General features: G+C 73.8%; 46 protein-coding genes, 1 tRNA gene, 1 other RNA gene and 1 riboswitch (1 of these 49 only partly in view). Of the genes, 36 read left to right on the forward strand and 12 right to left on the reverse strand.

Features of this window, described 5'->3' with window-relative positions; all coding sequences use genetic code 11:
• Window positions 1–423 precede the first annotated feature (423 nt).
• Entirely contained in the window at window positions 424–3,261 is a 2,838-nt protein-coding gene (locus ACFWP2_RS12670) for an FtsK/SpoIIIE domain-containing protein (RefSeq protein WP_380450384.1), read from the reverse strand.
• A gap of 379 nt (window positions 3,262–3,640) precedes the next feature.
• On the opposite strand from ACFWP2_RS12670, the gene ACFWP2_RS12675 reads away from it, so the two are divergent.
• The 4 genes from ACFWP2_RS12675 to prfB all read left to right on the forward strand — a co-directional run bounded on the left by ACFWP2_RS12675 (window position 3,641) and on the right by prfB (window position 9,619).
• A complete protein-coding gene (locus ACFWP2_RS12675) occupies window positions 3,641–5,680 on the forward strand; it encodes a protein kinase (RefSeq protein ID WP_380450385.1) in 2,040 nt (679 codons plus the stop codon).
• A gap of 27 nt (window positions 5,681–5,707) precedes the next feature.
• Entirely contained in the window at window positions 5,708–6,877 is a 1,170-nt protein-coding gene (locus tag ACFWP2_RS12680; protein WP_380450386.1) for a ricin-type beta-trefoil lectin domain protein, read from the forward strand.
• 199 nt (window positions 6,878–7,076) lie between these two features.
• Window positions 7,077–8,330 (forward strand): serine/threonine-protein kinase, encoded by a 1,254-nt coding sequence (locus ACFWP2_RS12685; protein ID WP_380450387.1) that lies wholly within the window; start codon window positions 7,077–7,079, stop codon window positions 8,328–8,330.
• 173 nt (window positions 8,331–8,503) lie between these two features.
• Window positions 8,504–9,619 (forward strand): peptide chain release factor 2, encoded by a 1,116-nt coding sequence (gene prfB / locus ACFWP2_RS12690; protein ID WP_380450388.1) that lies wholly within the window; start codon window positions 8,504–8,506, stop codon window positions 9,617–9,619.
• 144 nt (window positions 9,620–9,763) lie between these two features.
• Here the strand turns inward: prfB and ACFWP2_RS12695 are convergent, their stop codons facing one another.
• On the reverse strand, window positions 9,764–9,958 hold the full coding sequence (locus ACFWP2_RS12695; RefSeq protein WP_049653432.1) for a hypothetical protein: 195 nt from the start codon (window positions 9,956–9,958) through the stop codon (window positions 9,764–9,766).
• A gap of 350 nt (window positions 9,959–10,308) precedes the next feature.
• Here ACFWP2_RS12695 and ftsE point away from each other — a divergent pair, with 350 nt between their 5' ends.
• The 8 genes from ftsE to ACFWP2_RS12735 all read left to right on the forward strand — a co-directional run bounded on the left by ftsE (window position 10,309) and on the right by ACFWP2_RS12735 (window position 19,340).
• Complete coding sequence (gene ftsE / locus ACFWP2_RS12700; protein ID WP_030059730.1) at window positions 10,309–10,998, forward strand: cell division ATP-binding protein FtsE; 690 nt, start codon at window positions 10,309–10,311, stop codon at window positions 10,996–10,998.
• Window positions 10,999–11,076: 78 nt separating this feature from the next.
• Window positions 11,077–11,988: a permease-like cell division protein FtsX gene (ftsX, locus tag ACFWP2_RS12705; protein WP_380450389.1), complete on the forward strand. Its 912-nt coding sequence runs from the start codon at window positions 11,077–11,079 to the stop codon at window positions 11,986–11,988.
• A 113-nt stretch (window positions 11,989–12,101) separates the two neighbouring features.
• A complete protein-coding gene (locus ACFWP2_RS12710) occupies window positions 12,102–13,238 on the forward strand; it encodes a S41 family peptidase (protein WP_380450390.1) in 1,137 nt (378 codons plus the stop codon).
• A gap of 44 nt (window positions 13,239–13,282) precedes the next feature.
• Window positions 13,283–13,759 (forward strand): SsrA-binding protein SmpB, encoded by a 477-nt coding sequence (smpB, locus tag ACFWP2_RS12715; protein ID WP_359904247.1) that lies wholly within the window; start codon window positions 13,283–13,285, stop codon window positions 13,757–13,759.
• 86 nt (window positions 13,760–13,845) lie between these two features.
• Window positions 13,846–14,227, forward strand: a transfer-messenger RNA (tmRNA) gene (ssrA, locus tag ACFWP2_RS12720).
• 152 nt (window positions 14,228–14,379) lie between these two features.
• Window positions 14,380–16,683 (forward strand): HelD family protein, encoded by a 2,304-nt coding sequence (locus tag ACFWP2_RS12725; RefSeq protein WP_380450391.1) that lies wholly within the window; start codon window positions 14,380–14,382, stop codon window positions 16,681–16,683.
• Window positions 16,684–17,074: 391 nt separating this feature from the next.
• The gene (locus ACFWP2_RS12730) at window positions 17,075–18,547 is read left to right on the forward strand and encodes an NAD-dependent malic enzyme (protein WP_380450392.1); all 1,473 of its coding nucleotides are present in this window, start codon (window positions 17,075–17,077) and stop codon (window positions 18,545–18,547) included.
• Window positions 18,548–19,055: 508 nt separating this feature from the next.
• Window positions 19,056–19,340, forward strand: a complete 285-nt coding sequence (locus ACFWP2_RS12735; protein WP_030242980.1) for an HU family DNA-binding protein — start codon at window positions 19,056–19,058, stop codon at window positions 19,338–19,340.
• 76 nt (window positions 19,341–19,416) lie between these two features.
• Here the strand turns inward: ACFWP2_RS12735 and murA are convergent, their stop codons facing one another.
• Window positions 19,417–20,757 (reverse strand): UDP-N-acetylglucosamine 1-carboxyvinyltransferase, encoded by a 1,341-nt coding sequence (murA, locus tag ACFWP2_RS12740; RefSeq protein WP_359825725.1) that lies wholly within the window; start codon window positions 20,755–20,757, stop codon window positions 19,417–19,419.
• Window positions 20,758–21,059: 302 nt separating this feature from the next.
• Here murA and ACFWP2_RS12745 point away from each other — a divergent pair, with 302 nt between their 5' ends.
• The 6 genes from ACFWP2_RS12745 (at window position 21,060) to ACFWP2_RS12770 (ending at window position 28,540) form a co-directional block, all read left to right on the forward strand.
• Window positions 21,060–21,644, forward strand: a complete 585-nt coding sequence (locus tag ACFWP2_RS12745) for a YqgE/AlgH family protein (protein ID WP_380450393.1) — start codon at window positions 21,060–21,062, stop codon at window positions 21,642–21,644.
• A gap of 63 nt (window positions 21,645–21,707) precedes the next feature.
• Entirely contained in the window at window positions 21,708–21,989 is a 282-nt protein-coding gene (locus ACFWP2_RS12750) for a DUF3039 domain-containing protein (protein ID WP_380450394.1), read from the forward strand.
• A 127-nt stretch (window positions 21,990–22,116) separates the two neighbouring features.
• A complete protein-coding gene (locus ACFWP2_RS12755; protein ID WP_380450395.1) occupies window positions 22,117–23,727 on the forward strand; it encodes a beta-N-acetylhexosaminidase in 1,611 nt (536 codons plus the stop codon).
• Between the two features lie 315 nt (window positions 23,728–24,042).
• On the forward strand, window positions 24,043–24,909 hold the full coding sequence (locus ACFWP2_RS12760; protein ID WP_355265826.1) for an FAD binding domain-containing protein: 867 nt from the start codon (window positions 24,043–24,045) through the stop codon (window positions 24,907–24,909).
• Window positions 24,906–26,216, forward strand: coding sequence for a 2Fe-2S iron-sulfur cluster-binding protein (locus ACFWP2_RS12765; RefSeq protein ID WP_380450396.1), 1,311 nt, complete (start codon window positions 24,906–24,908; stop codon window positions 26,214–26,216). Before ACFWP2_RS12760 ends, ACFWP2_RS12765 begins: the two co-directional genes overlap by 4 nt.
• On the forward strand, window positions 26,213–28,540 hold the full coding sequence (locus ACFWP2_RS12770) for a xanthine dehydrogenase family protein molybdopterin-binding subunit (protein WP_380450397.1): 2,328 nt from the start codon (window positions 26,213–26,215) through the stop codon (window positions 28,538–28,540). The genes ACFWP2_RS12765 and ACFWP2_RS12770 overlap by 4 nt, the downstream gene beginning before the upstream one ends.
• Before the next feature lie 117 nt (window positions 28,541–28,657).
• Here the strand turns inward: ACFWP2_RS12770 and ACFWP2_RS12775 are convergent.
• Window positions 28,658–28,729: transfer RNA gene (locus tag ACFWP2_RS12775), tRNA-Cys, on the reverse strand.
• Between the two features lie 84 nt (window positions 28,730–28,813).
• Window positions 28,814–28,880, forward strand: a riboswitch (guanidine-III (ykkC-III) riboswitch).
• Between the two features lie 44 nt (window positions 28,881–28,924).
• On the opposite strand from ACFWP2_RS12775, the gene ACFWP2_RS12780 reads away from it, so the two are divergent.
• Window positions 28,925–29,239: a DMT family transporter gene (locus ACFWP2_RS12780; protein WP_380450398.1), complete on the forward strand. Its 315-nt coding sequence runs from the start codon at window positions 28,925–28,927 to the stop codon at window positions 29,237–29,239.
• 115 nt (window positions 29,240–29,354) lie between these two features.
• The gene (locus ACFWP2_RS12785; protein WP_380450399.1) at window positions 29,355–30,794 is read left to right on the forward strand and encodes an MFS transporter; all 1,440 of its coding nucleotides are present in this window, start codon (window positions 29,355–29,357) and stop codon (window positions 30,792–30,794) included.
• Window positions 30,795–30,797: 3 nt separating this feature from the next.
• On the opposite strand, the gene ACFWP2_RS12790 is transcribed toward ACFWP2_RS12785, so the two are convergent.
• Window positions 30,798–32,114 carry a hypothetical protein gene (locus ACFWP2_RS12790; RefSeq protein WP_380450400.1) on the reverse strand — a complete coding sequence of 439 codons (1,317 nt, stop codon included), beginning with the start codon at window positions 32,112–32,114 and terminating at the stop codon, window positions 30,798–30,800.
• A 403-nt stretch (window positions 32,115–32,517) separates the two neighbouring features.
• On the opposite strand from ACFWP2_RS12790, the gene ACFWP2_RS12795 reads away from it, so the two are divergent.
• Genes ACFWP2_RS12795 through ACFWP2_RS12805 form a run of 3 tightly spaced genes read left to right on the forward strand, consistent with a single transcriptional unit; the run spans window position 32,518 to window position 37,051 of the window.
• Window positions 32,518–33,159: a class F sortase gene (locus tag ACFWP2_RS12795; RefSeq protein ID WP_380450401.1), complete on the forward strand. Its 642-nt coding sequence runs from the start codon at window positions 32,518–32,520 to the stop codon at window positions 33,157–33,159.
• Entirely contained in the window at window positions 33,156–34,481 is a 1,326-nt protein-coding gene (locus tag ACFWP2_RS12800; protein WP_380450402.1) for an alpha/beta hydrolase, read from the forward strand. The genes ACFWP2_RS12795 and ACFWP2_RS12800 overlap by 4 nt, the downstream gene beginning before the upstream one ends.
• Window positions 34,448–37,051: a rhomboid family intramembrane serine protease gene (locus ACFWP2_RS12805; protein ID WP_380450403.1), complete on the forward strand. Its 2,604-nt coding sequence runs from the start codon at window positions 34,448–34,450 to the stop codon at window positions 37,049–37,051. The genes ACFWP2_RS12800 and ACFWP2_RS12805 overlap by 34 nt, the downstream gene beginning before the upstream one ends.
• A 158-nt stretch (window positions 37,052–37,209) precedes the next feature.
• Here ACFWP2_RS12805 and ACFWP2_RS12810 read toward each other — a convergent pair whose 3' ends face one another.
• Window positions 37,210–37,635, reverse strand: coding sequence for an SsgA family sporulation/cell division regulator (locus tag ACFWP2_RS12810; protein WP_380450404.1), 426 nt, complete (start codon window positions 37,633–37,635; stop codon window positions 37,210–37,212).
• Between the two features lie 312 nt (window positions 37,636–37,947).
• Here ACFWP2_RS12810 and ACFWP2_RS12815 point away from each other — a divergent pair, with 312 nt between their 5' ends.
• The 3 genes from ACFWP2_RS12815 to ACFWP2_RS12825 all read left to right on the forward strand — a co-directional run bounded on the left by ACFWP2_RS12815 (window position 37,948) and on the right by ACFWP2_RS12825 (window position 41,704).
• On the forward strand, window positions 37,948–39,780 hold the full coding sequence (locus tag ACFWP2_RS12815; RefSeq protein ID WP_380450555.1) for a DEAD/DEAH box helicase: 1,833 nt from the start codon (window positions 37,948–37,950) through the stop codon (window positions 39,778–39,780).
• 428 nt (window positions 39,781–40,208) lie between these two features.
• Window positions 40,209–40,859: an IclR family transcriptional regulator gene (locus ACFWP2_RS12820; protein WP_049654777.1), complete on the forward strand. Its 651-nt coding sequence runs from the start codon at window positions 40,209–40,211 to the stop codon at window positions 40,857–40,859.
• Between the two features lie 38 nt (window positions 40,860–40,897).
• Window positions 40,898–41,704 (forward strand): S16 family serine protease, encoded by an 807-nt coding sequence (locus ACFWP2_RS12825; protein ID WP_380450405.1) that lies wholly within the window; start codon window positions 40,898–40,900, stop codon window positions 41,702–41,704.
• Between the two features lie 10 nt (window positions 41,705–41,714).
• Here the strand turns inward: ACFWP2_RS12825 and ACFWP2_RS12830 are convergent, their stop codons facing one another.
• Both ACFWP2_RS12830 and ACFWP2_RS12835 read right to left on the reverse strand, forming a co-directional pair.
• Window positions 41,715–42,485, reverse strand: coding sequence for a helix-turn-helix domain-containing protein (locus tag ACFWP2_RS12830; RefSeq protein ID WP_380450406.1), 771 nt, complete (start codon window positions 42,483–42,485; stop codon window positions 41,715–41,717).
• A 167-nt stretch (window positions 42,486–42,652) separates the two neighbouring features.
• Complete coding sequence (locus ACFWP2_RS12835; RefSeq protein WP_380450407.1) at window positions 42,653–43,210, reverse strand: Lrp/AsnC family transcriptional regulator; 558 nt, start codon at window positions 43,208–43,210, stop codon at window positions 42,653–42,655.
• 204 nt (window positions 43,211–43,414) lie between these two features.
• On the opposite strand from ACFWP2_RS12835, the gene ACFWP2_RS12840 reads away from it, so the two are divergent.
• On the forward strand, window positions 43,415–43,957 hold the full coding sequence (locus ACFWP2_RS12840; RefSeq protein WP_380450408.1) for a VOC family protein: 543 nt from the start codon (window positions 43,415–43,417) through the stop codon (window positions 43,955–43,957).
• A 36-nt stretch (window positions 43,958–43,993) separates the two neighbouring features.
• On the opposite strand, the gene ACFWP2_RS12845 is transcribed toward ACFWP2_RS12840, so the two are convergent.
• A complete protein-coding gene (locus ACFWP2_RS12845) occupies window positions 43,994–44,548 on the reverse strand; it encodes a hypothetical protein (RefSeq protein WP_380450409.1) in 555 nt (184 codons plus the stop codon).
• A gap of 134 nt (window positions 44,549–44,682) precedes the next feature.
• On the opposite strand from ACFWP2_RS12845, the gene ACFWP2_RS12850 reads away from it, so the two are divergent.
• The 3 genes from ACFWP2_RS12850 to ACFWP2_RS12860 all read left to right on the forward strand — a co-directional run bounded on the left by ACFWP2_RS12850 (window position 44,683) and on the right by ACFWP2_RS12860 (window position 48,504).
• Window positions 44,683–45,387 (forward strand): response regulator transcription factor, encoded by a 705-nt coding sequence (locus ACFWP2_RS12850; RefSeq protein WP_380450410.1) that lies wholly within the window; start codon window positions 44,683–44,685, stop codon window positions 45,385–45,387.
• The gene (locus tag ACFWP2_RS12855; RefSeq protein ID WP_380450411.1) at window positions 45,384–46,991 is read left to right on the forward strand and encodes a sensor histidine kinase; all 1,608 of its coding nucleotides are present in this window, start codon (window positions 45,384–45,386) and stop codon (window positions 46,989–46,991) included. The genes ACFWP2_RS12850 and ACFWP2_RS12855 overlap by 4 nt, the downstream gene beginning before the upstream one ends.
• Window positions 46,992–47,103: 112 nt before the next feature.
• Window positions 47,104–48,504, forward strand: coding sequence for a glycosyltransferase 87 family protein (locus ACFWP2_RS12860; RefSeq protein ID WP_380450412.1), 1,401 nt, complete (start codon window positions 47,104–47,106; stop codon window positions 48,502–48,504).
• A gap of 209 nt (window positions 48,505–48,713) precedes the next feature.
• On the opposite strand, the gene ACFWP2_RS12865 is transcribed toward ACFWP2_RS12860, so the two are convergent.
• Complete coding sequence (locus ACFWP2_RS12865; protein ID WP_380450413.1) at window positions 48,714–49,130, reverse strand: SsgA family sporulation/cell division regulator; 417 nt, start codon at window positions 49,128–49,130, stop codon at window positions 48,714–48,716.
• Window positions 49,131–49,535: 405 nt separating this feature from the next.
• On the opposite strand from ACFWP2_RS12865, the gene ACFWP2_RS12870 reads away from it, so the two are divergent.
• On the forward strand, window positions 49,536–51,230 hold the full coding sequence (locus tag ACFWP2_RS12870) for an RDD family protein (RefSeq protein WP_380450414.1): 1,695 nt from the start codon (window positions 49,536–49,538) through the stop codon (window positions 51,228–51,230).
• 72 nt (window positions 51,231–51,302) lie between these two features.
• Window positions 51,303–52,055, forward strand: coding sequence for an RDD family protein (locus ACFWP2_RS12875; RefSeq protein ID WP_380450415.1), 753 nt, complete (start codon window positions 51,303–51,305; stop codon window positions 52,053–52,055).
• 36 nt (window positions 52,056–52,091) lie between these two features.
• On the opposite strand, the gene ACFWP2_RS12880 is transcribed toward ACFWP2_RS12875, so the two are convergent.
• Window positions 52,092–52,364 carry a hypothetical protein gene (locus tag ACFWP2_RS12880; protein ID WP_380450416.1) on the reverse strand — a complete coding sequence of 91 codons (273 nt, stop codon included), beginning with the start codon at window positions 52,362–52,364 and terminating at the stop codon, window positions 52,092–52,094.
• A gap of 222 nt (window positions 52,365–52,586) precedes the next feature.
• Here ACFWP2_RS12880 and ACFWP2_RS12885 point away from each other — a divergent pair, with 222 nt between their 5' ends.
• The 4 genes from ACFWP2_RS12885 to mycP all read left to right on the forward strand — a co-directional run bounded on the left by ACFWP2_RS12885 (window position 52,587) and on the right by mycP (window position 56,608).
• Window positions 52,587–53,297, forward strand: coding sequence for an endonuclease V (locus ACFWP2_RS12885; RefSeq protein ID WP_380450417.1), 711 nt, complete (start codon window positions 52,587–52,589; stop codon window positions 53,295–53,297).
• A 96-nt stretch (window positions 53,298–53,393) separates the two neighbouring features.
• Window positions 53,394–53,843 carry a hypothetical protein gene (locus ACFWP2_RS12890; protein ID WP_380450418.1) on the forward strand — a complete coding sequence of 150 codons (450 nt, stop codon included), beginning with the start codon at window positions 53,394–53,396 and terminating at the stop codon, window positions 53,841–53,843.
• Between the two features lie 36 nt (window positions 53,844–53,879).
• Window positions 53,880–55,319, forward strand: coding sequence for a hypothetical protein (locus ACFWP2_RS12895; protein WP_380450419.1), 1,440 nt, complete (start codon window positions 53,880–53,882; stop codon window positions 55,317–55,319).
• A gap of 203 nt (window positions 55,320–55,522) precedes the next feature.
• Window positions 55,523–56,608 carry a type VII secretion-associated serine protease mycosin gene (gene mycP, locus ACFWP2_RS12900; protein WP_380450420.1) on the forward strand — a complete coding sequence of 362 codons (1,086 nt, stop codon included), beginning with the start codon at window positions 55,523–55,525 and terminating at the stop codon, window positions 56,606–56,608.
• 25 nt (window positions 56,609–56,633) lie between these two features.
• On the opposite strand, the gene ACFWP2_RS12905 is transcribed toward mycP, so the two are convergent.
• Window positions 56,634–57,057: the 3' portion of a GNAT family N-acetyltransferase gene (locus ACFWP2_RS12905; protein ID WP_380450421.1), read on the reverse strand. The gene runs 149 nt beyond the window's last position; only the last 424 of its 573 coding nucleotides appear in the window; the start codon falls outside the window, past its right edge; the stop codon is at window positions 56,634–56,636.

A 57,057-nucleotide genomic window follows, 5' to 3' on the forward strand; every position in this document is an offset into this window, starting at 1 on the left:
TTTATTTGTTTTTTCTTCCCCGCGGGTGGGGGGGGGTGGTGCGCGACTTGTTTTTGGTGGGCGGGCCGGCGTCAGGGGCGGCGGCCCCGCCCAACGTCATTGATGGGTTGCCGTAGCTGTTGCCGCTTTCCGACTTGCTCTCTTTCGGCGGCCCGGCCGTTCTCGGCCGGGCCGCCTGGACCTTGTTGTCCTGGCCGGAGGGGCGGGTGCGCGACCTGTGGTGAGGAGCGCGGCGGTTTCAGCTCTCCTCGCACAGGAAGTCGGTCAGGTCGACTTCCTGTGCGAGGAGTGGTGGCGTAGCCGTTGCCGCTTCGGTGCAGGCCGAAGCGGCAACGGGCTGTGAGGCGAAGTGCCTGGGTTCGGTGGCCGGGGCCACCGGCTGCGTAGGAAGTCGGCTGGGCCGACTTCCTACGCAGCGGGGCCTCAGCGGGCGGCGGCGCGTTGGAGGGCGCTGGCGAGGAGGGCGAGGTCGGTGGGGCCGTTGCCGAGTTCGCGGACGGGGCGGCGGGCCGGCGGGGCACCGAGCTGGAGCGGGTCTATGGCGACGACGGTGGGCCGCAGGGTGGCGGTGCGCGGGATGCGGCCGCTGATCCGGGCGGTCTGGAACGCGCTGACGCCGCCGTCCGGGAGGCGGAGGTAGCCGCGGCCCGGGGTGTCCTCGGGCAGGGCCGCCGCGTCGCCGAGGTGGATCAGCTGGTCGGAGTCGGCCGGGTCGTCGGTGCGCAGGGCGATCCGGAGCAGGGCGGCCTCGTCCACCTCGGTGCCGGCGCTCTCCTCCGGGCGGCCGGTGGCGACGGCGAGGTGCACGCCGAGCGGCCCGCCGCGGCGGGCGATGGCCGTCAGCGCGCGGGCGAGCGGCCGGCCGGCGGCGGAGGTGGGGGAGAGCAGCGCGTCGTAGTCGTCGACGACGACGACCAGTCGGGGCGGGGGAGCGGCCGGTCCGGTCGGGCGGGGGCCCTCCGCGCTGCGCGGCGGGATGATCCGGGGCGTGGTGGCCGCTCCGCCGCCGACGACGGCGGGCACCGGGACCTTGGCGTGCTCCGCGTTCTCCTCCTGCGCGTCCAGGCTCTGTGCGTCCAGGATGCGCGCGGCGTGCCAGGAGGCGAAGTCCAGTCCGTCGAACAGCCGCTCCCGCAGGGCGAGTTCGTCTTCCAGGGCCTCCGCGGCGAGCAGTGCGGCGCGCGGGTCGGCGGCGGCGTTCACCCGGCCGGTGACGTGCGGCAGCTCGGTGCAGCCGTCCAGTCCGTCCTGGCCGTCCGAGGTGGCCCGGCCCTCGATGATGGTGACGGCCAGCCGTTCGGGCCGCTCGGAGACGGCGAGCGAGGCGACCAGGGTGCGCAGCAGTTCGGTCTTGCCGGAGCCGCGGGCGCCGCCGATCAGCAGGTGCGGGCCGCCCGGGTCGGGGGAGGGGAGGGTGAGCTCGGGGTCGGCCAGGTCGAGCGTGCAGAGTTCGTCCCGGGTGGTGCCGAGCAGGGCGGTGGCGGCGCCGATGCCTCCGGCGTGCGCCTCCCAGCGGGCGGACAGCTTGGCCGGGGTGACGGTGTCGAGCTGGAGCAGGTCGAGCAGCCGCAGTGCGTCGGGCAGTGGGCCGCGGGCGGCCGGGACGGCCTCGCGCAGCGGGGCGAGGACGCGGGCCAGTCGTTCGGCCCAGGCGTCCGAGACGGCGTCCAGCGATACCTCGTGCAGGGTCTCCCGGCCGCGGGCGACCGGGCGGTCCAGCGAGAGCTGGGTGCCGACCTCGCCGGTGATCAGGGCGGTGGCGCCGAGGCCGCGGGGGAGCAGTTCGGGCTGTTCGGCGAGGCAGATCGGGAAGATGCCGACGGCCGGCCCCTGGCGCAGCAGCAGGTCGAGCGCCTGCCGGGCGGCCTCGGTGGCCGGTCGGCCGTCCACCACGACGACGGTCGCGGGGTGGCCGCCGAGGCCGCTGGGGCCGCTGAGCCGGGCGGTGAGCTCGGTCAGCCGGGCGGTGGCCTGCTCGTCGTCGAGGCCGATCAGCAGCCGGCAGTCCTGGCCGTCGACCGGGCGCAGGTGGGGCAGCCACAGGGCCCAGGCCCAGGTGTCGGCGCGTTCTTCGGCGGCGCGGGCCGGGTCGGCGTCGACCACGACCAGGCTCAGTCCGGTCGGCGGGTGGAGGGCGGCGAGCTGGGCGACGACGGCGCGGGTGAGCGCGTCCAGGCGTTCGCGCGGGCCGCTGAGGCCGAGGCTGCCGGCGGTCTGGAGGTCGAGGGTGACCGGGACGGCGGGGAGGGTGGTGCCGGGCGTGGTGCCGGGGCCGCCGGGGCGGTCGGCGGTGCCCAGGCGCAGGGTGAGCGCGTCGGGGTGGCCGGGGCCGCGCTCCCAGAGGCGGGGGCCGGGGCCGACGGCGTTGAGCAGCAGGGTGGCGAGGTCGGGCCAGCGCTCGCGCTGGGCGGCGGTCTGGCGCAGCCGCACCGCGGCGTGGTGGCGTTCGGCGCTCTCCTGGCCGGGTGGCTCGGGGGTGCGGCCGGGCAGCAGGGAGAACAGGCCGCGGCCGCGGCCGGGGGCCGGTTCGGGGGCGGCGGGCGGTTCGACCACGGGCGGTGCGGGCCGGGTCGGGCCGGGGGCGGCGAGCTGGAGGTGGCCGTTGCCGTCCGGCAGGGCGGCGCGACCGGCCCCGTGGGTCTCGGCCGGGTCGGGGGCGGTCACCTGGAGGGTGGACTCGCCGATCCGCAGTACGGCGCCGGGTTCCAGCGGGACGGCGGCCTCCGGCGGGCCGGGCGGGACGAGCCGGCCGTCCAGCGCGGTGCCGTTGGTGGAGCCGAGGTCGCGCACGGAGACCCGGCCGTCCTCGGCGAGGTGCAGGGAGAGGTGCAGCCGGGAGACGTCCGGGTCGTCGAGCGGGACGTCGGCCTCGGCGGAGCGGCCGACCCGGATCTCCCGGCCGTGCAGCCGGTGCACGCCGCCGGCGTCGGGGCCGCCGACCACGCGCAGTTCGGCGGCGGCGGGGGTGTCGTCGGGGTCGTCGGCGGTCGGGTCGGGCTCGTTCAGGCTGAGGACGGCGCCGTCGAGCAGTGGGGGGTGGCCGAGCAGGGTGTGCTCGTCCACCCGGTGCGCCCCGGCGTACAGGTGCACGTGGGTGGCGGCCCGCGGCCCGCGCACGCCCACGGCGCCCGCGAGCGCTCCCGCGATGGCGCCGAGTGCGGTGCCGACGGGCGCGGTGACCAGCACGTCCACGTAGGGAATGGCGGAGCCGGCGGCGGTCGGGCCGCTGCGCGGTCGGAGGACGGTCAGCCGGATCTGCATCTCGCCCGCGGGTCCCTTCTGCTGATGTGAACCTGGTACCGCTGCCCGGTGCCGTGGGCACCGTTGGGCCACACGAGTGGCGAGTGTCCATCCTGCCATCCGTCGAGGACGGTCCGCGCACCGTACCGGATTTGACGATCTTGCGATCAACGCAGTGTCGGGGCGACGGGGAGTCAGGGCCGACGGCCCCCTCGCGGGGTGCCCGGGACCTTCCCTAGGGGATGTCCCCCAACCCTTCCCCAGACCGTACGGATGGCCTACCGGCCACCTCAAAAACCCGAACCGACACCGTTAGAGTGGCCGCAGACACGGGCCCGGCAGGCTCACCGCACCTGCGGAGGAGCGCCCCGCGCGGGCGGCACGGCGAGGAGTGCGACAGGTGCGGCCAGTCGGCAGCAAATATCTGCTGGAGGAGACCCTCGGACGGGGTGCGACCGGGACCGTCTGGCGCGGCGTGGTGCGCGAGGACGCCCAGGTGCCGGGCTGCGCGCCCGGGCAGCGGGTGGCGATCAAGGTGCTGCGCGAGGAGCTGGCCGCCGACCCCGACGTGGTGATGCGCTTCCTGCGCGAGCGCTCGCTGCTGCTGCGGCTGACCCACCCCAACATCGTCCGGGTCCGGGACCTGGTCGTCGAGGGCGAGCTGCTGGCCCTGGTGATGGACCTGGTGGAGGGCCCCGACCTGGCCCGCTACCTGCGCGCCAACGGCCCGTTCAGCCCGATCGCCGGTGCCCTGCTGATGGCCCAGGTCGCGGACGCGCTGGCGGCCAGCCACGCCGACGGGATCGTCCACCGCGACCTCAAGCCGGCCAACGTGCTGCTCGCCTCCACCGTGGTGGACGGCGCCGAGCGGATGCACCCGCTGCTGACCGACTTCGGCATCGCCCGGCTGGCCGACTCCCCGGGCGTCACCCGCACCCACGAGTTCGTCGGCACCCCCGCCTACGTCGCGCCGGAGTCCGCCGAGGGCCGTCCGCAGACCTCCGCGGTGGACGTGTACGGCGCCGGGATCATGCTGTACGAGCTGGTCACCGGCCGGCAGCCGTTCCAGGGCGACAGTGCGATCGCCCTGCTCCAGGCCCACCTGGCGCAGGAGCCGCAGCGGCCCAGCACCATGCCCGAGCCGCTCTGGACGGTGATCGAGCGCTGCCTGCGCAAGGACCCGGCCCAGCGGCCCGGCGCCACCTCGCTGGCCCACGCGCTGCGGGTGGTCGCGGCCGGCGTCGGCGTGCACGCCTCCCCGGCGGCGGTGGACGAGGCGCTGGCGGTCGGCGCCCTGCTGCTGCCGGACCCGCAGCCGACCGCCGTCCCCGCCACGACGCCGCCGATGGCGCCGATGGCGCCCGCGCCGGTGCCGGGGGCCACGGCCCCGGGAACCATGGCCCCGGGCACCGAGGACCGCACCCAGGTGCTGCCGCCGACCCCGGCCGGGGGGCAGTACGACCCGGCCGCGGCGACCCGGGTGATGGGCACCCAGCCGCCGCCGGCGCCCCCGCAGGGCGACCCGGACCGCACCCGGGTGATGCCGCCCGCCGCGGTGCCGCCGCCGCCCGCCGCGCCGCCGCAGGAGGAGGCGCCGCACCCGTGGCAGACCCAGCTGCGCGCGGCGCGGGACCGCAACCAGCAGACCCAGGTCGGCTACTTCGGCCCGGAGGACTTCGAGGACTACCCGGACCCGCAGGTCGCCCCGCCGCCCTTCCAGGCGGGCCAGGGCGGCCACCCCGGGCAGGGCGGCCACCCCGGGCAGGGCGGTCACCCCGGGCAGGGCGGTCACCCCGGCCAGGGGGGTTACGCCGGACAGCCCGGGCAGGGCGGTTACGCCGGACAGCCGGGCCAGGGCGGCCGTCCGCAGCAGCCCGGCGGCTACCGCCAGCCCCCGCCCGGCTACGCCCAGCGCCCGCCGGTGGCCCCGCCGCCCTACCAGGCGGGCCAGCCGGGCCAGGCCGGCCAGGGCGGCCACCCCGGTCAGCGGGGCCACGGCGGTCAGGGCGGTCAGGGCGGTCACGCCGGGCAGGGCGGCCGTCCGCAGCCGCCCGGCGGCTACCGGCAGGCCCCGGCCGGGTCCGGGCAGTCGCAGGGCGGCTACCCGCCGCCGCCCGCGCCCACCCCGGTGCCGCGCCGGGCCGAGCCGCCCGCGCCGCAGTACCGGGAGGCCCCGCCGCAGCGCCGCGAGGAGCCGCCGGCCCCGGCCCGCCGTGAGCCCGCGCCGGCCCGCGAGCCGCGCCCGCGCAGCCGCAACCGGATGTACATCCCGGGGCTCGGCTGCCTCAAGGGCTGTCTGCTGGTGCTGCTGGTGCTGGCCGTGGCCGGGGTGGCGCTGTGGAACTTCACGCCGCTGCCGCAGTACTGGGACAACGTCGTGGGCTGGTTCGACTCGGCGCGCGACTGGGTGAACGGCCTCGTCGGCACTTCGAAGAACTGACACCGGACGACCGGGGGGACAGCGGGGATGGGGATGCGGGGAAGCCGGGCGGGCGCGGCGCTGATGGGCGCCGTGCTGGCGGTGGCGGGGTTGCTGCTGCCGGCCGGTCCGGCCGCGGCGGCGGAGACGTCGCACTGCGGCCAGTACGAGACCGTGCCGGTCGCGGGCGGCCGGTACGTGGTGGACAACAACAACTACGGCGGAGCCCGTGAGTGCCTCGGCACCGACGGCCGGGCCGGGTTCACCGTCCTGTCCTCCGAGGCGAACACGAGCCCGCCGGCCGGGCCGGTCGCGTACCCGGAGATCTTCGACGGCTGCCACTGGGGCACCTGCACCCCGGGCAGCGCGCTGCCGGTCCGGGTCTCCGAGCTGGGGCGGGCCACCAGCAGCTGGTCCACCACCCTGCCCGCCCAGGGCGATTTCAACGTGGCGTACGACCTCTGGTTCAACACCGGTCCGGCCACCCCGGCCGCCAACGGCCAGCCGGACGGTGCCGAGCTGATGATCTGGCTGGACCGCCGTCCGGCCTCGGCCGGTCCCTCCGGGAGCACCGCCGTCGTCGGCGGCACCGGCTACACCAGCTGGCAGCTCACCATCGCCGCCAACGGCCGGCAGTGGCCGATGGTCGCCTACCAGGCGCAGACGCCGGTCACCTCGGTCACCGACCTCGACCTGCGCGCCTTCGTCCGGGACGCGGTGGCCCGCGGCGTGGTCAAGCCGGAGTGGTACCTGATCTCGGTGGAGGCCGGCTTCGAGATCTGGCGCGGCGGCGCGGGCCTGCGGACGGAGTCGTTCTCCACCGACGTGCGGCCCGGACGCCCGGCGGGGCCGATCGGCGCCCCCGGCGGCCGCTGCCTGGCCGATCTGCCCGGCGGCACCCCGGACGGCCCGGAACCGGTGGCACTGCTGGACTGCGACGGCTCGTCCGCCCAGCGCTGGAGCGTGGAGACCGACGGCACGGTTCGGCTGGGTGGCAAGTGCCTGGGCACCGACGGCAACCGGGCCTCGCTCAACCCCTGCAACGGCTCGCCGTACCACGTCTGGCTGGTGGGCCTGGCCGGCGCGCTGTGGAACCAGGGCGCCCAGGCCTGCCTGCGCGATCCGGCGAGCGGCACCGCGCCGGGCGGCGGCGCCGACCTGGCCGGCTGCGACGGTTCCCCGGCGCAGAGCTGGACGCTGCCGACCGCGCTGAGTTGATCCCGGCTTCCGGACCGCGCCCGGAAGCCGGGATTGACGCTATGTCGACAATTCGCGAGATTTCTCGGCCGGGACTCCCGCTCCGGGCCGCTCGGACGGCCCGCGCAGGGCCTCCGGGCGCGTAGGTTGGTCGCTGTTGTCCCGCCCCACCGAGCGCGCCGGACCCCCGGAGCGCTCCCGCGCCGCCCACGGAGCAGCATTGGCACGCAAGATCGGCAGCCGGTACACCGTCCACCAGGTGATCGGCCGGGGTTCGGCCGGGACGGTCTGGCTCGGCGAGGGGCCCGACGGCCCGGTGGCGGTCAAGCTGCTGCGCGAGGACCTGGCCGCCGATCAGGTGCTGGTCGGCCGCTTCGTCCAGGAGCGCACCGCGCTGACCAGCCTCGACCACCCCCGGGTGGTCGGCGTGCGCGACATGGTGGTGGACGGCAGCGACCTCGCCCTGGTGATGGAGCTGGTCCAGGGCACCGACCTGCGCTCCCGGCTGGAGCGGGACGGCGCGCTGCCGCCGCAGACCGCCGCCTCGATCATCGCCGACGTCGCCGACGGCCTGGCCGCCGCGCACGCGGCCGGCATCGTCCACCGCGACGTCAAGCCCGAGAACGTCCTGCTCGACCTCGCCGCCGCCCCGGGCCCGGGCGGCGCCCCGCGCGCCAAGCTCACCGACTTCGGCGTGGCCCGCCTGGTCGACGCCCCGCGCCGCACCCGGGCCACCCGGATCATCGGCACCCCCGACTACCTCGCCCCCGAGATCATCGAGGGCCTGGAGCCGCGCGCCGCCGTCGACATCTACGCCCTCGCCACCGTGCTGTACGAGCTGCTGGCCGGCTTCACCCCGTTCGGCGGCGGCCACACCGGCGCGGTGCTGCGCCGACATGTCACCGAGCAGGTGCCGCCGATCCCCGGCCTGCCGGACGGGCTGTGGCGGATCATCTCCGAGTGCCTGGCCAAGGCCCCCGCCTCCCGGCTGCGCGCCGCCGAGCTGGCCGCCCGGCTGCGCGAGCAGCTGCCCTCGCTGGCCGGCCTGCCGGTGCTCGCCGTGCCCGGCCAGGGCCGCGCCCCGGCCGAGGAGCAGCTGACCCCCGGCGAGGCCGTCTACGCCGAGGTCGACGCCGGCCCCGGCATCCACAAGCGCCGCCGCGGCCCGGCCGTCCCGCTGGTGCCGGGCGCCGCCCCGGACTCCACCCGGGACACCCACACCAGCCTGCGCCGCCCGTCCGCCGACGAGCTGGCCGCGTACGCGCTCGAGTCCCGCGCCCAGCGCGCCGCCCCGGGCCACCGCCGGGACCGCCAGGCGCTGCTGCGCCGCCGCCGGCTGCTGGCCGTCCTGATCGCGACCGTCCTGCTGCTGGCGGGCGCCGCCGCGGCCTGGACGGCGTTCGCGGCCACCGTCCCGGACGGCGGCCACCCGAGCCGTCCGGCGGTGTCCGGCACGGCCCCGCGGGCGCCGTGACCGAGCCGCCGCCGTGACCGAGCCGGCGCCGGCGGGCCGCGACGGCGGGGCCACGACGGAGGCCGTGAAAGAGGCCGCGGCGGAGGCCGCGCCGACGGCCGCGAAGGAGGCCGTGACGCCTGGGGAACCGGGGGTGTCGTCATGACCACTCCCGGAACCATTACCCTGGGGGCGTGGCAGCCGTCGATCCTTCCGAAGAGCTCAAGAACCTCGATACGACCATGGGGTCGATCGAGGCCGTCCTCGACCTGGACAAGATCCGGGCCGACATCGCGGTCCTGGAGGAGGAGGCAGCCGCCCCCACCCTGTGGGACGACGTCGCGAACGCGCAGAAGGTGACCAGCCGGCTCTCCTTCCTCCAGGGCGAACTGCGCCGGGTCGAGGGCCTGCGCGGCCGCATCGACGACCTGGGCGTGCTGTTCGAGCTCGCCGAGGCCGAGGACGACGCGGACACCCGCGCCGAGGCCGAGACCGAGCTCGTCGCCCTCCAGAAGGCGGTCGAGGAGCTGGAGGTCCGCACCCTCCTGTCCGGCGAGTACGACGCCCGCGAGGCGCTGATCAACATCCGTGCCGAGGCCGGTGGCGTGGACGCCGCCGACTTCGCCGAGCAGCTCATGCGCATGTACCTGCGCTGGGCCGAGCGGCACGGGTACCCCACCGAGGTGTACGACACCTCGTACGCCGAAGAGGCGGGCATCAAGTCCGCGACCTTCACCGTGAAGGCGCCGTACGCCTACGGCACCCTCTCGGTCGAGCAGGGCACCCACCGCCTGGTGCGCATCTCGCCGTTCGACAACCAGGGCCGCCGGCAGACCTCCTTCGCCGGCGTCGAGGTCCTCCCGGTCGTCGAGCAGTCCGACCACGTCGACATCGACGAGGGCGAGCTGCGGGTGGACGTCTACCGCGCCTCCGGCCCCGGTGGCCAGGGCGTCAACACCACCGACTCGGCGGTGCGCATCACGCACATCCCGACCGGCATCGTGGTCTCCTGCCAGAACGAGCGCTCGCAGATCCAGAACAAGGCGTCCGCGATGAACGTCCTCCAGGCCAAGCTGCTGGAGCGGCGCCGCCAGGAGGAGAAGGCGGCGATGGACGCGCTCAAGGACAGCGGCAGCTCCTGGGGCAACCAGATGCGTTCCTACGTGCTGCACCCGTACCAGATGGTGAAGGACGTCCGCACCGCGTACGAGGCCGGCAACCCGCAGGCCGTGCTGGACGGCGACATCGACGGCTTCATCGAGGCCGGGATCCGCTGGCGCAAGCAGCGCGAGACCTCGACCGAGGCGTGAGGATCGCGGCCTCGATGAACATCAAGCACAGCATCGAGGCCGGGATCCGCTGGCGCAAGCAGCGCGAGACCAGCGCCGAGTAGGCAGGCGTGCAGAAGGCCCCCGACCGCAGCGGTCGGGGGCCTTCTCGTATGTCCTGGGGACTCAGGCCAGTGCCTGCCGGGCGATCAGCGCCACCGCGAGCAGTCCGGCCAGCAGGGCCAGCAGCATCGCGGGGGAGAGCGCGGCGAACGGGCTCTGCTGCTCCTGAATCCGGGCCCGATTGGCCCGGCACACCGGGCAACGCCCGTCGCTGACGCGGCCGTTGCAGTTGGCGCACACCAGATGGTCGCAGGTCATGCGATCTCCTCCTCGCTGCTACTGCAAACGCACCGGACGGGGCTTTGGTTCCATGCGCTGCCCTGTACGGGGGAGCGGCCGTGACACGGTCGCCCCCTCCACTCTGCCAGGTTCCGGCGGTTCCGGCTCCCGGGCTGTGAGATGCCTCCCAATATTCGGGGCATAAACGGACATTCTCCCCCAGAGTTCCGTCGTTGTCACGGGCGGCCCCTGCGGGCCGGCGGCCGGTTCGCGTATGGTCCGAGTCCGGGAGCGGCCCTCCGCGCTCCTTTCGCCCGCCCCCGGACCGGCCCTTGGGGGCGGACCGACCGAGGACTGGCGCCGCCTAGGATGGCCTCCGTGATGCAGCCGTGATCAGATTCGACAACGTCTCCAAGACCTATCCCAAGCAGAACCGTCCCGCCCTGGACAACGTCTCGCTGGAGATCGAGAAGGGTGAGTTCGTCTTCCTGGTCGGCTCGTCCGGCTCGGGGAAGTCCACCTTCCTGCGCCTGTGCCTGCGCGAGGAGCGTCCGAGCACGGGCGCGGTGCACGTACTGGGCAAGGACCTCGGCAAGCTGTCCAACTGGAAGGTGCCGCACATGCGCCGCCAGCTGGGCACCGTCTTCCAGGACTTCCGCCTGCTGCCGAACAAGACGGTGGCGCAGAACGTCGCCTTCGCCCTTGAGGTGATCGGCAAGCCCAAGAGCGCCATCAACAAGGTGGTGCCCGAGGTGCTGGAGCTGGTCGGCCTCGGCGGCAAGGAGGACCGCATGCCGGGCGAGCTGTCCGGTGGTGAGCAGCAGCGCGTGGCCATCGCCCGCGCCTTCGTGAACCGTCCGATGCTGCTCATCGCGGACGAGCCCACCGGCAACCTCGACCCGCAGAACTCGGTCGGCATCATGAAGCTGCTCGACCGCATCAACCGCACCGGCACCACGGTGCTGATGGCCACCCATGACCAGGCCATCGTCGACCAGATGCGCAAGCGCGTCATCGAGCTCGACAAGGGGCTGCTCGTCCGCGACCAGGCCCGCGGCGTCTACGGGTACCAGCACTGACCGACCAGCGCTGACCCGTAGGGCCGCCGGCCCGAACCGCCAGACCCAGAGCAGTACCGACCCTGGAGTGTTTCCCGCATGCGTGCCCAGTTCGTCCTGTCGGAGATCGGTGTGGGTCTCCGACGCAACCTGACCATGACCATCGCGGTCGTGGTCAGCGTCGCGCTCTCCCTCGCCCTCGCCGGTTCCTCGCTCCTGGTCCGCGACCAGGTGAACTCCATGAAGGGGTACTGGTACGACAAGGTCGAGGTGAGCATCTACTTCTGCACCAAGGCGGACGCCCGCAACTCGCCCCAGTGCGACAAGGGCGCGGCCACCGACCAGCAGGTCCAGGACATCAAGGACCAGCTGGACAAGATGACCTCGGTGGTCCAGTCGTCCACCTACGAGAGCTCGGCCGAGGCGTACAAGCACTGGAAGGAGATGAACCCGGACAACCCGCTCATCTCCGTCCTGGGCCCGGACGCGATGCCGCAGTCCTGGCGGGTCAAGCTCAACGACCCGACCAAGTACGACGTGATCCAGAGCGCCTTCGCCGGCAAGCCCGGCGTCAAGTCGGTCGAGGACCAGCGGAAGATCCTGGAGAACCTGTTCGGCCTGCTCAACGGCCTCCAGACGGCGGCCTTCGTGATCATGGTGCTGATGCTGTTCGTCGCCCTGCTGCTGATCGTCAACACCGTCCGGGTGTCGGCGTACAGCCGACGGCGCGAAACCGGGATCATGCGCCTGGTCGGTGCCTCGAACTTCTACGTCCAGATGCCCTTCATCGCCGAGGCGGCCTTCTCGGCGCTGCTCGGCGCGATGATGGCCTCCGGGCTGCTGGTCGGCGGGCACTTCTTCGTCCAGAACTGGCTGGCCGACCGGGTGCAGTTCATCCACTTCATCGGGCTCGGCTCGGTGCTCGCGGTGATACCGCTGCTGATCGTGGTGGGCATGGGCATGGCCGGCGTCGCGGCGTTCTTCACGCTGCGCAAGTACCTGAAGGTCTGATCCCCGCACGGCCCGACGGCCCCGTACGGCACTGCGCCGGACGGGGCCGTCGGTGTTCCGGGCCCCTGCGTTCCGGTTCGTCCCGTGCGGAGCGGTGTCTACACTCCGGTGCCATGCTGCAAACTCCGCGCAGGGCCCGCCAGGTGACCGCGCTCAGCCTGGTGTTCGGCGCCGTGCTGCTGGCCGGCGCGGCCACCGGTGCCTGGGGCGACCCGGGCGACCCGCCGCACCGTCCCTCCGCCGACACCGCCCGGGCCACCGGCGGACTTCCGGCGGACCCGGCCGGCACCACCCTGTCGGAGCAGCAGGCCGAGCACCTGCTGGCGGCCGGCGGTGACCGCTGGGGCGCGTACTACAGCGCCCAGGAGTACGCGGAGTTCAGCCAGGGCCTGGACGGCCGGTACCCGGGCGTCGGCCTCTCGGTCGGCCGCGGCCAGGACGGCGTCACCGAGGTCTCCCAGGTCGCGCCCGGCGGCCCGGCCGCCGCGGCCGGGATCGCCCCCGGCGACCGGCTGCTGCGGATCGGCCAGGACCAGGCCGACCACCTGCCGGTCACCGAGGTGGTCGCGCGGCTGCGCGGCCGGGGCGAGGAGCGCCGGGCCGGCTCGGAGGTCACCCTGGCCGTCCGGCGCGGCGCGGGGGAGGAGCGCGAACTGCGGCTGCGGCGCGTGCTGCTGGACACCCGGCAGGTCACCGCGGAGCAGTTGGACAGGGGCGTGCTGCGGGTCGCGGTGCGCGCCTTCACCAGCGGCGTGGCCGACCAGGTGCGCGCCGCGCTGCGCGTCCCGCACACCGGCGTGGTGCTCGATCTGCGCGGCAACTCCGGCGGGTTGGTCGACGAGGCGGCCGGCACCGCCGGGATCTTCCTGGACGGCGGGACGGTCGGCTCCTACCAGGAGCGCGGCGAGACCAGGGAGTTGACCGCCCCGCCCGGCGGCGACCAGCGCACCCCGCTGGTGCTGCTGGTGGACGGCGGCACGATGAGCGCCGCCGAACTGCTCGCCGGCGCCCTCCAGGACCGCAGCCGCGCCGTGGTGGTGGGCTCGCGGACCTTCGGCAAGGGCACGGTCCAGCAGCCCAGCCGGCTCGCCGACGGCGCCGTGCTGGAGCTGACCGTCGGCCGCTACTACACCCCGGCTGGCCGGTCCCCGGACGGCACCGGCCTGACCCCCGACGTCCCGGCCGCCTCGGGGGAGGAGGCCGACGGACTCGCCCTGCGGGTCCTCGCGGGGCTGGGCACCCGTGCCTAAAGCAGCTGCCCCATCCGGCCCCGAAGTGCGAGAATGACCGGGTTATGGCAAAGGAAACCGGACAGAAGCTGATCGCGCAGAACAAGAAGGCGCGACACGAGTACACGATCCTCGACACCTACGAGTGCGGCCTGGTGCTCACCGGCACCGAGGTCAAGTCGCTGCGCGAGGGGCGGGCCAACCTGGTCGACGGCTACGCGTACATCCAGAACCACGAGGCGTGGATCGACAACGTCTTCATCCCCGAGTACACCCAGGGGACGTGGACCAACCACGCGGCCCGGCGCAAGCGCAAGCTGCTGCTGCACCGGATGGAGATCCAGAAGATCGAGACGAAGGTCCGCGACGCCGGCCACACCCTCGTCCCGCTCTCGCTGTACTTCAAGGACGGCCGGGTGAAGCTCGAACTGGCCCTCGCGGTCGGCAAGAAGCTCTACGACAAGCGGCAGACCCTGCGCGAGAAGCAGGACACCCGCGAGACGGCACGCGCCGTGGCGGCCGCCCGGCGACGCCAGAGTTAATCGGCTGGACCCCCGCTGGTCGCCTCGCGTAGTATGGCGCCAGCAACAAGGACGGTCACCGTCCGCGCTGTTTCTCAAAAAAACATGGGGATGATCGGTTTCGACAGGGGATGTTGAAACAGGGGAAGCGAGCCGAGGAACGCGGCAATGATCTCGTTAACCACGTGTCGCAAAAAAATAATCGCCAACTCTAAGCGCGATTCCCAGCAGTTCGCTCTCGCTGCCTAATAAGCACCGATAGCGCTTGGGTGTCAGACCGGGGAGTTCCCGACCCGGACCCTGGCATAATCTAGGGAACTCAACCGTCCGCCCGGGCTGCGGGGGTGGATGGGAAATCAAACAGCAGCTGGGCCTGTTGGCGGCTTGTCCGTGTGACCGCCAGGGCCGAGAAAATCACAGCGGACTGCGCTCGGAGAAGCCCTGAATTAACTCCACTGGACCCGGGTTCGATTCCCGGCATCTCCACCACCCCATGTTCACACGAAGGGCCGTCCTCCGCTCCGCGGAGGGCGGCCCTTCGATTTTTGTACGTTCCGGAGCAGCGCGGCCCGGGGGTGGCGGCGTAGGATCATCCGTCCGCTCGTTTTCCGGAGCGGGATTCCGCCGCAACCACCGAGGCCATGCAGAGCAACACGCCCACCACCCCCGCCACCGACCACGAGACCGTCCGCACGCGCGAGATCGCCGGTGAGCAGCAGCACCTCGACACCGTCTACCACCGGTTGGAGGAGAAGCTCGCCGAGGCCGAGTACATCCTGGAGGACGCCGCCAAGCGGGTCCAGGTCGGCACTCCCGGCGCGCTCGCCGAACGCGACGCCCAGGTCTACCGGGCCGGCGCCCACCTCCAGCGACTGAACAGCGAGTTCGAGGACTTCCTGTTCGGCCGGATCGACCTCCAGCGGGCGGACGCCCCGGAGGAGCACGGCATCCCGTCCGACACCCCGCTCGACCCGGCCGACCCGGCCGTCGCCGAGACCCTCCACATCGGCCGGCTGGGCGTGCTGGACGCCGAGTACGGCCCGTTGGTGATCGACTGGCGCGCGCCCGCCGCCGCCCCGTTCTACCGCGCCACCCCGGTCGAGCCGGGCCGGGTGATCCGCCGCCGGGTGATCCGCTCCAAGGGCCGCAAGGTGATCGGCGTCGAGGACGACCTGCTGCGTCCGGACCTCACCCCGACCCTGGACGGCGAGGAGCTGGCCGTGGTCGGCGACGGCGCGCTGATGGCCTCGCTGGGCCGCGCCCGCAGCCACTCGATGCGCGACATCGTCTCCTCCATCCAGAAGGAGCAGGACGAGGTGATCCGCGCCGCCGCCGCGGGCGCCACCCTGGTCACCGGCGGTCCGGGCACCGGCAAGACCGCCGTCGCCCTGCACCGCGCCGCCTACCTGCTCTACCAGGACCGCCGCCGCTACGCCGGGGGCATCCTGGTGGTCTCGCCGACCCCGCTGCTGGTCTCCTACACCGAGGGCGTGCTGCCCGCGCTGGGCGAGGAGGGCCAGGTCGCCATCCGGGCGGTCGGCTCGCTGGTGGACGGCATCGAGGCGGGCACGTACGACACCCCCGAGGCGGCCCGGGTCAAGGGCTCGGGCCGGATGGTGCAGCTGCTGCGCCGGGCCGCCCGCGCGGCCCTGGAGCTGGGCGCGCCGCAGGAGCTGAAGGTCGTCGCCCGCGGCGAGGTGCTGAAGCTCGACGCCTCCCGGCTGAAGGCGGTGCGCGGCAACGTGGTGGGCTCCGGCGGCACCCCGCTGAACCTGCTGCGCCCGCGTGCCCGCCGGCTGCTGCTGGACGCCCTGTGGCAGCAGGCCACCAGGGACCTGCCGAAGCCCGCGGATCACTACGCCCGCGAGCAGCGCCAGGAGGAGAAGGAGTCCTTCGACGAGTACGTCTCGGACGAGGCGTCGTTCCTGGACTTCCTGGACGCCTGGTGGCCGGCGCTGACCCCGCGCGGGGTGCTGGGCACGCTGCGCCAGCACCGGCACATCAACCGGATCGCCCGCCGCGCCGTCACCCCGGACGAGGCCCGGCTGCTGGCCGCCTCGTGGCGCCACCTGTCGGCGCGGGGCGAGGGCGCGCTGTCCGCGCACGACGTGGCGCTGATCGACGAGCTCCAGGTGCTGCTCGGCGAGCCGGCCCGGCCGAAGGTCCGCGAGGTGGACGCGGTGGACCTGCTGAGCGGCCTGGAGGAGGTCACCACCTTCGCCGACCGCAGCGCCCGCCAGCGCGACCGCCAGCCGGTCGAGCGCAAGGAGTACGCGCACATCATCGTGGACGAGGCGCAGGACCTCACCCCGATGCAGTGGCGGATGATCGGCCGCCGGGCCCGGATGGCCACCTGGACGATCGTCGGCGACCCGGCGCAGTCCTCCTGGCCGTTCCCGCAGGAGGCCCAGGCCGCGCTGGACGAGGTGCTCTCCGGCAAGCCGCGCCGCCGTTTCACGCTGACCGTGAACTACCGCAACCCGGCCGAGATCGCCGAGGTCGCGGCGAAGGTGCTGGCGCTGGCCGCGCCGGGCACCCCGTCGCCGAGCGCGGTGCGCCGCGTCGGCGTGGAGCCGCGCTTCGCGGCCACCACCGACCCCTCGCCGGAGGCTTTCGGCAAGGCCGCCAGGGCGGAGCTGGAGCGGCTGCTGGGCGAGGTGGACGGCACCGTGGCGATCGTGGTGCCGATGGACCGCCGGGACGAGGCGGCCGGCTGGGCCGAGGGCCTGGGCGGGCGCGTGGTGGCGCTGGGCAGCCTGGAGGCCAAGGGCCTGGAGTACGACGCGACCGTGGTGGCCGACCCGACCGGCATCGCCGGCGAGTCGGAGGCCGGGCTGCGGGTGCTGTACGTGGCGCTGACCCGCGCGACCCAGCGGCTGACCGTGCTCTCCGGCCCGGACGACCTGCCGGACGCGGCCGGCGTGCCCGCGCTGCTGCACGGCTGACGGCCCCTACGGGCCCCGTCGCACTCCGGCGGGGCCCGACCGGGTCCGACGGAAGAAGGCCCCTCACCGGCTGGTGAGGGGCCTTCAGACGTTTATGACACCGACCCGCCATGCTCGCCTCGCGGCAAGTGGTCCCTCGAAGGGACGAAGGTTGGGCCCGGGGGCTTGGATCGAGCCGGTGTCCCGTCCAATGTAACGCATCGGCCCGGAGAGGCAAGGAGCGAGTGGCGGGGACCGGCGGCCTTCGGGTGTGATTGTCGGGTCCGCACACTCAATGAACGTTATTTCTGGCTACCCCTTGGAAGGTGCGACGATCGAGGCCTAGCATGCGCAGGCGATGCCTTCAACAAAATGTTGAGCCTGCGGGATCAGACGGAAGAAGGAAGCGTCGATGGCGACGGTGCCCAGTGTCTCCAACTCGATCACGGTACGGCTGGAGGTCCCGGCCCGGGGCAACGCCGTCAGTGCGATCACCACGGCCGTGGAGTCCTCCGGCGGTTCGGTGACCGGTCTCGACGTCACCGCCTCCGGCCTGGAGGCGCTGCGGATCGACGTCACGGTGGCGGCGTCCTCGGTCGCGCACGGCGAGGAGATCGTCGAGAAGCTGCGCGCGATCGACGGCGTGTCGATCGGCAAGGTCTCGGACCGCACCTTCCTGATGCACCTCGGCGGCAAGATCGAGATGTCCTCGAAGCTGCCGATCCGCAACCGTGACGACCTCAGCATGATCTACACCCCGGGTGTCGCCCGGGTCTGCATGGCGATCGCGGAGAACCCCGAGGACGCCCGTCGCCTGACCATCAAGCGCAACAGCGTCGCCGTGGTCACCGACGGCTCGGCCGTGCTGGGCCTGGGCAACATCGGCCCGGAGGCCGCGCTGCCCGTCATGGAGGGCAAGGCGGCCCTGTTCAAGCGCTTCGCCGGGATCGACGCCTGGCCGATCTGCCTGGACACCCAGGACACCGACGAGATCGTCGCCATCGTCAAGGCGATCGCCCCGGGCTTCGCCGGGATCAACCTGGAGGACATCTCCGCGCCCCGCTGCTTCGAGATCGAGGCCCGGCTGCGCGAGGCCCTGGACATCCCGGTCTTCCACGACGACCAGCACGGCACCGCGATCGTGGTGCTGGCCGCCCTCACCAACGCGCTGAAGGTGGTCGGCAAGCCGATCGGCGACATCCGCGTGGTGATGTCGGGCGCCGGCGCCGCCGGCACCGCGATCCTCAAGCTGCTGATGGCGGCCGGCGTCGAGCACGCCACCGTGGCGGACGTGCGGGGCGTGGTCCACCTGGGCCGCGAGGACCTCAACGAGAACCTGCGCTGGATCGCCGAGCACACCAACCGCTCGGGCCGCACCGGCAGCCTCAAGGAGGCCGTGGCGGGCGCCGACGTGTTCATCGGCGTCTCCGCCCCGAACGTCCTGGACGGCGACGACCTGGCCACCATGGCCGAGGACGCGATCGTCTTCGCGCTGGCCAACCCGGACCCGGAGGTCGACCCGGCCATCGCCCGGCAGACCGCCGCCGTGGTCGCCACCGGCCGCAGCGACTTCCCGAACCAGATCAACAACGTGCTGGTCTTCCCGGGCGTCTTCCGCGGCCTGCTGGACGCCCAGAGCCGCACCGTCAACACGGAGATGATGATCGCCGCCGCCCGGGCGCTGGCCACCACCGTGGCCGACGACGAGCTGAACGCCAACTACATCATCCCGAGCGTGTTCCACAAGGACGTCGCCAAGACCGTCGCCTCCGCGGTGCGCGAGGCGGCCCTGGCGGGGGCCCAGGAGGACCGTACGCCGGCCCGTCCGACCCCGGGCATCGTCGGCACCCTCGACACCTCCGCGTTCCCCACCGTCAAGCTCTGACGGCCGGATCGGGCGACGTGTCGCAGATCGCTCAAATGTGCGAATAGTGACCATACCCGCCCAGCTCGCCCCGAACCCTTGCGACACAAGGGCGAGGGGCGTGTTTGGGCTTGTCAGTCGTAGGGCGTACCGTAGCCCTGCACGGGGCAGGCGTGTCCGACAAGTACGGAACGTCCCCCTGGTCTTCCGGCGTGTCGTCCCGACCGCCGCCCGCGCCCGGTCCGCCGGAGCCGACGGAGCGTCACACCTCCAACGGGCGGGCGAGGTTCGGGTGGCTCGGCCGGGGCCCGATTGGCTTTCTCGGGGCCGGTCGGGGCAGGATTCGTACCCAGGCGGGCGGGCGGGCCTTCGACGGCCCAGGCGCGCGGCATCGGGTGCGGACCCGGCCTGCGACCACGCATTGCCTGCATGAGCACAGTGTGCGGACCTGCGGCCCATCCGGGTGCCCCCCGGTGGGAGTACCGATGGGCCCCCGCGCACCGCAAGCGAACAGACCACAGGAGTACACATGAACCGCAGTGAGCTGGTGGCCGCGCTGTCCGAGCGCGCCGAGGTGACCCGCAAGGACGCCGACGCCGTTCTGGCCGCCTTCGCCGAGATCGTCGGCGAGGTCGTCGCCAAGGGCGACGAGAAGGTCACCATCCCCGGTTTCCTGACCTTCGAGCGCACCCACCGCGCTGCCCGCACCGCCCGCAACCCGCAGACCGGCGAGCCGATCCAGATCGCCGCGGGCTACAGCGCCAAGGTGAGCGCCGGCTCCAAGCTGAAGGAAGCCGCCAAGGGCGCTGCCTGAGCCACCCCTTGAACGCCCGAGAGGCCGGGCTCCCCGCTGGGGAGCCCGGCCTCTCGCCGTTGCCGCGGGCGGACCGTCAGGCGTCGACCAGCTGCTCGCTGGGCAGCTCGACGTGGGCGCCCAGGTCGCGCAGCTTGTCCATGAAGTTCTCGTAGCCGCGGTTGATCAGGTCGATGCCGTGCACGGTCGAGGTGCCCTCGGCCGCCAGCGCCGCGATCAGGTACGAGAAGCCGCCGCGCAGGTCCGGGATGACCAGCTCGGAGCCGATCAGCTTGGACGGGCCGGAGACGACCGCGGAGTGCAGGAAGTTGCGGGCGCCGAAGCGGCACGGGGTGCCGCCCAGGCACTCGCGGTAGAGCTGGATGTGCGCGCCCATCTGGTTCAGCGCGCCGGTGAAGCCGAGCCGCGACTCGTACACCGTCTCGTGGACGATGGACAGGCCGGTGGCCTGGGTCAGCGCGACCACCAGCGGCTGCTGCCAGTCGGTCTGGAAGCCCGGGTGCACGTCGGTCTCCAGGGCGATCGCCTTGAGCTCGCCGCCCGGGTGCCAGAAGCGGATGCCCTCGTCGTCCACCTCGAAGGCGCCGCCGACCTTCCGGAAGGTGTTCAGGAAGGTCATCATCTCCAGCTGGCGGGCGCCGCGGACGTAGATGTCGCCCTTGGTGGCCAGCGCCGCGCAGGCCCAGGAGGCCGCCTCCAGGCGGTCCGGCAGCGCGCGGTGGTTGTAGCCGTTCAGCTCGTCCACGCCGGTGATCAGGATCGTCCGGTCGGTGCCCAGCGTGATGATCGCGCCCATCTTCTGCAGCACGCAGATCAGGTCGACGATCTCCGGCTCGATGGCCGCGTTGCGCAGCTCGGTGACGCCCTCGGCGAGGACGGCGGTCAGCAGCACCTGCTCGGTCGCGCCGACCGACGGGTAGGGCAGCTCGATCTTGGTGCCGCGCAGCCGCTGCGGGGCGACCAGGTAGGTGCCCTGCGGGTGCTTCTCGATGGTGGCGCCGAACTGGCGCAGCACCTCGAAGTGGAAGTCGACGGGACGGCCGCCGATGTCGCAGCCGCCGAGGCCGGGGATGAAGGCGTGGCCGAGGCGGTGCAGCAGCGGGCCGCAGAACAGGATCGGGATCCGCGAGGAGCCGGCGTGGGCGTCGATGTCGGCGACGTTGGCGCTCTCGACGTGCGAGGGGTCGAGGATCAGCTCGCCGTCCTCGTCACCGGTGCGCACGGTCACGCCGTGCAGCTGCAGCAGGCCGCGGACCACCTTGACGTCGCGGATGTCCGGGACGTTGCGCAGTCTGCTGGGGCCCTGCCCGAGGAGGGCGGCGACCATGGCCTTGGGCACCAGGTTCTTCGCACCGCGGACGCGGATCTCGCCTTCGAGCGGGTTTCCGCCATGGACCAGCAGGACGTCGTCGGTCATCGTTCTCGCAATCCGGGGTGCCAGAGGAGTCGGGGGGAGGGGCTCCGGGAGAGAGCCGGTGGTGGACCGGTCGTACGGGCGCGCTCGGGCCCCCGGCGAAACCGAGTCGGCACCGTATAAGGGCGTCCACCAGACGTAGATGGTAGTAGGCGCTCCGTTGGTTCCCGTGAACCTCTCCCGTGATGGTGCTCTCTCCGGGCCCGCGCCCGCCCCCCGGTGCGGCCGTACGGGTGTTCTTCCGCCATGCGGGTCAAAGCGCGTTGCGGTGTCCGAGCGGTGCCGTTCTGCGGGATCATGTGGGCATGACGGCGGCCCATTCGCACGGAGGCCGGTCCCACACCGGCTGTCTGCTCGTCGCGACGCCCCTGCTCACCGACCCGAACTTCGCGCGGGCGGTGGTGCTGCTCCTCGACCACGACGTCGAGGGGGCGCTCGGCGTGGTCCTCAACCGGCCGACGCCGGTCGAGGTGGGAAGTGTGCTGGACGGCTGGAACAGACTCGTCGGGCAGCCGGCCGTGGTGTTCCAGGGCGGCCCGGTGGCGCTGGACTCGGCACTCGGCCTCGCGGTGGCACCGGGGGAGCCGGGCACCGGCGAGCCGCTCGGCTGGCGCCGGGTGCACGGCGCGATCGGCCTGGTGGACCTGGAGGCGCCGCCCGAGGTGCTGGCCGGCGAGCTGGGCAGCCTGCGGATCTTCGCCGGGTACGCCGGCTGGTCGCCGGGACAGCTGGAGGCGGAGCTGGAGAGCGGCGCCTGGTACCTGGTGGACTGCGAGCCCGGGGACGTCTCCAGCCCCGAGCCGGAGCGGCTGTGGCGCTCGGTGCTGCGCCGCCAGCGCGGCCCGCTCGCCCTGCTGGCCACCTACCCCGACGACCCGACGATGAACTGAGCCGGCCGGCCCCGCGCCGCGATACTGGCCCGGTTTCCGGAGGCCCCCATAGACTTGGCACCCATGAGCACTCTTGAGCCCGAGCGCGGCCTCGGCACCGGCACCCTGGTCGAGCCCATCCCGCAGGTGTCCAACGGGGACGGCGACCACGAGCGCTTCGCGCACTACGTCCAGAAGGACAAGATCATGGAGAGCGCGCTCTCCGGGTCTCCCGTGGTGGCGCTCTGCGGCAAGGTGTGGGTGCCCGGGCGCGACCCGAAGAAGTACCCGGTCTGCCCGATGTGCAAGGAGATCTACGACGGCATCGGCAAGCCGCAGGGCGGCGACGGCGACAACAAGAAGTAGTCCGCGGCGCTCCGCCGGTCCGCGGCGATCGGCGGGTCCGCGGCGCTCCGCGCAACGCCGTTTTGCATAGCACCCCCGTTCTCCCGGTGGTCTATGCCAATCGTTCGGGGGTGGGCAGGATGTCGGAATGGACCTCATTCCCGCACCTTCGAGTGCCGCCCGCCGCCCGGACGAGGACTACCCGCTCGACGCCGCCACCACGCTGACCGCACCCCCCGCGCTGGCCGACGCCGAGCGCTGGCTGCGGGCCACACTGTCCGCCGCCACCGGCCTGCCGCTCGGCCCGGGCCGGCCGGGGGCGGGCATCGAGCTGGTCGAGGACGCGGCGCTCGCCGCCGAGGCGTACCGGATCACGGTGCGCCCCGGTCACGCCCTGCTCGCCGCGGGCGGCCCGGCCGGCGCGCTGTGGGGCGCGCAGACCCTGCGGCAGCTGCTCGGGCCGGACGCCTACCGCCGCTCTCCGCTGCGCCGCGAGGGCTGGGTGCTGCCCGGCGCCGACATCGCGGACGCCCCCCGGTTCGGCTGGCGCGGCGCGCTGCTCGACGTCGCCCGGCACTTCCTGCCCAAGTCCGACGTGCTGCGCTTCGTCGACCTGATGGCCGCGCACAAGCTCAACGTGCTGCACCTGCACCTGACCGACGACCAGGGCTGGCGGATCGAGATCAAGCGCTACCCGAGGCTGACCGGGCGCGGCGCCTGGCGGGAGCGCTCGATGGTCGGGTACCGGGCCGGACAGCGCCGCGACGACCGCCCGCACGGCGGCTACTACACCCAGGACGACCTGCGCGAGATCGTCGCCTACGCGGCCGCCCGCGGGGTCACCGTCGTCCCGGAGGTCGACCTGCCCGGCCACACCCAGGCCGCCGTCGCCGCCTACCCCGAGCTGGGCAACACCGACGTGGTGGACACCGCCGCGCTCGGGGTCTGGACCGACTGGGGGGTGAGCCACCACGTGCTCAACGCCTCCGAGGAGACCCTGCGCTTCTTCGAGGGCGTGCTGGAGGAGGTCCTGGAGCTCTTCCCGTCCGAGTTCATCCACCTCGGCGGCGACGAGTGCCCCAAGGAGCAGTGGAAGGACAGCGCCGCCGCGCAGGCCCGGATCCGCGAGCTCGGCCTGGCCAACGAGGACGAACTGCAGAGTCACCTCATCCGGCACTTCGACGGCTGGCTGGCCGAGCGCGGCCGCCGGCTGATCGGCTGGGACGAGATCCTGGAGGGCGGGCTCGCGCCGGGCGCCGCCGTCTCCTCCTGGCGCGGCTTCGGCGGCGGGGTCGCCGCCGCGAAGGCCGGGCACGACGTGGTGATGTGCCCCGAGCAGCACGTCTACTTCGACCACCGGCAGGCCGACGGACCGGACGAGCCGATCCCGGTCGGTTTCGTGCGCACCCTGGAGGACGTCTACCGGTTCGAGCCGGTCCCGAAGCAGCTGGACGAGGCCGCCGCCCGGCACGTGATCGGCACCCAGGCCAACCTGTGGAGCGAGTTCATGGACAGCGCCCGGGACATCGACTACCGGGCCTTCCCCCGGCTGGTCGCCTTCGCCGAGGTCGCCTGGTCCGAGCTGCCCGCGGAGCCGGCCGAGCGGGACTTCGCCGGCTTCGAGCAGCGGCTGACGGCGCACCTCGGGGTGCTGGACGCGCTGGGCGTCGAATACCGCCCGGCGGACGGTCCGCACCCGTGGCAGCGCTGGCCCGGAGTGGTCGGCCGGCCGATCGAGGGCCCGCCGCCGGTCCGCTAGTCCGACCCGTTGGTCCTACCCGCGGGGAACTTCTGAGCGGTCGTCCGACGTCAAGAACTGATGAACATCTGCCCTGGCCCGGAGCGGGTCGGGGCAGATACCGCCCGGTATCAGTCCCAATCGGGCAGTCCCGTTCACCGGTCCCGAAATGATCATCGAGCATTGTGTGCCAGAGTTGCCCAACCCGGCCCGATCGCCCGTACCCTACGGGCCAGGCCGGGCTGCTGACGCAGGACGGCACGGCCGAAGGCCGGCGGGCGGCAGGCGATCGATGAGCAAGTGGAGCACGGTGGGACCCAGGTGAACCGGACGATCATGCTGCCGGCCTCCCTCGACGAGGCCGTCGACGCGCTGGCCGCCGCCCCGGCCGCGGTACCGGTGGCCGGAGCCACCGACCTGATGGAGGCCGTCAACGCCGGCCGGCTGCGACCCGCCGCCCTGGTCGGCCTCGGTCGGATCACCGAACTGCGCGGCTGGCGCTACGAGGACGGCGGCACCGCCGTGCTCGGCGCCGGACTCACCCACGCCCGGATGGACCGCCCCGACTTCGCCGCGCTCATCCCCGCGCTCGCCGACGCCGCCCGCACCGCCGGCCCGCCGCAGGTCCGCAACGTCGGCACCCTCGGCGGGAACATCGTCACCGCCGCCCCGGCCGGCGACACCCTCCCGGTGCTCACCGCGCTGGAGGCCAGCGTCACCCTGGCCCGGGCCGGGGGCACCCGCGAGGTGCCGGTCAGTCACCTGCTCACCGGGCTCGACCCGGTGCGCCCCGGCGAACTGCTCACCTGGGTGCGCGTCCCGCTGCTGCACGCCCCGCAGGTCTTCCTCAAGGCCACCGGCCGCAGCGGCCCGGCCCGCGCCACCGCCTCCGTCGCCCTCGTCCTCGACCCGGCCCGGCGCTCGGTGCGCTGCGCCGTCGGGGCCGTCGCCCCGGTGCCGCTGCGCCCGCTGGAGGCCGAGGCCTGGGTGGCCGGCTGCATCGACTGGGACGGCAGCCGGGAGATCGACCCGGCCGCGACCGCCGCCTTCGGCGAGTACGTGGCCGCCGCCTGCGTCCCCGACAACTACGGCGCCGAGGGCGCCTGGGAGGCCGTGACCGAGGGGCCGACGGCGGCCGCGGTTCGGTTGCGGCGTACCGTATCGGTGCTGGCCCGACGGGCACTGGGAAGGGCGCTGAAGTGACCACAGACCCCATCGAGACCCTGGACGCCGACCCGCTCGGCCTCTCCCCACAGGTCAGCCGCGAGCTGCGCCCGTGCGCCTCGTACACGCTGCGGGTCAACGGTTTCGAACGGCCCGTCACCGACGCCTGGATCGGCGAGAGCCTGCTCTACGTGCTGCGCGAGCGGCTCGGCCTGGCCGGCGCCAAGGACGGCTGCGAGCAGGGCGAGTGCGGGGCCTGCTCGGTGCAGGTGGACGGCCAGCTGGTGGCCGGCTGCCTGGTGCCCGCCGCGCTGGCCGCCGACAGCGAGATCAACACCGTCGAGGGCCTGTCCGCCGCCGGCGGCGCGAGCGACGTCCAGCAGGCGCTGGCCGCCTCCGGCGCCGTCCAGTGCGGCTACTGCACCCCCGGCATGGCGATGGCGGTGCACGACCTGCTCCAGCGCAACCACCGGCCCACCGAGGTGGAGGCCCGGCAGGCCCTGTGCGGCAACCTCTGCCGCTGCACCGGCTACCGGGGCGTGCTGGCCGCCGTCCAGACCGTCGCGGACGCCCGGGCGCTGGAGGCCGAGGAGGCGGAGGAGGCCGCCGCGCAGGCCGCCGGGCCCGCTCCCGAGGCGCCGACCCAGCCGGTCGCCGTGGCGACCGCCGGGCATCCGGCGGAGGTGCCGGTCGAACCCGGGCAGGCCGTCGAGCCGCCGGTCTACGCCGACGCCGAGGCCTGGATCGAGCACGTCCCGCAGCAGCCCGTCGAGGCCCACCCGGTCCCCGACCCGGTCGCCCACCCCGCGGAGCAGCACCCCGTCGGCCACCACCCCGCGGAGCAGCACCCGCAGCACCACCCGGGGCAGCACCCTCAGCACCACCCGGGGCAGCACGGCGTCGAGCCGGCCCCGGCCGGGTCGCCGTACGGCGACCCCCAGGGCGGCTACGACACCGGCGTGTACGACACCACCGTGCTGGCCCCGATCCGGGACACCATCCCCGCCCAGGCCGCCGACGACCAGGTCTACTACCCGCCGCAGGGCTACCCCGAGCAGCCGTACCAGGCCACCCCCGCGCACGGCACCTACCTGCCCTACCCGGACGGCCACCCGCAGCAGAACGGCTACGACACCGGGTACGACGCCCCGGTCTACGAGCCCACCCCCGCGCACGGAACGCCGCTGCCCGGCGCCGCCCACGACGGCACGCCGCCGCACGGCACCCCGTACGCCGACCCGCACCCGCACGGTGCCCCGGCCGAGGGCGGCGCCCCGGCCGGTGTCCCGTACGGCGCCACCCCCGCCCACGGCATCCGGCTCCCCGAGGACGACCACGCATCATGACGTCGCCTACCGACATCGGCGCAGCACTCCAGCAGGACGGCGGCGAGGGCGGCGCACCGGAGCCGATCGGCCTGGGCAGCTCCCCGCTGCGCGGTGACGCGCTGCCCAAGGCGCTCGGCATCTACCCGTACGCGGCCGACCTGTGGGCCGAGGGGCTGCTGTGGGGCGCGGTGCTGCGCTCGCCGCACCCGCACGCCCGGATCCGCGGCATCGACACCTCGGCCGCGCTGGCGCTGCCCGGCGTGCACGCCGTGGTCACCGCCGCCGACCTGCCGCCCGGCCCGGACGGCACCCCCGACGGCGCCCCGGCCGGGCCGATCGTCGCCGACCGGCCGGTGCTGGCCGCCGGCGTGGTGCGCCACCACGGCGAGCCGATCGCCGCGGTGGCCGCCGACCACCCGGACACCGCCCGGCTGGCGGTCGGCCTGATCGCGGTCGACTACGAGCCGCTGGAGGCCGTCACCGACCCGGAGCAGGCCTTCACCGCGCCGCCGCTGCACCCGGACGGCAACCTGTTCCGCCACCTGCCGCTGCGCACCGGGGACCCGGACGCGGTCGGCGAGATCGTCGTCGAGGGCCTCTACCAGGTCGGCCGGCAGGACCCGGCCCCGCTCGGCGCCGAGGCCGGGCTGGCCGTGCCCCGCCCGGACGGCGGCGTCGAGCTGCACCTGTCCTCCACCGACCCGCACGGCGACCGCGACCGCACCGCCGCCTGCCTGGGCCTGGAGCCGGACCGGGTCCGGCTGGTGGCCACCGGCGTGCCCGGCGCCACCACCGACCGCGAGGACATCTCGTTCCAGGTCACCCTGGCCCTGCTGGCGCTGCGCACCGGCCGCCCGGTGAAGATGACGCTCACCCGCGAGGAGTCCTTCCACACCCACACCTCGCGCCACCCCGCGCTCCTGCGCTACCGCCACCACGCCGACGCCGAGGGCACGCTGGTGAAGGTCGAGGCGCAGATCCTGCTGGACGGCGGCGCCTACGCGGACGTCTCCGCCGAGGCGCTGGCCGCCGCGACGGCCTTCTCGGCCGGTCCGTACGTCTGCCCGAACGTCTTCGTGGACGCCTGGGCGGTGCGCACCAACAACCCGCCGGCCGGCCGGATGCGCGGCGAGGGCGCCCTCCAGGCCTGCTTCGCGTACGAGTCGCAGCTGGACCAGCTGGCCGCCCGGATCGGCGTGGACCCGGTGGAGATCCGCCGCCGCAACGCGATGTCCACCGGCGACCCGCTGCCCACCGGACAGGCCGTCACCTGCCCGGCGCCGGTGCGGGCCCTGCTGGACGCGGTGGCGGCCGAGCCGCTGCCGGCCCTGCCGGTGGACGACCCGGACGCCGAGTGGCTGCTGCCGGGCGGGCCCGGCGGCGCCGGCGACCCGGCGGCGGTGCGGCGCGGCATCGGCTACGCCGTCGGCATGGTGCACATGCTGGGCGCCGAGGGCGAGGACGAGGTCTCCACCGCGACCGTGCGGGTCAGCGGCGACCACGCCACGGTGATCTGCGCGGCGGTCGACGCCGGGCAGGGCTTCGCGACGCTGGCCCGGCAGATCGTGCAGACCGTGCTGGGCGTCAGCGAGGTCTACATCGCCCCGGCCGACAGCGACCAGTCGATCGCCGGGCCGTCCGCCCGAGGCCGGCACACCTGGGTCTCCGGCGGTGCCGTGGAGCGGGCCGCGCTGATGGTCCGCCACCAGCTGCTGCAGCCGATCGCGGCGAACTTCGGGATGTCGGCGGAGCTGCTCCAGATCGCCGACGGCAAGATCACCTCGTACGACGGGGTGCTCGGCATGCCGGTCGCCGAGGCGCTGGAGGGCAAGGAGCTGTGGGCCACCGCGCAGTGCCGCCCGCACCCCACCGAGCCGCTGGACGAGGCCGGGCAGGGCGACGCCTTCGTCTCGATCTCGTTCTGCGCGATGCGCGCGGTGGTGGACGTGGACATCGAGCTGGGCGCGGTCCGGGTGGTCGAGATGACCGTCGCCCAGGACGTCGGCCGGGCGCTGAACCCGCGCCAGATCGAGGACCGGATCGAGGCGGGTGTGGCCCAGGGCGTGGGCCTGGCGCTGCTGGAGGACCTGCGGACGGAGGGCGGGGTGCTGCAGAACCCCTCGCTCACCGGCTACCGGCTGCCCACCGCGCTGGACACCCCGGAGGTGCGGATCGCCGCGCTGCTGGAGGAGCGCGACGTGGTGGCCCCGTTCGGCGCCAAGGCGGTCGGCGCGGTTCCCGCGGTGGTCGCCCCGGCGGCCGTTGCCGCGGCCGTGCGCGCGGCCACCGGCCTGCCGGTCGGGCGGCTGCCGATCCGGGCGGAGGACGCCGTCACCTCCTGACCGGGGCTCCCGGGAGAACCGGGGGCTCCCGGGAAGACGGGGGCTCCCGGGAAAAGGAAAAGCAGAAAGGAATTGCCGGCCGACTTCCGGAGTCGACCGGCAATTCCTTTTCCGGCGAGGCCATGGCGGGAATCGAACCCGCGTGCACCGCTTTGCAGACGGTTCCCTAAGCCACTCGGGCACACGGCCAGTGAATTCATGGTGGCCGATCCGGGGGAGAGGGGTCAATGCCCTTTTGTAAATTCTGTATGGCAGTGTGTGCTACGGTCGGAGGCAGGTGGCGTCATTTCCGCCACCCCGGACGAGCGCGTCGTACCCGGTGACGACAAGACGGCGCAGTTCAGCGGCAATCCGGCCGCTGCGGACTGCGGAGGTACCACCGTCATGGCCTGGCTCGTTCTGATCCTCTCGGGTCTCCTGGAGACCGTGTGGGCGGTCGCCCTGGAATCGTCCAAGGGCTTCACCCGGCTCGTTCCCAGCCTCGTCTTCGGCGTCGCACTGCTGTTCAGCATGGGCGGTCTGGCGTACGCGATGCGCACCATTCCGATCGGTACCGGCTACGCCGTCTGGGTCGGCATCGGCGCGGTCGGCACCGCGGTCTACGGCATGGCCGTCCTGGGGGACGCGGTGACCATGGCCCGGATCGGCTGCCTGCTGCTGATCGTCTCCGGCGTGGTGGGCCTCAAGGTGCTGCACTGACCCTCGCGGCGCGCGTCGCACGTGCCGTCCCGGGCTCGTCCTAGGTCCCGGGACCCAGGCGATCACCGACCCGGGTCAGGGGTCATCGCGGCTGACGGCTCTTACCATGTCACGTATGACCACTGCCTCCCCCACCTCGGTCGACCCCGTACCGATATCCCCCGACGACGACCCCGGCGGCGGGGTCATGGACGGCCGCTACCGCGCGCTGACGCTGGGGATCGTCTCGGTGGTCCTGGTGATCGCCTTCGAGGCGACGGCCGTCAACACCGCGATGCCGACCGCGGCCCGCCAACTGCACGGCGTCCCGCTGTACGCCTTCGCCTTCTCCGGCTACTTCACCAGCACCCTGTTCGCCCTGGTCGTCTCCGGCCAGTGGTGCGACCGGCGCGGCCCGCTGCGGCCGCTGTTCACCGGCATCGCGGTGTTCGGCGTCGGCCTGGTGGTCGCCGGGACGGCGCCCGGGATGTGGGTGTTCGTGGCCGGGCGGTCGATCCAGGGCCTGGGCGGCGGGCTGGTGATCGTCGCCCTGTACGTGGTGGTCGGCCGGGCCTATCCCGAGCGGCTGCGGCCGTCCGTGTTCGCGGCCTTCTCCTCGGCCTGGGTGCTGCCCTCGATCGTCGGCCCGCTGGTCGCCGGGGCCGTCACCCAGCACCTGGGCTGGCGCTGGGTGTTCCTGGCGGTGCCGGCGCTGATCCTGCTGCCGCTGGCCGTGATGGGCCCGGCGCTGGCCCGCTCCGAGCGCGAGCACCCGGTGGCCAAGGGCGGCGGGTTCGACCGCCGCCGCACCCGGCTGGCCGCGATGGCGGCGGTCGGCGCCGGCCTGGTGCAGTACGCCGGCCAGCGGCTCGACCCGATCGGGCTGATCCCCGGGGCGGCCGGGGCGGCGCTGCTGGTGCCGGCCGTCCTCGGGCTGCTGCCCGCCGGGACGCTGCGCGCGGTGCGCGGGCTGCCGGCGGTGATCCTGCTGCGCGGGGTGGCGGCGGGGGCGTTCTTCTCCGCCGAGGTGTTCATCCCGCTGATGATGACCAGCCGGCGCGGCCTCTCGCCGACGCTGGCCGGGCTCACCCTGACCAGCGGCGGCCTGACCTGGGCGCTCGGCTCGTGGCTCCAGGGCCGGCCGGCCGCCGAGCGCTTCCGGGTGCCGATGATCAGGTTCGGCTTCGTGCTGACCGCCCTGGCGATCGGGGGCGCCGCGCTGGTGCTCGTCCCGGCGGTGCCGGCCTGGGTGGCCGCGGTCGCCTGGGGCTTCGGCGGCCTCGGGATGGGGCTGTCCATCGCCTCCGTCAGCGTGCTGATGATGAAGCTCTCCAGGCCGGAGGACGCCGGCGCCAACTCGGCCGCGCTCCAGATGAGCGACGCGCTGGGCAACGTGCTGCTCACCGGCCTGGCCGGGGTGCTGTTCGCGGCGCTGGGCGGCGGCTCGGTGGCCGCCCTCCACGACTCGGCGGAGGGCGCCGGGGCGCCCGGCGCCTTCGCGGTGGTGTTCCTGACCAGCGTGGGGGTGTCGCTGCTGGGGGCGCTGCTCTCCGGGCGGGTCCGCGCCCGGGCCTGACGGTCAGCCGGCGGTGGCGCCGGCCGGGGCCGCGGCGGGGGCTGCGGCCCCCGCCGGGGCGCCGAGGAAGGCCTCCCAGCCGCCGGCCGGGGACTGCCCCGGGGCGAGGGTCTGGAGCTTGCGCAGCACCGCCGGGTCCTGGGCGTCCAGCCAGTCGACCAGCTGCCGGAAGGAGACCAGCCGGACGTCCGGCTTCTCCGCGATGGCCTTGAGGGCGTCCTCGACGGCGTTCATGTAGATGCCGCCGTTCCACTCCTCGAAGTGGTTGCCGATGACGTACGGCGCCCGGTTGCCGTTGTAGGCGCGGTCGAACCCCATCAGGTAGGCGTCGCGGGCCTGGGTCTGGAAGCCGGGGTGGAGCGCAGGGTCGGCCTTGGTGTTGGGGCCGCACTGGTTGTACATGATGTTGTAGTCCATCGAGAGCACCTGGAAGGTGTGCCCGGGGAACGGGATGGACTGCAGCGGGAGGTCCCACAGCGCGCCGCCCTGGATCTTCTGCGGCCACACCTGGGTGCCGTTGCCGCTGCTGTCGTAGCGCCAGCCGCGCTTGACCGCGGTGGGCAGCAGGTTGCGCTGGCCCTCCAGGCAGGGGGTGCGGCTGCCGATCAGCTCCTTGCGGTAGTCGAAGGGCAGCGCGGGCAGGTCGGTGAAGCCGGTGTTGGTGCGCCAGTTCGTCACGAAGTCCATCGCCTGCTGGATCTCGCTGTCCCACTCCTCCGGGGACCACCGGCCGACGCCCGTGGAGCCGCAGAAGTGGCCGTTGAAGTGGGTCCCGATCTCGTGGCCCTCCAGCCAGGCCGCGTGCACGTTCTCCAGGGTGTCGCGGATGTGCTGGTCGCTCAGGTAGCCGATGTCGGAGGCGCCGGCCTTGTGCTGCGGCGGGCGGTAGAGGTCCTTCTTCGACTCCGGCAGCAGGTAGAGGCCGCTGAGGAAGAAGGTCATCTTCGCGTCGTGCTCCTGGGCCAGCCGGCGGAAGCGGGCGAACAGGCCGTTGTCGAGCTCGCCGGCGCCGTCCCAGGAGAAGACCACGAACTGCGGCGGGCGCTGCCCGGGCCGCAGCTGCTCGGGGACGGGCTGGTGCGGCTGGGCACCGGTGTCCGAGGTGGAGCCGTCGCCGATCAGGACGGCCTGCGGCCGGGGGGCCGGGGCCGGGGCCGGGGTGGGGGTGGTGCCCTGCTCGTCGGCCGCGGCGGTGGCCGGGACGGCGCCGCCGGTCGCCCGCTCCCCGCCGGTGGCGTGGTTGCTGCCGCAGCCGGCCGCCAGGGTGGCGGCGGTGGCGGCGCCGGCCGTCAGCAGGGTGCGGCGTGAGAGGGCTTCCATGGTCACTCCGTTCGTGAGGCGGTGGGCGGCGTGCGGGAGTGCGGAGTCCGGTCGGACGCGTGGGCGGGGGAACCCGTAACCGGGTCAGCATGGCACGAGGGCGGGGCCGGTCGGGGCGGCGCAGCGCGCGGTCGTGAGTGATCGCCCGAACGCCGCAACCGATCGGGGCCGTGGAACCGTCGGTAGGTCGTGTCGGGCGTGTTCCCGCAGCGAGCGGATGCGGGAGGCGGCCGTCGCGCTCTGCGACCGGGCGCCCACGCGGCGCACGAAAAAGGCCGTCTGCCCTGCCGATCGGCGGGTGCCGATACGACCGTCGTATGGACGTGCCTTACAGTCCGTTCCGGTTGAATTGTTCCCAGGAAACTCCCAGGAAGCGGGATTCCGTCGGCAGAGGGGAGCGCCCGTGGGCGTCCAGCAGAGCAGGGGTCCGTGGCCGGGCACCCTGGCGGCGGGAGCCGCGCTGGTGCTCGGTGCCTGGCTGCTGCACGACGGGGGCTCGTCGCTGCCGCCGGTGCCGGGGGCCGGCCAGGCCCGGATCGGGATCGCGCCGGTCTCGATCGTTCCGCCGCTGGGCCCGTCCGCACCGACCCGGATCCGCATCCCGGCGGTGCGGCTGGACGCCCCGGTCACCCCGCTCGGGCTGGACGCCGAGGGCCACCTCCAGACCCCGCCCGAGTCGGACCGCAACCTGGCGGGCTGGTTCCGCGGCGGGGCCAGCCCCGGTCAGCGCGGCACCGCGATCCTCGCGGGGCACGTCGACAACAAGTCCGGACCCGCGGTCTTCTATCATCTGGGCGCGCTCCGTCGGGGGGATCGGATCGAGATCGTCCGGGCGGACGGCGCCACCGCCGTCTACCAGCTCTACTCCATCGAAGTGCACGACCGAAAGGACTTCCCGGACGACCGGGTCTATCGTCAGGCCGCTGACGCGCAGCTGCGGGTGATCACCTGTGGCGGTTCGTACAGCGAGGAACACGGCTACGACGGCAACGTCGTCGCCTACGGTTTCCTGGCCGACACCACCCTGCCGGGCAAAGCCGCATGACCACGCAGATCCTTGCCACCCGCTGGAACCCGATCGACTGGCCGCTCACCGAGGGCCTGATCCCGCACGCCGTGCTGGCGGCCGGCTGGGCGGCGCTGTTCGCGCTCGCCATCGGCCGCGACCGCCGATGGTGGCGGGTACGCCTGCCCGCCGCGCTGTTCACCGCCGCCGCGCTCAGCTGGCTGCTGGACGTCGTGGTCGACGGCTGGTGGCACCCCTTCCCCGAAGGCACCCCCCGGTACGTCACCGAGTGGATAGCCGTCGCCCTGCTCGGGCTCTGTCTCGCCGGCTACCGGATGAGCCGGCTCACCTGGAGGCGGCGCGGGATCGCGCTGGGCCTGAGCGGCCTGGTGCTGCTGATGGCCTCCTCCGAGGTCAACATCGGCTTCGGCCAGTTCCCGAGCGGGCGCGTGATGCTGGCGCCGTGGCTGACCAAGACCGACGGGCTGACCGCCACCAAGGCGGGCCAGGTCGTGAGCGCCCCGCCCGGCAACTCGCTGGAGGACCTCTGGAAGCCCCCGGCTGACCTGCCCCAGAAGGGCACCGTCTCGGTGGTGCCGATCCCCGGCACCAAGTCGGGCTTCAAGGCCCGCGACGCGTACGTCTACCTCCCGCCCGCCTACCAGGCCACCCCGCGGCCGCTGCTGCCGGTGGTCGTGATGATCACCGGTCAGCCCGGCATCCCGGGGGACTGGGTGCTCTCCGCGCAGATCAACGAGGCGCTGGACGCCTTCGCCGCGAACCACGGCGGCCTCGCGCCGATCGTGGTGATGCCCGATCAGCTCGGCTCGACCTGGAACAACACGCTCTGCTTCGACTCCAAGATCGCCAACGCCCAGACGTACCTGGCGGTGGACGTGCCGGACTGGGTCCACCAGAACCTCCAGGCCGCGACCGGCCGCACCGCCTGGGCGATCGGGGGCGCCTCCATGGGCGGCACCTGCGCGCTCCAGCTCGGCGTCAACGCGCCCGACGTGTACGGCACCGTCCTCGACATGTCCGGGCAGGAGGAACCGACCCTGGGCAGCCGGGAGCAGACCGTCAAGGCCGCGTTCGGTGGTGACGAGAAGAAGTTCGAGGCGGTCGATCCGCTCCATGTGATGGCCCGCAAGAAGTTCCCGGACACCAACGTCGCGTTGGTCGTCGGCGAGACCGACGAGGAGTTCAGACCGCAGATGCAGAAGGTCTACCAGGCCGCGCAGGCGGCCGGAATGAAGGCCAAGTTCGACCTGATGCCGGGCGGCCACGGCTGGGTCGTCTTCCGCCCCGGCATCGCCGAGCAGCTCCCGTGGCTCGCCCAGCAGACCGGGCTGACCCGGTGACCGGGGCGGGGACCGTGCTGGCCACCGTCGGCGAACAGCGCGGACCCGGGCCGGACGCCGAGCGCACGGCCGACCGGGGCACCGACCGGGCCCCGGTCACCCGCACGGCCGAGCCGCGCCCGCAGCGGGTCCGGCGGGCCGCCAGGGCGCTCGGCTCCCGGCTGCGCTCGGCGCCGCTGACGCTGACCCTGCTGGCCGGGCTCTGGCTGCTCGGCGCGGCCACCGGCAGCCTGGGCCACGGCCCGTCCGACCGGCTGCTGGACCGGGCCGGGATCGGCCTGTCCACGCTGGCCGAGGGTCACTGGTGGACGCCGGTCACCTCGATGTTCTGGTGCTCGGGCAGCGGCTCGTACGTGTTCACCAGCCTGCTGCTGCTCCTGGTCGGCCCGGCCGCCGAGCACCGGCTCGGGCGGCCGCGCACCCTCGCGGTGCTGGTCGGCGGGCAGGTCGTCGGCACCCTGCTGGGCACCGCGCTGGTCGCGGGCGGCTCCGCGGCGGGGGAGCAGTGGACCGTCTCGGTGGCCGACCAGATCTCGGTCGGCCCCGGCGTCGGCGTGTTCGCGCTGGCCGGGGTGCTCGGGTACCGCCTCACCGTGCTCTGGCGCCGCCGGCTGCACCTGCTGGTGCTGCTCGTTCCGCTGGTGATGACGCTGTACGTGGGCCACCTGCAGAGCGTCCAGCGGTGCGCCGCCGCGCTGGCCGGGCTCGGCCTTGGCGCGCTGGTCAGCCGGGGCCGCCCGCACCTGCGCTCCCACCGCTCCTCGCACTCCGAGACCCGGGTGCTGGTCGCGCTCTGCCTGGTCGCCGCCGCCTTCGGGCCGCTGCTGGCCTCGCTGTACGACAACGCCAGCGGGCCGTTCAACACCTTCTCCGAGCTGTACTTCTCGCACCGGCTCAGCCCGGACGAGGTCGCCGACTTCTGCGCGCTGTCGGCGCACGACTGCGCCCGCGCGCACGCCGTCGTGCGGATCTTCGACACTCCGGGCCGGATGATGGCCGCGCTCTTCCCGGCACTGCTGCTGGTGCTCGCCGAGGGGCTGCGCCGGGGGCTGCGGCTCGCCTGGCTGGTCACCGTGGCCACCGAGCTGCTCTGGGCGGCGCTGCTGTGCTGGCTGTACCTGGACGCCGGGCCGGTGAGCCGGGACGTGGTGCAGTACTTCGTCGAGGCGCTGCTGCTGCCGCTGCTGACCACCGTCCTGCTGGTGGTCACCCGCAAGCGCTTCCCGCTGCGGCTGTCCGGCCGCTCGGTGCGTCGGCTGGCCCTGGTGCTCGGCGGCGCGGCGTTCGCCTCCGCGGCCACCTACGTGGGGGTCGGGCGGCTGGCGGCCGGGGAGTTCGAGCCGGGGGCGACCGCCCGCCGGCTGGTGGCCGGGCTGCCGGCCCAGTTCCTGCCGCCCGCGTACAACGACCTGCTGCCGGACTACCCGATCGCGGTCGGGCCGGTGGCGCGCTTCCTGGAGACGTACTGCGGGCTGGCGTTCTGGGCCGTCGCGCTGGCCGTGCTGCTGTCCGTCTTCCGCCGCCCGGTGCTGCACACCGACACGGCGGCGGCCGCCCGGGCGCGGGCACTGCTGACCGAGCACGGCGGCGGGACGCTCTCGTTCATCGCCACCTGGGACGGCAACCACTACTGGTTCGACGAGGAGGGCCGGGCGGCCGTCGCCTACCGGGTGGTGGGCACCGTCGCGCTGACCACCGGCGACCCGTTCGGCGCGCCGGAGGACCGGGCCCGGGCGGTGGCCGGCTTCGCCCGGTACTGCGACGCGCGCGGCTGGACGCCGTGCTTCTACAGCGTCTGCGGCGAGACCAGGGCCGCCGCCGCGCAGCTCGGTTGGCGTTCGGTGCAGGTCGCCGAGGACACCGTGGTGCCGCTGCCCGAGCTGGCCTTCACCGGCCGCAAGTGGCAGGACATCCGCACCGCCCTCAACAAGGCCGGCAAGCAGGGCATCTCCGCGGAGTGGTGGGCGTACCACGAGGCGCCGCTCGCCCTGCGGGAGCAGATCCGGGCGATCTCCGAGGAGTGGGTCTCCGAGAAGGGCCTGCCGGAGATGGGCTTCACGCTCGGCGGGCTGGAGGAGCTGGACGACCCGGACGTGCGGGTGCTGATCGCGGTGGACGAGCAGCGGGTGGTGCACGGGCTGACCAGCTGGATGCCGGTGTACGAGGACGGCGTGCCGGTCGGCTGGACGCTGGACTTCATGCGCCGGCGCTCGGACGGCTTCCGCGGCGTCAGCGAGTTCCTGATCGCCTCGGCCGCGCTCGGCTTCAAGGAGGAGGGCGCCCGCTTCCTGTCGCTGTCGGGCGCGCCGCTGGCCCGCACCGGGCAGGACGAGGAGCCCACCGGGCTGCAGCGGATGCTGGACTGGATGGGCAAGGTGCTGGAGCCGGTGTACGGCTTCCGCTCGCTGCTGGCGTTCAAGGCGAAGTTCCAGCCGGAGTACCGGCCGATGTACATGGCGTACCCCGACCCGGCCGCGCTGCCCGGCATCACCAGGGCGATCGGCAAGGCGTACCTGCCGCACCTGACGGCGGCCCAGGGCGTCCGGCTGATGCGCAAGCTCTCGGGCTGATCCGCCCGGGAGGCGGGTGGGCGGCCGTACGGGCTTCCCGGGCCCCGGACCCGGGTCGCCGCCGACGGCTCACCGGCGAGCGGGCGACTCACCGGCCGGAGGCCGGCGGGCGCGTCACGGCCCGGAAGCGCGGGGGCGCTCCCGGCCGCCGCCGCCCGTCAGCCGAGCAGCTGGGCGAGCGCGCGGTCGGCGTCCAGGTGCAGGTGCTCCTCGCCCTCGGGGACGAGCAGCCGGCTGCGCCACAGGAAGCGGCGCAGGTCGGCGGTGTCGAACTGGAGCAGGGCGATGCCCTCGGGGGCCCGCAGCTCGACCATGGTGCGCCGGCCGACCGCGGGCCGGACGTGGACGTCGCCGACACCGGCCGGCAGCTCGATGCCGGCCGAGAGCAGCTGGCGCGCGAAGATCCAGACGATGTCCTCGGAGTCCCGGCGTTCGGCGGGGTCGTCCAGCGAGAACTCGGCCGGGAAGGCCATCCGGACGGCCAGCGGGTCCTCCGGCCGGTAGGAGAGCACCACCCGCAGCCGGACCGAGCGGTGGGTGGAGAGGATCAGGCGGGCCTGGACGGTCTCTTCGACGGTGCGCACGGGTGGTCCCTTCGGTTCGGTGCGAGGCCGCGCGGCGGCAGGTGGGGGTTGGTGCGGCCTCACCCTGGTGAGAGTCCCGGGACCGGTGGTGATTACCGGGTTTCACGGGACATCCCGTGTGATCCGGGTCACAGCGATTTCCGGCCGCGCGGGCCCGGCGCGGAGCCCCGCCTGGAGGCCCGAACGACGCCGGAACCGGTACGCTGGGCGGGTTGTCCGATCGCCGCCCGACCGCGGGGCGAGGCCGCGAAACCGCCTCTGACCTGCGATGATCCCCCCTCGGAGACCGTGAGTACTGCCGCCGCCTCCTCGTTGCCGCTCTTCTCCGACGCCCCGGAGCCGCAGGCGCCCGTCCGATCCGTCGGCCACGCCGCGCCCGCCGGTTCGCACCACCTCTCCCCGGCCTTCCCCGGCCGTGCCCCCTGGGGCACCGCGGGCAAGCTGCGGGCCTGGCAGCAGGGTGCCCTGGACAAGTACATCGAGACGCAGCCGCGCGACTTCCTCGCGGTCGCCACCCCGGGCGCGGGGAAGACCACCTTCGCCCTCACCCTCGCCTCGTACCTGCTGCACAACCACCTGGTGCAGCAGGTGACCGTCGTCGCGCCGACCGAGCACCTGAAGAAGCAGTGGGCCGAGGCCGCGGCACGGATAGGCATCCGACTGGACCCGGGGTACTCCTCCGGGCCGCTGTCCCGGGACTACCACGGCATCGTGGTCACCTACGCGGGCGTCGGGGTCAACCCGATGCTGCACCGCAACCGGACCGAGGCCCGCAAGACCCTCGTGATCATGGACGAGATCCACCACGCCGGTGACTCCAAGTCCTGGGGCGAGGCCTGCTTCGAGGCCTTCGAACCGGCCACCCGCCGACTGGCGCTGACCGGTACGCCGTTCCGCTCGGACACCAACCCGATCCCGTTCGTGGCGTACGAGGCCGGCGGCGACGGCATCCGCAAGTCCGTCGCCGACTACACCTACGGCTACGGGCACGCGCTGGCCGACCACGTCGTCCGCCCGGTGATCTTCCTCAGCTACAGCGGCAACATGCGCTGGCGCACCAAGTCCGGCGACGAGCTGGAGGCCCGGCTCGGCGAGCCGATGACCAAGGACCTGATCGCCCAGGCCTGGCGCACCGCGCTGTCCCCGCAGGGAGAGTGGATCCCGGCCGTGCTCCAGGCCGCCGACCGGCGCCTCACCGAGGTCCGCAAGGCGATCCCGGACGCCGGCGGGCTGGTCATCGCCACCGACCAGAACGTGGCCCGGGCGTACGCCAAGATGCTGCGCGAGATCAGCGGCGAGAAGGTCACCCTGGTGCTCTCGGACGAGACCGAGGCGTCCAAGCGGATCTCCGACTACGCGGAGGGGACCTCGCGCTGGATGGTCGCCGTCCGCATGGTGTCCGAGGGCGTCGACGTGCCCCGGCTCTGCGTCGGGGTGTACGCGACCTCGATCTCCACCCCGCTGTTCTTCGCCCAGGCCGTCGGCCGCTTCGTGCGCGCCCGCAAGCGCGGCGAGACCGCCTCCGTCTTCCTGCCGACCATCCCGCTGCTGCTGGGCTTCGCCAACGAGATGGAGCTCCAGCGCGACCACGTGCTGGACCGGCCGAAGAAGGAGGGCGAGGGCCTCTTCGACGAGGAGGACCGGCTGCTCGCCGAGGCCGAGCGGGCCAACGACGGGCCGGACGGCGCGGGCGGCGAGGAGTTCTCCTACGAGGCGCTGGGCTCCGACGCGGTCTTCGACCGGGTGCTGTACAACGCCATGGAGTTCGGCATGCAGGCCCACCCGGGGAGCGAGGAGGAGGAGGACTACCTCGGCATCCCGGGCCTGCTGGAGCCGGACCAGGTGCAGATGCTGCTCCAGAAGCGCCAGCACCGGCAGATCCAGCGCAGCAGGACCAAGCCCGCCGAGGAGGCCGACCTGCTGGAGCTGCCGGCAGAGCAGCGGCCGGTGGTCACCCACCAGGAACTGCGGGAGCTGCGCAAGGAGCTGAACGCGCTGGTGGCCGCCTGGCACCACCGCACCAGCCAGCCGCACGGCACCATCCACAACGAGCTGCGCCGCCAGTGCGGCGGGCCGCTCACCGCGCAGGCCACCGCCAACCAGCTCAACGCGCGGATCGCGAAGATCCGGGAGTGGGCCAAGTAACCGGACGGTCGGCGGGCTCCGTACGGCCCGTCCGCTCCGGCCCGTCCGCGCGCCGGGCGCGGGCGCGTCCGGACGTCGGACCGGCGGTGCCAGCGGACGTCGGACCCGGGGGCGCGTCCGGACATCGGACCGGGGGCGCGTCCGGACCCCGACACACCCGGCGAATCGCGGGGATTTGTCCGTAATCCGGAGCGGTGTTGAAGTCGATCACGCCCGAATTTTGGACAACCACTTCCGCCGCGTCATTTCCTTCACTACCTTTCCCCCACGCTCTTCCGCCGGGCAACCCCCGCGGGACGGCGTCGCGGGGCCGTGCGCGTCAGGGACGACGCCGTGCGGTCCGAGCGCGGCCACCCCCACCTGCGCGCGACACCGACCTGGGAACGGCGCCGCCCGCCCCGCGAGCGCCGCGGAAAGGATTGCCCGTCGTGACTGCCGAGACCTCCCAGACCCTGGACCGCGGCGTCCGGGTCCTCAAGCTCCTCGCCGACTCCGAGCGAGGGCTCACCGTCACCGAGCTGGCGGCCCGGCTGGCCGTCAACCGGACGGTGGTCTACCGGCTGCTGGCCACCCTGGAACAGCACGGCCTGGTCCGCCGGGACATCGGCGGGCGCGCCCGGGTGGGCCTCGGCGTGCTGCGCCTCGCGCACCGGGTGCACCCGCTGCTGCGCGAGGCCGCGCTGCCGGCCCTGCGCAGCCTCGCCGAGGACCTCGGCGCCACCGCCCACCTGACCCTGGTGGACGGCAACGAGGCACTGGCCGTCGCCGTGGTCGAGCCCAGCTGGACCGACTTCCACGTCGCCTACCGGACCGGTCTGCGCCATCCGCTCACCGAGAGCGCGGCCGGCCGGGCGATCCTGGAGGCGCGCACCTTCCCCAGCCAGCGCAGGCCCGAGCAGGGCTTCGTCATCACCCGTGCGGAGGAGCAGTCCGGCGCGAGCGGGGCGGCCGCCGCGCTGGTCGGACTGAGCGGCATCGAGGGCAGCGTCGGCGTGGTGATGCTGAACGGCATGGTGCCCGAGCGGGTCGGCCCCCGGGTGGTGGAGGCGGCCACCGAGGTGGCCGACGCCCTGAGGTAGCGCCCGCACACGGTGTCGGGTGTGTTTGGATTCCCCTTGTGTCCGACACCAAGCTCCCCAAGGCCCTCACCTCCCCGCGGACCCGCGCGCTCACGCTGTGCGGCGTGCTGGTCGCCGCGCTGTTCGGCGTGGCCGCCTTCGTCCCGCTGCCGTACACGCTCACCTGGCCGGGCCTGACCGCGGACACCCTGGGCACGTACCAGGACAGGCCGGTGCTCACCATCACCGGGGCGCCGCTGCGCACCACCGAGGGCGAGCTGCGGATGGTCACCATCACGGCGACCAACGCGGGGGAGAAGACCACCTTCTGGCGCTCGATGCAGGCCTGGTTCGACCAGAAGGAAGCGGTGCGCCCGACCGAGACGGTCTACCCGGAGACCGACCCGGCGAAGGCCGAGGAGGCGACCGCCCAGCAGATGGCCGAGTCCCAGGACGCCGCCACCGCGGCCGCGCTGGGCTACCTCCACCTGTCGCCCGACCAGGTGAAGGTCAAGATCGACCTGGGCGACGTCGGCGGCCCGAGCGCCGGCCAGATGCTGGCGCTGGGCATCGTCGACAAGCTGGCCGGCGACGGCAAGGGCGGCGACCTCACCGGCGGGCTCACCATCGCGGGCACCGGCACCATCGACAAGGACGGCACCGTCGGCCCGGTCGGCGGCGTGCCCCTGAAGACGCAGGCGGCCGCCCGGGACGGGGCGACGGTGTTCCTGCTGCCCAAGGACGAGTGCGCGGACGCCAAGGTGAACACCCCGCAGTCGCTGCGCCTGGTGCCGGTGGGCACCCTCGCCGAGTCGGTCTCCGCCCTCGAGGCCCTGAGGAGCGGCGGCAGCGTCCCCTCCTGCTGACCGGGCGGCGTCAGATCCCGAAGGCCATCGCGGCGAAGTCCTCGCCGGTCCGGGCGCCCAGCTGGGCGGCGATCCCGGCCAGGCGGTGGGCCTGGGTCATCGGCAGGGAGACCGAGATCGCGCCGATGCCGTTGCCCGCGACGACCGGCACCGCCGCACCCGCGGTGCCGAGCGCGTACTCCTGGAACTGGGTGATCGCCACGGCCCGCCGGGGGCCGTGGCGCGGCAGCAGCGGCAGGCAGGCCGGGTCCCGCAGGGTGTACGGGGTGAACGGCACCATCGGGTAGCGGGCCAGGTGGGCCCGGCGCTCCTCGGCGGTCATCAGGGCCAGCAGGGTCTTGCCGGCCGCGTGGGCGTGCGCGCCGGCCCGCCAGCTGTGCCGGTCGGTCACCGGTGCGCCCGGGGCCCTGGCGGCCTCGACCAGCTCCACCTCGCCGTGCCGGTACCAGGTGAAGTAGACGGCGGCGGACAGCTCGTCGGCGAGCACGTCCAGCAGCGCCCTGAGCCGGGCCCGGCCGGTCGCCGGTCCGTCGTCGCGGATCAGTCCGGCGACCGCCGGTCCGGTCAGGTAGAGCCCGTCGCGGCGTTCCAGGTAGTGGTCGTGCACCAGGGTGCGCAGCAGGTGGTAGGCGGTGCCCAGGGCGAGGTCGGTGTCCCGGGCGAGCTGCTTGGCGGTGGCGCCCTTGGGGTGGCGGGCGGCCGCCTCCAGCAGGCGCAGGGCGCGCCGGGCGGAGGCGATGAGGGTGGGGGCGGTGCCGTCGGCCGCGACCGCGTCGGTCATGAAGGGGCCGACCCGGGGGAGGTCGCGCAGGCCCCGGGTTTCAGCTGGCCGGAGGGCGGGGCGAGGATTTGTAGAACGTTCATACATAAATCTTGAGGCCTCGGCGCCCCGTGTCCGCGCCACATCGGCGCGTGGCGCCCGAGCGGTGCCGCGCCGCGCGGACCGCCCTACTCGGCGGCGGCCTGGTCCACCAGCGGCAGGATCCGGTACGGCACCGGGTTCTCCAGCACGATCGCGGTGGACGAGCGGACGATCCCGTCGAAGCCCAGCACCCGGTCGATCACCCGCTGCAGATCGGCGTTGGAACGGGCCACGATCCGCACCAGCATGTCCCCGATCCCGGTGATGGTGTGCAGCTCCAGCACCTCCGGCACGCTCGCCAGGTGGGCCCGCACGTCCGCCCCCTGGCCCTGCGAGATCTCCAGGGTGGCGAAGGCCGTCACCGGGTAGCCGATCGCCGCCGGGTCCACCTCCGGGCCGAAGCCGCCGATCACGCCCTTGGCCTGGAGCCGGTCCAGCCGGGCCTGCACGGTGCCCCGGGCGACCTGCAGCCGGCGCGAGCACTCCAGCACCCCGATCCGGGGCTCCTCGGCGAGCAGCCGGATCAGCCGGCCGTCCAGGGCGTCGATGGCGTCGTTGGTGCTGCCCGCCGGGGCGGCGGAAGTGCCGTGCGGCGCGGCGGAGTCGGGCGAGCCGGAGGAGCTCGGGACGCGGGCGGGGGGCATCGACGGCACCGTCCTGGGGTGAGCATTCTGTACAGCGGCGCGGCCGATTCTCCCGCTCCGGGGCACAGCTTGACCAGGAGGAAACGGAACAGTTGCGCGCGGGTCGGCCCGGCGCCACCCTCCAGCCACACCCCCGTGCTCAGGGCCCCACCCCCGGTGCCGGGGGCGGCCAGGATGGTGCGTACGCCTACCGGGAGGGCAGTCATGACCGACACCGCCGCCGAACCCGCCCTGTTCGGGCCCGGCCTCGTACCGGATCCGGCGGAGGCCGGGCCGCTGCCGATGGGCCGCGCCGACGCGGTGGTCTTCGCGGTCGCCGACGCCGAGCGGGCGGCCCGCCGCTACTGCGCCGCGCTCGGGCTGCGCTGTACCGCGTACGCCGGGCCGGACACCGGTGAGCCGGAGACCCTCTCCTACGTGCTCGCCGCGCCGGGCACGCGGATCGTGCTCAGCTCCCCGGTGCGGGCCACCGGCCCGCGCGGCCGGGAGCTGACCGCGTACCTCGACCGGTACGGGGACGGGGTGCTGGACCTCGCGGTGAGCGTGCCGGACGTCTACTACGCCTACGACTACGCGGTGGACCGGGGCGCGCTGTCGCTGGCCGAGCCCTACGAGGCGCGGGACGACTACGGCGCGGTGGTGCTGGCCACCATCGGGGTGCCGGGCGGGACCAGGCACACCCTGGTGGACCGGGCCGGGTACGTGGGGCCCTACCTGCCGGGGTACGTGCCGTGCGACGGCTTCTGACGGCCGGTCGCCCGAGGGGGCGTCCGGATCCGCGGCTCAGCGGATCACCGTCTCCACCACCGGCGGGTGGCCGTTCCAGGAGGCGAAGACCGAGTTGGCCTCGTCGCCGCGGGTGAAGTCGACCCGCAGCCACTGGCCGTCGGTCCACACCTGCATCTGCCAGCCCGGGTCCGGGGTGGCGGACACCAGGGTGGCCCGGTCCGGCTTCAGGTCCAGTGCCACCTTGCCGCCCGGGATCGGGTAGCTCTTCACCGTGGACGTCGCGGTGGCGGTGGGGGCGGGCCGGCGGGTGGGCGCCGCGGCGGTGGTCCCGGGGGCCGGGCCGTGCGGCGCGGTGGCGGCGGTGGCCGCGGCGGTGGTCGGGGAGGCGGCCGGGGGAGGGGTCGTGGGCTGTGCGGTGGCGCGCGGCTGGTCCGGGGTGGCGGACGCGGAGTGCGGCGTGCCGTCGGCCTTCGGGGAGGGCAGCGGAATCGCCGCGGGCTGCTCGAACGCGGCGCCGGTCAGCACCGCGTGCACGCCGAGCCAGGACAGCGCCACCGCCGCCCCGGTGGCCGCCGCCCAGGCGCCGAGCTGTACCAGTCCGTTCCGCATCGTCCGCACATCCTGCCGTATTTCCAAACGGATGGAGACCGGCACCCCCGGTATTCGGCAGGGGAGTTGCACAATGTCCGGACCCACCCCCGTGGTACAGACCACTGACCGGCGATGGCGTACCGTGCAGGCCCATGGCAACAGTGCTCGTGGTCGAGGACGACCCCTTCGTACGCTCCGCCCTCATCCGCCACCTGACCGACACCGGTCACGCGGTCCGCAGCGTGGGCACGGCCCTGGAGGCACTGCGGGAGGTCGCCCAGGTCGGCTGCGACCTGGTGATCCTCGACCTCGGCCTGCCCGACCTGGACGGCAGTGAGGCACTCAAGATGATCCGCGGCCTGACCGATGTGCCGGTGATCGTCTCCACCGCCCGGGACGACGAGGCCGAGATCATCCGGCTGCTCAACGACGGCGCCGACGACTACCTGGTGAAACCTTTCTCCGGGGAGCACCTCAGCGCCCGGATGGCCGCCGTGCTGCGCCGCCTCGGCAGCGGAACGGCGCCCGTCGCCCAGGTGCTGCGGGTCGGCGGACTGGCCATCGACCTCCAGCGGCGGGAGGCCGCGCTGGACGGGAGACCGCTCGACCTGACCCGCCGTGAGTTCGACCTGCTGGCCTTCCTGGCCGCCCGGCCCGGCGTGGTGGTGCCCCGCAAGGAGATCCTCGCCGAGGTCTGGCAGCAGACCTACGGCGGCGACCAGACCATCGACGTCCACCTCTCCTGGCTGCGCCGCAAGCTCGGCGAGACCGCCTCCAACCCCCGCTACCTGCACACCGTCCGGGGCGTCGGGGTCCGGCTGGAAGCCACCGGGGGCCCGGCGGAGCACCGGACATGAGGCGGTTCGGGCGCTCGCTGCGCTGGGCCCTGATCAAGGCCGCCGTCGCCGGGACCACCATGGTCGCGCTGGCCTTCCTGATCCCGCTCGGGCTGATGGTCCAACAGACCGCGCGGGACCGGGCCTTCACCGCCGCCGAGCGGCAGGCCGCGGCGCTCGGACCGGCCCTGGCGATCACCACCGACGAGGAGGCGATCACCCGGGCCCTGGCCAGTACGGACGCCGGCGGGCAGGGGCGGATGGCGGTGCACCTTCCGGCGGCCGGGCAGCCCGCCGGGGCGGGTGGCGGCGATGCGCTCCACGGCGGCGTCGGCGCTGGTGGCGGAGGTGGTGCTGGAGGAGGCGGAGGCGGAGGCGGCGGTGGCGGCGGAGGCGGCGGTGGTGGCGCGGCCGGGCCGGGTGGGGATGGCGCGGCCGGACCGGCCGGGGGCGGCCCCGGGACGGCGGCCGCCGGGACCGGCGAGCCCGGGGGCCCGACGCTGGGGGAGGGGCGCGCCACCACGGCCGACGTGGCCACGGCCGGCGGGCAGGGCCGCTCCTTCACCGTGAAGGTGGCCGGCGGGTACGCCCTGCTCCAGCCCGTCGCGGTGGACACCGGGCGGACCGCGGTGGTCGAGGTGTTCGTGGCCGAGAGCGACCTCACCCGGGGCGTCGCCACCGCCTGGCAGGTGCTCTCCGCCGTGGCACTCGGCCTGGTCGCCGTCTCGGTGCTGGTCGCGGACCGGATGGGCAGCCGCATCGTCGCCTCCGCGCGCAAGCTCGCCGCCGCCGCCCGCTCGCTCGGAGCCGGGAACCTCTCGGTGCGGGTCCCGGTGGAGGGCAAGCAGGCCGAGGGCAGCCCCGAGGAACTGCGCGAGGCCGGCCACGCGTTCAACACCATGGCCGACCGGGTGGTCCAACTCCTCGCCGCCGAACGGGAACTGGCCGCCGACCTGTCGCACCGGCTGCGCACCCCGCTGACCGTGCTGCGGCTCAACGCCGCCTCGCTCGGCGAGGGCGACGCGGCCGACGCCACCCGGCACGCGGTCGCTCAGCTCGAGCGCGAGGTCGACCAGATCATCCGCTCGGCCCGGCGCGCCCCCGAGGACGCGCCCGCCGTCGCGGTCGGCTGCGACGCCGCCGAGGTGATCCGGGAACGGGTCGCCTTCTGGTCGGCACTGGCCGAGGACGAGGGGCGCCGCTGGCAGCTGGCCGGCGCCGAGCGGGCGGCGCTGGTGCCCGTCCAGCGCGGGGACCTCGCCGCCGCCGTCGACGCGCTGCTCGGCAACGTCTTCCGGCACACCGCCGTCGGCACCGCCTTCTCGGTGGACGTGCTCGCCACCGACTCCTCGGTGATCGTGCTGGTCGGCGACGCCGGACCCGGGTACAGCGACCCGGCCGCCGCCCTCAAGCGCGGCGAGGGGCACGGCGGCGAGGGCTCCACCGGCCTCGGCCTGGACATCGTCCGCAAGCTCGCCGAGTCCACCGGCGGGGACGTCGCGCTCGGCCGCTCCGCGGTGCTCGGCGGCGCCGAGACCCGGCTGCGGCTGCGCACCGGGCCGCAGGAGGCGGAGCCCGCGCGGGGCGGACGGCGGCGGAGCCGGGGAGCGCTGTTCCAGAAGTGACGCGGGGCCGGTCAGAGTCGCTTTGTCACGGTGCGTAGTCGATCGTGTCCGGTCCCGTCCGAACGGCATCCGGTATCGTCGCTGGTTGGCCGAGCCGTGGACGGAGTGGACAGTGACAGCGGTGCAAGACGAGCGCAGCCCGGTGCGGACCGCACCCGACCCCTCGCCCGCCCCCCTGTCGGACCGGCTGCGCCGGGCCCTCGGCGCCCCCGTCCGGGCGCTGCGCGAGGCCCCCCGCCGTCCGCTGCTGGCGGCCTCCGCCGTGGCGCTGTTGTCCTTGCTGGTGTACGCGGTGGTCCGCCACTTCGTCCACACCTCGATGGTGGACATGATCGTCTACCGGGCCGAGGGCGCCGCCGTGGCCAACGGCACCGACCTGTACGCGCTGCGCGTCACCGAGTGGAACCTGCCCGCGACCTACCCGCCGTTCGCGGCGATGCTGTTCGTCCCGACCACCTGGTTCCCGGTCCCCTTCCTCCGGGTGGCGATCACTCTCGGCAACGTCGGGCTGCTCGCCCTGCTGACCCACCTGTCCTTCAAGCTGGCCGGCTGGCCGCGCCGCGAGCTGCGGCCGATCGGCGTGATCCTGGTGACCGGCCTCGGGGTCTGGCTCGAACCGGTCTTCACCACGCTCCGCTACGGCCAGATCAACCTCGCACTGGCCTGCCTGATCCTCTGGGACCTCACCCGTCCGGACGGCCGGCGGAGCAAGGGCGTGGCGATCGGCATCGCCGCCGGCATCAAGCTCACCCCCGGCCTGTTCGCGGTCTACCTGCTGATCACCGGCCGGATCCGGGCCGCCTTCGTGGCCGGCCTCACCTTCCTCGGCACCTTCCTGCTCGGTGCCCTGGTCCTGCCGGACGCCACCTGGGGCTTCTGGACCAAGTACCTCTACGACTCCTCCCGGGTCGGCAAGACCTGGATCGTCGACAACCAGTCGATGCGCGGCGCCTTCGCCCGCCTGCTGCACACCGCCGACCCCGGCACCATCGCCACCCTCGGGGCCGGCCTGATCGCGCTGGCCGGCCTCGCGGTCTCCGCCTGGGCCGCGCGCAGCGGCCGCTGGCTGCCCCGGGCCGAGGCCTGGGGCGTCTGCTGCGCGGCCGTCACCGCCGTACTGATCTCGCCGATCAGCTGGACCCACCACTGGGTCTGGTGCGTGCCGATGCTCGTCCTGCTCGCCGCCGAGGCCTCGGTCGAACACGCCCGCCCGGCCGACGTCCGCCGGCTGCGTTGGCGGGCCGTCTTCTGGGCCACGCTGGTCGCTTTCCTGTCCTTCGCGATGTGGGCCGCGAAGCCGGTCGGCCTGGCCGTCCTCGACATGTCACCGTGGCGCCAGCTGCCGACCTCGGTCTATCCGTGGGTCGGACTCTGCTTCCTGCTCGCCGCCGCCGTCCGGATAAGGGCCCGACGGCGTTCGGCCGGCGCGCCGCTGGTCCGGCTGCCCGGACAGCGGGACGCCGGAGGGCCGGACGCCGCCCGCGGTCGTCAGCAGGCCCCCGCGGCCCGCTGAGCCGGCGGGGGCGCCGCTCCTGCTCCTGCTCTTGCTCCTGCTCCGCCGCTTCCGTTCCCGCTGCTCGCCCTCGCGGTCGCGGTCGCCATCGCCGCCGCGGTCGTGGTCGCGTTCCTGCGGGTGCTCGTGTTCGTGCGGGTGTTCGCTCCGGTGCTGCTGTCGTACGTGCCGGTGCTGCGGTCCGTGCCGGTGCACGCTGCGGCGCATGCCTAGGCGAGCAGTTCGGCGAGCGAGCCGTCCATGTCGAGCGAGGCCAGCTCGCTGCCCGGCGGGACCAGCCGGTGCGCCCGCTCCAGCCAGGCCGCGACGGCCGGCAGCGGGGCCTCCAGCAGCGCGTCCCCGGCGGGCGAGCTCAGCGCCAGGCAGAGCACGCTGCGCCGGCCCGAACGGGTCGGCCAGATCCGCACGTCGCCCTGGCCGCACGGGCGGAAGGTGCCCTCGACCAGCAGCTCGCGGGCGAACACCCAGGTCACCGGCGAACCGGTGTCCAGGTGGAAGGTGATGTACACCGCGTACGGGTCGTGGCTGCCGTAGGACAGCCGGGCCGGGACGGGGACGCTGTGCTCCGGCGAGAGCACCAGGTTGAGCTCCAGCTCGTGCTCGACGACGCTGACGGGACGCTCCATGATCGTCTTCCTCTCTGCCTTCGGGCGGTGCCCGGTTCCGGGCCCTGTGACCTTTGAGAGGGCGGTCCGCACCGGCTCTTACACACGTTTCCGGGATTTCTTCGGGAAGTTTGGTGAGGGGTGGTGAACGGCGGGTGGCACGGCGCGCGAGCAATCGCCGTGCGCTGGGATCCCTACCGTGAGCGACTCCCCGCTGTCCGGGGAATCACGAACTTTCCGTCACGGCTTCGGTGAGGTACTACCCTTTGTGACTGCCCGGCGACTGTCCGCCCATCGGTGACGCCCCCACGCGCGCCGAGTGCCGGGCGCGCGCCGGGTCGTGCGCGCGGGTGGACGCGTCTGCGGTGGTCGGGCCCGGTCGGCCCGCGCCGTCCTCGTCAGGACCTGCCAGGAAAGAAGACCCCCATGACGGACCGCTCCTTCGCCGCCGACGGCGACCCGGCCGTCGCTCCCGAGCCCGGCTACTACCCCGACCCCTCCATCCCCGGCTTCGTCCGGTACTGGGGCGGCGCGGCCTGGGTGCCCGGCACCAGCCGGCCCGCGCCCGCCGAGGGCGAGGTGCTGCAGCTGCCCCGGTACGCGACGCGGCGGTCCGCCCCGGAGAGGGCGGCGGTGCGGGCGGTGCGGCCGCCGGTGGTGCCGGAGCAGGCCGCGGCTGCGGAGCCGGTGGGCCCGGAACCGGCGCTGTCGGGGCAGCTGGTGTCGGAGCAGTTGGTGTCGGGGCCGGTGGTGTCGGGGGCGGCGGCGGAGGTGCGGGTCGGACTGCCCGCGGGTGGGGGTGACACCGGGCCGGTGTACTTCGACCAGACCTCGGGCGGGGCGTCCTTCGTGCTCGGGCCGCGCGTGGCGGAGGTGATCGGCGGGCCGGTGTTCCGGACGGTCGACGGGCCGGGGGTTTCGCCGGGCATGCCCGCGGGTGGGCACACGGGAGTGCCCTTGGGGGCGGCGTCGGGGGCGGCGTCGGGCTTCGTCGGTGCCGAGCTGCCCGGGGCCGTGGACGAGCCGGTGGCCGTCGGCGCCGCGCCGCCCGAGGCGGCCCAGGGGCCGGGTCCGGCCCTGGGTCCGGCTCTGGGTTCCGGTTCGGCCCCGGCCCCGGCCCCTGCGCTCGGGGAGTCCGGGTGGCAGGCCGACCCGCGGTCGCAGCGCGGCCTGATGGAGACGGGCGACGCGCCGCGCTGGGTCTCCTGGGGGGTGCTTCCGGAGGCGCTCGATGCGGAGGAGGGGCGTGCGGAGGCCGGGCATGCTCCAATCGCCGTGGAACTGGCCGCGGCCGGTGCTCCCGCCGCTCCCGCCGCGGCGGTGACCGTGCGGGGGACACCGGTGCCGTCCGTCCTGGCCTCGGGCCCGGTGCCGGTGATCGGCGAGAAAGCGGCCCCGGCCGCGGCCCCTGCCCCGGTGTCGGCCCCGGTTCCGGCCCGGGCGGAGGTCGCCTCGAAGCCCGCGGCCGCGGCCGCCACGACGGCCCCGGTCTCCGCACCCGCCGCCCCGCTGCCCGCCCTGCGGACGGTCCGGGAGACCGCCGTCCAGCCCCGCCCGTCCGCCGCCACCGCCCCCGCGGCCTCCCGGGCCGCCCGGGCCGCCCGGACCACCCGTACCACCCGGGTCGCCGCGCCGGCCGGCCTCGGCCGTCGCCTGGCGGCGCGGACCGTGGACACCGCCGTGCTGCTGGTGGTCGCGGTCGCCGCCGGGATTCCGCTCGGCCGCTCGGTGACCGACCACCTCCAGCAGAAGGTCGACCAGGCCCGGATGGCCAGCGCCCTCAGCCGGCGCCAGATCCAGGTCTGGCTGGTGGACGACGTGGTGCTGGGCAAGATCGCCGTACTGATCGGCATCCTGCTGTTCGTCAGCCTGCTCTACGAGGTGCTGCCGGTCGCCCGCACCGGCCAGACCTTCGGCAAGAGACTGGCCCGGATCCGCGTGGTGGACACCGCCGCCCCGGCCGCCCGGACCAGGCTGAGCCTCGGCCGCTCGCTCCTGCGGTGGGCCGTGCGGCAGCTGGGCACGGTGCTGCTGCTCGGCCTGGTCTGGCCGGTGTTCGACCGGACGGCGCGGCGGGGGTGGCAGGACCGCGCGGCCCGCACCCGGGTGGTGCGCGACTGAGGCCGTAGGGCCCAGTGTAAAACGGACAAAATGTCCCGAACATCAAGAATGTGTGATGTTCTACTCGGGGGCATGAGCACCCACGACCCCTCAGGCCCCCAGCCGGAGGGGGGCGGCAAGCCCTCCTTCGACAAGCAGCCCCCGCAGCCGGGCGGCGGCACGCCGGAAGGCGAGCCGTCGGGCCCGACCCCGTCCAGCGACCCGTCAGGCGGCCCGTCCAGCGGCCCCGGCGCCTACCAGGGCACCTACGGCGGAAGCCCGTACGGCGAGCCGACCCCAGGTCAGAACCCCTACGGCCAGCCGCCGTACGACCGACCCCCGTACGACCAGCCGCCCGGCTACGGCGCCGGCTACGGCCCCGGCGCGTACGGCACCCCCGGCGCCGGCCCCGTCCCCGGCATGCCGCCGATCGGCACCTGGCCCAAGCGGATCCTCGCCCGGCTGATCGACTACCTCCTGGTGCAGGCCGTCGCCGTGATCATCGTGGGGCCCTTCGTCGACCTCGGCACGCGCAACGGCTCCACCGAGGCGTTCTGGCTCGGCGGCGCCATCTACCTCGTCTACGAGGCCCTGATGCTCAGCCGGGACGGCCAGACCCTCGGCAAGAAGGCGATGAAGGTCCGCGTCGCCATGCTGGCCGACGGGAACAAACCCACCCAGTCCGCCGCCTGGACCCGCGCCGCCGTCTTCGTCGTTCCGGCCGTGCTCTGCTGCGCCGCGCTCTGGTGGCTCGTCGACGGGTTCTTCGGCGTCTTCGACAAGCCCTACCGGCAGTGCCTCCACGACAAGGCCGCGAAGACCGTGGTGGTCACCACCGAGGTCTGAGCGGCGGCGCGGGACACGCCTGCGCCCGGCGGCCGATCAGCGCTGCCGGGCGTACGCGCGCCCGGCGGCGGCCGCGGTGGGACGAGGCGCCCGCTCCGGGTCCGCGGCACCCTCCGCCACGGTCGCGGCCCTCGCCGCGGCGGCCGACATCGAAAGCACCGTCACCACGGTGCCGAGCGCCAGCGCGAACCCCACCAGCACCGAGACCGCCAGGACGCCCGAAGCGCCCGAGACGGCCAACAGAGCCACCGAGGAGGCGACGACGGTGAACGAGCCGAGGCAGGCCTGGGCGACGGAGGGGCGCGGCATGGCGGGGGGTCCTTCGCACGTCGGGGGAAACGGGCGGGAATGGTGCCGGTTCCAGTGGTCCTACCCCGCGGGGGAGACGGGTACGTCCAGGCTAGACCCCGAACGCGGGGGCACAGGGGGCGCACGGGCTCACCCCGGGGTCGTCCGGCCCGGTCGGTACGGTGAACCGAGACCCGCCGACACCGCGCACCGCCGCACACCACCACACCGGGGGACCCGACCATGCCCATCCCCGCCGACTGGCCCACCACCGAGGCCGAGGCACTCGCCGAACAGGAGCGGCTGCGCCCGCTCGTCCAAGCCCACGACGACGGCCCCGGCGACCCGGCCCCCAGTGCGCTGATCGCCGGCGTGGACGTCGCCTACGACGACGACCACGACCTCGTCGCCGCCGCGGCCGTCCTCCTCGACCGGGACACCCTGACCGTCGTCGAACAGGCCACCGCCGTCGGCCGGATCGCCTTCCCCTACGTCCCCGGACTGCTCGCCTTCCGCGAACTCCCCGCCGTCCTCGACGCGTTGGCCGCACTCACCCGCACCCCCGACATCGTCGTCTGCGACGGCTACGGCCTCGCCCACCCCCGCCGCCTCGGCCTCGCCAGCCACCTCGGCGTCCTCACCGGACTGCGCACCCTCGGCGTCGCCAAGACCCCCTTCACCTTCGACCACCACGAACCCGACGCCCCCCGCGGCTCCTCGACCCCGCTCACCGACCCCGCCACCGGCGAGGAGGTCGGCCGCGCCGTACGCACCAGGGAAGGCGTGAAACCCGTCTTCGTCTCCGTCGGCCACCGCACCGGCCTCGACACCGCCGTCCGCACCACCCTCGACCTCGCCCCCCGGTACCGCCTCCCCGAAACCACCCGGCACGCCGACTCGCTCTGCCGACGCGCCCTCGCCGACGCCCGACGCACCGGGACGACCGCGAACTGACCGTGCCCAGGCGGGACTCGGGCCCCATGTGTTAGACATGAGACACCGGGGCCCGGCCCCGACCGCCAGGGACGGACGCACGGGGGAGGCGCCGAAATGGGACCAGGGAGCACCGGGACCGGAACCACCGGCGGAGCCGGACAGGGCTACCGCATCGAAGTCGAACAGCTCCGCACCTTCGCCGGCCAAGTACGGCTGCTGCTCACCGACTTCCAGAAGCACGCCGACGGAAGCGACGCGCACGGCCGCAGCGGCATCGGCAAGAACGCCTTCGGCACCTTCGCCGAGGCCACCGAGATCCACGGCCGCTACGGCACCATGCGGGACGCGCTGCGCGACGTCCTCAACCAGCTCCAGGAAGCCGTGAACGAGGCCCAGCAGAAGGCCGACCTCACCGCCACCAACTACGAGGAACAGGACCAGCACGCCGCCGCGAAACTCAAGCTCGGCGACGACGGATGGTCCGTCGCACACCCCTCCGCGAGCAGCCAGGCCGCCGCCCAGCAGAACCGCACCCCGTCCACCCGCGGCAACGCCACCGTCTGACCGCCGCCCGCCCGGACCGAACGGAGGCCGCCGCCCGTGGTCTACACCGATTTCACCAAGTACAGCCACGCCCAGCTCCGCACGATGGCACAGGCCCTCGACCCGGGCGCGGTCATGGCCGCCGGCGACCCCTGGCGCAAGGCCGCCGACACCCTCAAGGCGATCCGCCAGACCCTCACCAAGGCCAGCACCGAAGCCGCCACCTCCTGGGAAGGCACCACCAGCGACGCCTTCCACACCCGCATGCTCACCCTGGCCGCCAGCATCAACAACGCCGCCGCCTACGCCAACGACGCCGCCAACATCCTCCACAGCACCTCCGAGGCCATGGCCAAGGCCAAGCGCGACATGCCCGAGGAACCCGGCAACTGGGACAAGGTCAAGGACACCGTCGGCGACGCCCTCTTCAGCGACGACGACGAACACATCCCCCTCGCCGACCGCAAGAAGGCCGAAGCGGCCGCCATCATGCAAACCCTCGCCATGCACTACCGCATCGCCACCCCAGCCCTGAAGCCCCCGCCGGCGTACGACCCGAAGAAGCCGCCGGTGAACCCCGGGGGACGAGACGACTTCTCCGACCAGACCGCCAGTGATCAGAGCGCACTCGTTGCGGCGGGCGGTTTGATGACCGGTATGGGCGCCGGCAACCTGCAATCGGCTGGGGGGTCCTTCGGCAAACCTGAGAATGCCTCAACGGCGCCGCGGAACCGCGACGTGAGCAAAGGCGGTGCCTCCCCGAAGCCGTCGACAGCCTCAGGAAGCACGCCGAACTCCCCGGAACCCGGCATCAAGGGCGGAACGGCCAAGGCGCCGGGGAATCCCTCCGGAGCGGCCAACTACGGTGCGGGAACCACGGTCAACGGCGTGACCACCGTTTCGAAGCCCACGCCGGCTGCGCCGTCGCCGGTCGGTGTCACGGGCATGCCGGCCCCCACCGCGGCTGGACCGCAGAGCGGTGCCGGTCCCACGTGGCTCGGACCCGGTAAGGGTGAAGCGGCACCCGGCCCATTCGACATCGGACGGGAGAAGCAGACACTCGTCGAGCGGGGCGCGACCGGCCGGAGTGACCAACGGGGAGGGCCGGCCGACGTTCGTGGTGGTGCCGCACGGATTGCCGAAGGTATCCACGGAGGCGCTCCCGGCCCGGTCGGCGCCGGAGCGGGCCGGACGGGCGGCACCGTGGTCGGCGACGGTGGACGAGCGGTACCAGGAGGCAAGGCGTCTGCGGGTGAAGCGACCCCTGGGGGCAAGAAGGCTTTCACCGAGGGCGGTTCCGGCCTGGGGCAGCGCAACCGGGTTCGGGCGGAGTCGACAGGCGCCTCTGGAGCATCCTCTGGATCCGCAGCCCCATTCGGTGGGGTTCACGGGCGAGCCAAGGACAAGGAGAAGGCGCGAAAGCGTCCGGACTACCTGGTGGAGGACGAGGAGACCTGGGCGTCGGGGGAGTCCAACAACTCGAACGTGGTGAAATGACCCTGGTTCTTCTGGAGACCGGGTGATTCGATCGGGGCCCTCGTGGTTCGTGGACCACAGGGCTACCGCTGTGCTGAGTGGGGTGACCAGCCTTGGGAGACTGGCGGCTTCGGCGTGGGGCGGCTGCGCTGGCAGTTGGCGGCCTGGTCGCTGTGATCGGGGCCGGGCCTGCTTGTGCGGACGGTACCCGTGACGGGCAGTGGGTGCTGGCCAGCTACCGAACGGACAGTGCGCTCTGGCCGGTATCGCAGGGCAGTGGTGTCACCGTCGCTGTCATCGACAGCGGCGTCATGAAAGACCATCAGGACCTGGCCGGCCAGGTCCTGTCGGGTGCCGACTTCACTGGCGAAGGTGGTGACGGCACGGTCGACAAGGACGGTCACGGCACCGGAATGGCCAGCCTCATTGCGGGCCACGGGCATGGCGACAACGCGGGAATCATGGGACTGGCACCCAAGGTCAAGATCCTCCCGGTACGGGTGAGCTGGACCTCCACTGACACCGTGGCGCAGAGCGGCCTGGCAAAGGGAATCCGGTTCGCAGTGGACCGTGGTGCCAAGGTGATCAACATGTCGATCGGTGGCTACTCGGGGACCGACCAGGAGACCAGGGCAGCGGTGAAGTACGCCGTCGACCACGATGTGGTCCTTGTCGCGTCGAACGGGAACAGCGGACAACAGGGCGCGGCGGTTGAGTACCCGGCGGCGTTTCCGGGTGTGGTGGCGGTTGGTGCGGTGGACCGGCTGGGACGCCTGTGGGAGAAGTCGACGTATGGACCCGAGACCACGCTGACAGCCCCTGGAGCGGAGATCTACCGCGCGAGTGCGAAGTCCTCGGCAGGGTACGGGGTTGGCAACGGCACCTCGGACTCGACCGCCTACGTGTCCGCCACTGCGGCGTTGATCAGGGCGAAGTACCCGGACCTGTCGGCGGGGCAGGTGGTCAATCGGATGATCAAGACGGCCACTCCTCCGGTGGACGGGTCGGCGGTGCCGAGTGATCGGTACGGGTTCGGGGTTCTGGCGCCGGCGAAGGCGTTGGAGGCGAATCCCGCCGTGGACAACGGGTCTCGGGAGAATCCGTTGGTGGAGCGGAAGGAGTCGCAGGGGGCGCCGCCGGTGGACGATCCGACGGATGGGGCGTCGGAGGAGGCTGTCGCCCCGGGGGCGGATGGTGGGGCGAGCAGTGGGAACGGGGTGGGGGTCCTCGTGGGGGCGGGGGCCGGTGGTCTGGCGCTGGTGATCGGCGTCGTCGTGGTGCTCGTGGTGCGGGCGCGGCGGCGGGCGTAGTGCTGCCGCGCGGGGTGGGGGTGGGTCAGTGGGTGGCGAGCCATTCGTCGCGTAGGGCGGCCATCTGGAGGACGTCCCAGTAGCGGTTGTCCCAGTGGTGGGCCTGGCGGGAGCGGCCTTCGAGGGTGAAGCCGGACTTGCGGTAGGCGTGGGCGGCGCGTTCGTTGTACTCGAAGACTTCGAGGTGGACGCGGTTGAGGCGGATGGTTTCGAAGGCGTGGCGCAGGACCAGGAGGGTGGTCTCGGTGCCGATGCCGCGGCCGGTGTGGCCCGGGGTGAGGGCGATCCGGAAGCTGGCGGAGGAGTTGTCGGGGTCGACGTCGGTGAGGGCGGTCTCGCCGAGGAAGCGGCCGGTGGCGGGGTCCTCGACGGCGAGGTCGAGGCGGTCGGGCTGGGCGGGGCGGCTGCTGCACCACTGGTGGATCCGGTCGTGGGTGAAGCCGGTGCGG

Source organism: Kitasatospora sp. NPDC058444, assembly GCF_042721415.1.
Taxonomy (GTDB): Bacteria; Actinomycetota; Actinomycetes; order Streptomycetales; family Streptomycetaceae; genus Kitasatospora.

Coding starts and splice junctions, on each gene's coding strand:
- ACFWP2_RS12670 (WP_380450384.1), bottom strand. CDS start 3,261: ATGCAGATCCGGCTGACCGTCCTCCGACCGCGCAGCGGCCCGACCGCC.
- ACFWP2_RS12680 (WP_380450386.1), top strand. CDS start 5,708: ATGGGGATGCGGGGAAGCCGGGCGGGCGCGGCGCTGATGGGCGCCGTG.
- ACFWP2_RS12695 (WP_049653432.1), bottom strand. CDS start 9,958: ATGACCTGCGACCATCTGGTGTGCGCCAACTGCAACGGCCGCGTCAGC.
- ftsX (WP_380450389.1), top strand. CDS start 11,077: ATGCGTGCCCAGTTCGTCCTGTCGGAGATCGGTGTGGGTCTCCGACGC.
- ACFWP2_RS12710 (WP_380450390.1), top strand. CDS start 12,102: ATGCTGCAAACTCCGCGCAGGGCCCGCCAGGTGACCGCGCTCAGCCTG.
- smpB (WP_359904247.1), top strand. CDS start 13,283: ATGGCAAAGGAAACCGGACAGAAGCTGATCGCGCAGAACAAGAAGGCG.
- ACFWP2_RS12725 (WP_380450391.1), top strand. CDS start 14,380: ATGCAGAGCAACACGCCCACCACCCCCGCCACCGACCACGAGACCGTC.
- ACFWP2_RS12730 (WP_380450392.1), top strand. CDS start 17,075: ATGGCGACGGTGCCCAGTGTCTCCAACTCGATCACGGTACGGCTGGAG.
- ACFWP2_RS12735 (WP_030242980.1), top strand. CDS start 19,056: ATGAACCGCAGTGAGCTGGTGGCCGCGCTGTCCGAGCGCGCCGAGGTG.
- murA (WP_359825725.1), bottom strand. CDS start 20,757: ATGACCGACGACGTCCTGCTGGTCCATGGCGGAAACCCGCTCGAAGGC.
- ACFWP2_RS12745 (WP_380450393.1), top strand. CDS start 21,060: ATGACGGCGGCCCATTCGCACGGAGGCCGGTCCCACACCGGCTGTCTG.
- ACFWP2_RS12750 (WP_380450394.1), top strand. CDS start 21,708: ATGAGCACTCTTGAGCCCGAGCGCGGCCTCGGCACCGGCACCCTGGTC.
- ACFWP2_RS12755 (WP_380450395.1), top strand. CDS start 22,117: ATGGACCTCATTCCCGCACCTTCGAGTGCCGCCCGCCGCCCGGACGAG.
- ACFWP2_RS12760 (WP_355265826.1), top strand. CDS start 24,043: ATGCTGCCGGCCTCCCTCGACGAGGCCGTCGACGCGCTGGCCGCCGCC.
- ACFWP2_RS12770 (WP_380450397.1), top strand. CDS start 26,213: ATGACGTCGCCTACCGACATCGGCGCAGCACTCCAGCAGGACGGCGGC.
- ACFWP2_RS12780 (WP_380450398.1), top strand. CDS start 28,925: ATGGCCTGGCTCGTTCTGATCCTCTCGGGTCTCCTGGAGACCGTGTGG.
- ACFWP2_RS12785 (WP_380450399.1), top strand. CDS start 29,355: ATGACCACTGCCTCCCCCACCTCGGTCGACCCCGTACCGATATCCCCC.
- ACFWP2_RS12790 (WP_380450400.1), bottom strand. CDS start 32,114: ATGGAAGCCCTCTCACGCCGCACCCTGCTGACGGCCGGCGCCGCCACC.
- ACFWP2_RS12800 (WP_380450402.1), top strand. CDS start 33,156: ATGACCACGCAGATCCTTGCCACCCGCTGGAACCCGATCGACTGGCCG.
- ACFWP2_RS12830 (WP_380450406.1), bottom strand. CDS start 42,485: ATGACCGACGCGGTCGCGGCCGACGGCACCGCCCCCACCCTCATCGCC.
- ACFWP2_RS12835 (WP_380450407.1), bottom strand. CDS start 43,210: ATGCCCCCCGCCCGCGTCCCGAGCTCCTCCGGCTCGCCCGACTCCGCC.
- ACFWP2_RS12840 (WP_380450408.1), top strand. CDS start 43,415: ATGACCGACACCGCCGCCGAACCCGCCCTGTTCGGGCCCGGCCTCGTA.
- ACFWP2_RS12845 (WP_380450409.1), bottom strand. CDS start 44,548: ATGCGGAACGGACTGGTACAGCTCGGCGCCTGGGCGGCGGCCACCGGG.
- ACFWP2_RS12850 (WP_380450410.1), top strand. CDS start 44,683: ATGGCAACAGTGCTCGTGGTCGAGGACGACCCCTTCGTACGCTCCGCC.
- ACFWP2_RS12855 (WP_380450411.1), top strand. CDS start 45,384: ATGAGGCGGTTCGGGCGCTCGCTGCGCTGGGCCCTGATCAAGGCCGCC.
- ACFWP2_RS12865 (WP_380450413.1), bottom strand. CDS start 49,130: ATGGAGCGTCCCGTCAGCGTCGTCGAGCACGAGCTGGAGCTCAACCTG.
- ACFWP2_RS12870 (WP_380450414.1), top strand. CDS start 49,536: ATGACGGACCGCTCCTTCGCCGCCGACGGCGACCCGGCCGTCGCTCCC.
- ACFWP2_RS12875 (WP_380450415.1), top strand. CDS start 51,303: ATGAGCACCCACGACCCCTCAGGCCCCCAGCCGGAGGGGGGCGGCAAG.
- ACFWP2_RS12880 (WP_380450416.1), bottom strand. CDS start 52,364: ATGCCGCGCCCCTCCGTCGCCCAGGCCTGCCTCGGCTCGTTCACCGTC.
- ACFWP2_RS12885 (WP_380450417.1), top strand. CDS start 52,587: ATGCCCATCCCCGCCGACTGGCCCACCACCGAGGCCGAGGCACTCGCC.
- ACFWP2_RS12890 (WP_380450418.1), top strand. CDS start 53,394: ATGGGACCAGGGAGCACCGGGACCGGAACCACCGGCGGAGCCGGACAG.